This is a genomic window from Streptomyces sp. NPDC037126, assembly GCF_055605965.1.
In genome coordinates this window covers 1-55,023 of record NZ_JBVJTD010000027.1, presented here as the reverse complement: position 1 = coordinate 55,023, position 55,023 = coordinate 1, and the positions used below count along the sequence as shown (strand labels likewise).

At 73.8% G+C, this 55,023-nt stretch carries 53 protein-coding genes and 2 pseudogenes (1 of these 55 only partly in view); 29 read left to right on the top strand and 26 right to left on the bottom strand.

Annotated features, from left to right (window positions below; genetic code table 11):
• Window positions 1-665 carry the beginning of an apolipoprotein N-acyltransferase gene (gene lnt / locus ACZ7FF_RS38105; RefSeq protein WP_470818430.1) on the bottom strand. It extends 946 nt beyond the left edge of the window, so only the first 665 of its 1,611 coding nucleotides appear in the window; the start codon lies at window positions 663-665; its stop codon lies beyond the left edge, outside the window.
• Between the two features lie 387 nt (window positions 666-1,052).
• On the opposite strand from lnt, the gene ACZ7FF_RS38100 reads away from it, so the two are divergent.
• Window positions 1,053-2,027, top strand: coding sequence for an O-antigen ligase family protein (locus tag ACZ7FF_RS38100; protein WP_470818429.1), 975 nt, complete (start codon window positions 1,053-1,055; stop codon window positions 2,025-2,027).
• A 103-nt stretch (window positions 2,028-2,130) separates the two neighbouring features.
• Here ACZ7FF_RS38100 and ACZ7FF_RS38095 read toward each other — a convergent pair whose 3' ends face one another.
• Window positions 2,131-2,676 carry a hypothetical protein gene (locus ACZ7FF_RS38095; RefSeq protein WP_470818427.1) on the bottom strand — a complete coding sequence of 182 codons (546 nt, stop codon included), beginning with the start codon at window positions 2,674-2,676 and terminating at the stop codon, window positions 2,131-2,133.
• 94 nt (window positions 2,677-2,770) lie between these two features.
• Window positions 2,771-3,559, bottom strand: coding sequence for a glutamate racemase (locus ACZ7FF_RS38090; protein ID WP_470818426.1), 789 nt, complete (start codon window positions 3,557-3,559; stop codon window positions 2,771-2,773).
• A gap of 39 nt (window positions 3,560-3,598) precedes the next feature.
• On the opposite strand from ACZ7FF_RS38090, the gene ACZ7FF_RS38085 reads away from it, so the two are divergent.
• Window positions 3,599-4,792, top strand: a complete 1,194-nt coding sequence (locus tag ACZ7FF_RS38085) for a glycosyltransferase (RefSeq protein ID WP_470818425.1) — start codon at window positions 3,599-3,601, stop codon at window positions 4,790-4,792.
• 6 nt (window positions 4,793-4,798) lie between these two features.
• Here ACZ7FF_RS38085 and ACZ7FF_RS38080 read toward each other — a convergent pair whose 3' ends face one another.
• Entirely contained in the window at window positions 4,799-6,091 is a 1,293-nt protein-coding gene (locus ACZ7FF_RS38080) for a TerD family protein (protein ID WP_470818445.1), read from the bottom strand.
• Window positions 6,092-6,398: 307 nt separating this feature from the next.
• Here ACZ7FF_RS38080 and ACZ7FF_RS38075 point away from each other — a divergent pair, with 307 nt between their 5' ends.
• The 4 genes from ACZ7FF_RS38075 (at window position 6,399) to ACZ7FF_RS38060 (ending at window position 11,161) form a co-directional block, all read left to right on the top strand.
• Complete coding sequence (locus tag ACZ7FF_RS38075) at window positions 6,399-6,839, top strand: DUF6643 family protein (protein WP_470818423.1); 441 nt, start codon at window positions 6,399-6,401, stop codon at window positions 6,837-6,839.
• 43 nt (window positions 6,840-6,882) lie between these two features.
• A complete protein-coding gene (locus ACZ7FF_RS38070) occupies window positions 6,883-7,707 on the top strand; it encodes an MOSC domain-containing protein (RefSeq protein WP_470818421.1) in 825 nt (274 codons plus the stop codon).
• Window positions 7,708-7,893: 186 nt separating this feature from the next.
• Window positions 7,894-8,499: an Rv1733c family protein gene (locus ACZ7FF_RS38065; protein ID WP_470818420.1), complete on the top strand. Its 606-nt coding sequence runs from the start codon at window positions 7,894-7,896 to the stop codon at window positions 8,497-8,499.
• Between the two features lie 229 nt (window positions 8,500-8,728).
• Window positions 8,729-11,161: a right-handed parallel beta-helix repeat-containing protein gene (locus tag ACZ7FF_RS38060; RefSeq protein ID WP_470818419.1), complete on the top strand. Its 2,433-nt coding sequence runs from the start codon at window positions 8,729-8,731 to the stop codon at window positions 11,159-11,161.
• A gap of 121 nt (window positions 11,162-11,282) precedes the next feature.
• Here the strand turns inward: ACZ7FF_RS38060 and ACZ7FF_RS38055 are convergent, their stop codons facing one another.
• Complete coding sequence (locus tag ACZ7FF_RS38055) at window positions 11,283-11,825, bottom strand: DUF4142 domain-containing protein (RefSeq protein ID WP_470818418.1); 543 nt, start codon at window positions 11,823-11,825, stop codon at window positions 11,283-11,285.
• Between the two features lie 220 nt (window positions 11,826-12,045).
• Window positions 12,046-14,418 carry a hypothetical protein gene (locus tag ACZ7FF_RS38050; protein ID WP_470818416.1) on the bottom strand — a complete coding sequence of 791 codons (2,373 nt, stop codon included), beginning with the start codon at window positions 14,416-14,418 and terminating at the stop codon, window positions 12,046-12,048.
• A 296-nt stretch (window positions 14,419-14,714) separates the two neighbouring features.
• Between ACZ7FF_RS38050 and ACZ7FF_RS38045 the strand changes: the two genes are divergently transcribed.
• On the top strand, window positions 14,715-15,557 hold the full coding sequence (locus ACZ7FF_RS38045) for a DeoR/GlpR family DNA-binding transcription regulator (protein ID WP_470818414.1): 843 nt from the start codon (window positions 14,715-14,717) through the stop codon (window positions 15,555-15,557).
• A 21-nt stretch (window positions 15,558-15,578) separates the two neighbouring features.
• Here ACZ7FF_RS38045 and ACZ7FF_RS38040 read toward each other — a convergent pair whose 3' ends face one another.
• Both ACZ7FF_RS38040 and ACZ7FF_RS38035 read right to left on the bottom strand, forming a co-directional pair.
• Entirely contained in the window at window positions 15,579-16,625 is a 1,047-nt protein-coding gene (locus ACZ7FF_RS38040; protein ID WP_470818412.1) for a S66 family peptidase, read from the bottom strand.
• Between the two features lie 236 nt (window positions 16,626-16,861).
• Entirely contained in the window at window positions 16,862-17,431 is a 570-nt protein-coding gene (locus tag ACZ7FF_RS38035) for an MBL fold metallo-hydrolase (RefSeq protein ID WP_470818410.1), read from the bottom strand.
• Between the two features lie 133 nt (window positions 17,432-17,564).
• Between ACZ7FF_RS38035 and ACZ7FF_RS38030 the strand changes: the two genes are divergently transcribed.
• Complete coding sequence (locus ACZ7FF_RS38030) at window positions 17,565-18,026, top strand: SRPBCC family protein (protein WP_470818408.1); 462 nt, start codon at window positions 17,565-17,567, stop codon at window positions 18,024-18,026.
• A 263-nt stretch (window positions 18,027-18,289) separates the two neighbouring features.
• Here ACZ7FF_RS38030 and cds1 read toward each other — a convergent pair whose 3' ends face one another.
• The gene (cds1, locus tag ACZ7FF_RS38025; protein WP_470818407.1) at window positions 18,290-19,414 is read right to left on the bottom strand and encodes an L-cysteine desulfhydrase Cds1; all 1,125 of its coding nucleotides are present in this window, start codon (window positions 19,412-19,414) and stop codon (window positions 18,290-18,292) included.
• A 305-nt stretch (window positions 19,415-19,719) separates the two neighbouring features.
• Between cds1 and ACZ7FF_RS38020 the strand changes: the two genes are divergently transcribed.
• On the top strand, window positions 19,720-20,043 hold the full coding sequence (locus ACZ7FF_RS38020; RefSeq protein ID WP_470818406.1) for a hypothetical protein: 324 nt from the start codon (window positions 19,720-19,722) through the stop codon (window positions 20,041-20,043).
• A 224-nt stretch (window positions 20,044-20,267) separates the two neighbouring features.
• Window positions 20,268-20,792: pseudogene (locus ACZ7FF_RS38015) on the top strand (ATP-binding protein); the annotation flags it as partial.
• 831 nt (window positions 20,793-21,623) lie between these two features.
• Here the strand turns inward: ACZ7FF_RS38015 and ACZ7FF_RS38010 are convergent.
• Both ACZ7FF_RS38010 and ACZ7FF_RS38005 read right to left on the bottom strand, forming a co-directional pair.
• Window positions 21,624-22,080, bottom strand: a pseudogene (locus tag ACZ7FF_RS38010) (ATP-binding cassette domain-containing protein); the annotation flags it as partial.
• Window positions 22,077-22,367 (bottom strand): SHOCT domain-containing protein, encoded by a 291-nt coding sequence (locus ACZ7FF_RS38005; protein ID WP_470818404.1) that lies wholly within the window; start codon window positions 22,365-22,367, stop codon window positions 22,077-22,079. The gene ACZ7FF_RS38005 and the pseudogene ACZ7FF_RS38010, both read right to left, overlap by 4 nt.
• A gap of 167 nt (window positions 22,368-22,534) precedes the next feature.
• Here ACZ7FF_RS38005 and ACZ7FF_RS38000 point away from each other — a divergent pair, with 167 nt between their 5' ends.
• The 5 genes from ACZ7FF_RS38000 to ACZ7FF_RS37980 all read left to right on the top strand — a co-directional run bounded on the left by ACZ7FF_RS38000 (window position 22,535) and on the right by ACZ7FF_RS37980 (window position 25,334).
• Window positions 22,535-23,125: a TetR/AcrR family transcriptional regulator gene (locus tag ACZ7FF_RS38000; RefSeq protein WP_470818402.1), complete on the top strand. Its 591-nt coding sequence runs from the start codon at window positions 22,535-22,537 to the stop codon at window positions 23,123-23,125.
• A 4-nt stretch (window positions 23,126-23,129) separates the two neighbouring features.
• Entirely contained in the window at window positions 23,130-23,525 is a 396-nt protein-coding gene (locus tag ACZ7FF_RS37995; protein WP_470818401.1) for a (R)-mandelonitrile lyase, read from the top strand.
• 25 nt (window positions 23,526-23,550) lie between these two features.
• A complete protein-coding gene (locus ACZ7FF_RS37990) occupies window positions 23,551-24,129 on the top strand; it encodes a DUF4865 family protein (protein ID WP_470818400.1) in 579 nt (192 codons plus the stop codon).
• Window positions 24,126-25,034: a phosphotriesterase family protein gene (locus tag ACZ7FF_RS37985; RefSeq protein WP_470818398.1), complete on the top strand. Its 909-nt coding sequence runs from the start codon at window positions 24,126-24,128 to the stop codon at window positions 25,032-25,034. The genes ACZ7FF_RS37990 and ACZ7FF_RS37985 overlap by 4 nt, the downstream gene beginning before the upstream one ends.
• Window positions 25,035-25,145: 111 nt before the next feature.
• A complete protein-coding gene (locus ACZ7FF_RS37980) occupies window positions 25,146-25,334 on the top strand; it encodes a DUF1272 domain-containing protein (RefSeq protein ID WP_470818396.1) in 189 nt (62 codons plus the stop codon).
• Window positions 25,335-25,393: 59 nt separating this feature from the next.
• Here the strand turns inward: ACZ7FF_RS37980 and ACZ7FF_RS37975 are convergent, their stop codons facing one another.
• Window positions 25,394-26,008: a TetR/AcrR family transcriptional regulator gene (locus ACZ7FF_RS37975; RefSeq protein WP_470818394.1), complete on the bottom strand. Its 615-nt coding sequence runs from the start codon at window positions 26,006-26,008 to the stop codon at window positions 25,394-25,396.
• 89 nt (window positions 26,009-26,097) lie between these two features.
• Here ACZ7FF_RS37975 and ACZ7FF_RS37970 point away from each other — a divergent pair, with 89 nt between their 5' ends.
• A complete protein-coding gene (locus ACZ7FF_RS37970; RefSeq protein ID WP_470818392.1) occupies window positions 26,098-26,889 on the top strand; it encodes an SDR family NAD(P)-dependent oxidoreductase in 792 nt (263 codons plus the stop codon).
• Window positions 26,890-27,220: 331 nt separating this feature from the next.
• The gene (locus ACZ7FF_RS37965; protein WP_470818391.1) at window positions 27,221-28,948 is read left to right on the top strand and encodes an MOSC domain-containing protein; all 1,728 of its coding nucleotides are present in this window, start codon (window positions 27,221-27,223) and stop codon (window positions 28,946-28,948) included.
• A 26-nt stretch (window positions 28,949-28,974) separates the two neighbouring features.
• Here the strand turns inward: ACZ7FF_RS37965 and ACZ7FF_RS37960 are convergent, their stop codons facing one another.
• The 3 genes from ACZ7FF_RS37960 to ACZ7FF_RS37950 are packed head-to-tail and all read right to left on the bottom strand — an operon-like array spanning window position 28,975 to window position 31,637.
• Entirely contained in the window at window positions 28,975-29,703 is a 729-nt protein-coding gene (locus tag ACZ7FF_RS37960) for an NUDIX hydrolase (protein ID WP_470818389.1), read from the bottom strand.
• Entirely contained in the window at window positions 29,700-30,938 is a 1,239-nt protein-coding gene (locus tag ACZ7FF_RS37955) for an ROK family protein (RefSeq protein ID WP_470818387.1), read from the bottom strand. The genes ACZ7FF_RS37960 and ACZ7FF_RS37955 overlap by 4 nt, the downstream gene beginning before the upstream one ends.
• A gap of 48 nt (window positions 30,939-30,986) precedes the next feature.
• Window positions 30,987-31,637, bottom strand: coding sequence for an alpha-ketoglutarate-dependent dioxygenase AlkB family protein (locus ACZ7FF_RS37950; RefSeq protein WP_470818385.1), 651 nt, complete (start codon window positions 31,635-31,637; stop codon window positions 30,987-30,989).
• A 79-nt stretch (window positions 31,638-31,716) separates the two neighbouring features.
• On the opposite strand from ACZ7FF_RS37950, the gene ACZ7FF_RS37945 reads away from it, so the two are divergent.
• The gene (locus ACZ7FF_RS37945) at window positions 31,717-32,850 is read left to right on the top strand and encodes a methyltransferase (RefSeq protein WP_470818383.1); all 1,134 of its coding nucleotides are present in this window, start codon (window positions 31,717-31,719) and stop codon (window positions 32,848-32,850) included.
• Window positions 32,851-33,045: 195 nt separating this feature from the next.
• Here the strand turns inward: ACZ7FF_RS37945 and ACZ7FF_RS37940 are convergent, their stop codons facing one another.
• Entirely contained in the window at window positions 33,046-33,906 is an 861-nt protein-coding gene (locus ACZ7FF_RS37940) for a class II fructose-bisphosphate aldolase (RefSeq protein WP_470818381.1), read from the bottom strand.
• 31 nt (window positions 33,907-33,937) lie between these two features.
• Entirely contained in the window at window positions 33,938-34,819 is an 882-nt protein-coding gene (locus ACZ7FF_RS37935) for an SIS domain-containing protein (protein WP_470818379.1), read from the bottom strand.
• Between the two features lie 157 nt (window positions 34,820-34,976).
• Between ACZ7FF_RS37935 and ACZ7FF_RS37930 the strand changes: the two genes are divergently transcribed.
• Window positions 34,977-35,756 (top strand): DeoR/GlpR family DNA-binding transcription regulator, encoded by a 780-nt coding sequence (locus ACZ7FF_RS37930; RefSeq protein WP_470818378.1) that lies wholly within the window; start codon window positions 34,977-34,979, stop codon window positions 35,754-35,756.
• 84 nt (window positions 35,757-35,840) lie between these two features.
• Here the strand turns inward: ACZ7FF_RS37930 and ACZ7FF_RS37925 are convergent, their stop codons facing one another.
• Window positions 35,841-36,236, bottom strand: coding sequence for a luciferase domain-containing protein (locus tag ACZ7FF_RS37925; RefSeq protein WP_470818376.1), 396 nt, complete (start codon window positions 36,234-36,236; stop codon window positions 35,841-35,843).
• Between the two features lie 526 nt (window positions 36,237-36,762).
• On the opposite strand from ACZ7FF_RS37925, the gene ACZ7FF_RS37920 reads away from it, so the two are divergent.
• Both ACZ7FF_RS37920 and ACZ7FF_RS37915 read left to right on the top strand, forming a co-directional pair.
• A complete protein-coding gene (locus ACZ7FF_RS37920; RefSeq protein WP_470818443.1) occupies window positions 36,763-38,061 on the top strand; it encodes an MFS transporter in 1,299 nt (432 codons plus the stop codon).
• Between the two features lie 445 nt (window positions 38,062-38,506).
• Window positions 38,507-39,250, top strand: coding sequence for a maleylpyruvate isomerase family mycothiol-dependent enzyme (locus ACZ7FF_RS37915; protein WP_470818374.1), 744 nt, complete (start codon window positions 38,507-38,509; stop codon window positions 39,248-39,250).
• A gap of 7 nt (window positions 39,251-39,257) precedes the next feature.
• Here the strand turns inward: ACZ7FF_RS37915 and ACZ7FF_RS37910 are convergent, their stop codons facing one another.
• Window positions 39,258-39,656 carry a MarR family winged helix-turn-helix transcriptional regulator gene (locus ACZ7FF_RS37910; RefSeq protein ID WP_470818372.1) on the bottom strand — a complete coding sequence of 133 codons (399 nt, stop codon included), beginning with the start codon at window positions 39,654-39,656 and terminating at the stop codon, window positions 39,258-39,260.
• Between the two features lie 86 nt (window positions 39,657-39,742).
• Here ACZ7FF_RS37910 and ACZ7FF_RS37905 point away from each other — a divergent pair, with 86 nt between their 5' ends.
• Window positions 39,743-41,224: an MFS transporter gene (locus ACZ7FF_RS37905; RefSeq protein ID WP_470818370.1), complete on the top strand. Its 1,482-nt coding sequence runs from the start codon at window positions 39,743-39,745 to the stop codon at window positions 41,222-41,224.
• A 75-nt stretch (window positions 41,225-41,299) separates the two neighbouring features.
• Window positions 41,300-41,584, top strand: a complete 285-nt coding sequence (locus ACZ7FF_RS37900; protein WP_470818368.1) for a DUF6332 family protein — start codon at window positions 41,300-41,302, stop codon at window positions 41,582-41,584.
• On the opposite strand, the gene ACZ7FF_RS37895 is transcribed toward ACZ7FF_RS37900, so the two are convergent.
• The 3 genes from ACZ7FF_RS37895 to ACZ7FF_RS37885 all read right to left on the bottom strand — a co-directional run bounded on the left by ACZ7FF_RS37895 (window position 41,545) and on the right by ACZ7FF_RS37885 (window position 44,396).
• The gene (locus ACZ7FF_RS37895; protein ID WP_470818366.1) at window positions 41,545-42,210 is read right to left on the bottom strand and encodes a response regulator transcription factor; all 666 of its coding nucleotides are present in this window, start codon (window positions 42,208-42,210) and stop codon (window positions 41,545-41,547) included. The genes ACZ7FF_RS37900 and ACZ7FF_RS37895 overlap by 40 nt on opposite strands.
• A complete protein-coding gene (locus ACZ7FF_RS37890) occupies window positions 42,207-43,421 on the bottom strand; it encodes a sensor histidine kinase (protein WP_470818365.1) in 1,215 nt (404 codons plus the stop codon). Before ACZ7FF_RS37890 ends, ACZ7FF_RS37895 begins: the two co-directional genes overlap by 4 nt.
• A 288-nt stretch (window positions 43,422-43,709) precedes the next feature.
• A complete protein-coding gene (locus ACZ7FF_RS37885; protein WP_470818363.1) occupies window positions 43,710-44,396 on the bottom strand; it encodes a TetR/AcrR family transcriptional regulator in 687 nt (228 codons plus the stop codon).
• 126 nt (window positions 44,397-44,522) lie between these two features.
• Here ACZ7FF_RS37885 and ACZ7FF_RS37880 point away from each other — a divergent pair, with 126 nt between their 5' ends.
• The gene (locus ACZ7FF_RS37880; RefSeq protein ID WP_470818361.1) at window positions 44,523-44,972 is read left to right on the top strand and encodes a nitroreductase family deazaflavin-dependent oxidoreductase; all 450 of its coding nucleotides are present in this window, start codon (window positions 44,523-44,525) and stop codon (window positions 44,970-44,972) included.
• Window positions 44,973-45,040: 68 nt separating this feature from the next.
• Here ACZ7FF_RS37880 and ACZ7FF_RS37875 read toward each other — a convergent pair whose 3' ends face one another.
• Window positions 45,041-45,277: a hypothetical protein gene (locus tag ACZ7FF_RS37875; protein ID WP_470818360.1), complete on the bottom strand. Its 237-nt coding sequence runs from the start codon at window positions 45,275-45,277 to the stop codon at window positions 45,041-45,043.
• A gap of 712 nt (window positions 45,278-45,989) precedes the next feature.
• Window positions 45,990-47,222: a geranylgeranyl reductase family protein gene (locus ACZ7FF_RS37870; protein WP_470818358.1), complete on the bottom strand. Its 1,233-nt coding sequence runs from the start codon at window positions 47,220-47,222 to the stop codon at window positions 45,990-45,992.
• Window positions 47,223-47,392: 170 nt separating this feature from the next.
• Between ACZ7FF_RS37870 and ACZ7FF_RS37865 the strand changes: the two genes are divergently transcribed.
• Complete coding sequence (locus ACZ7FF_RS37865; protein WP_470818357.1) at window positions 47,393-48,748, top strand: M20/M25/M40 family metallo-hydrolase; 1,356 nt, start codon at window positions 47,393-47,395, stop codon at window positions 48,746-48,748.
• Between the two features lie 101 nt (window positions 48,749-48,849).
• Entirely contained in the window at window positions 48,850-49,554 is a 705-nt protein-coding gene (locus ACZ7FF_RS37860; RefSeq protein WP_470818356.1) for an MBL fold metallo-hydrolase, read from the top strand.
• Between the two features lie 9 nt (window positions 49,555-49,563).
• On the opposite strand, the gene ACZ7FF_RS37855 is transcribed toward ACZ7FF_RS37860, so the two are convergent.
• The gene (locus ACZ7FF_RS37855; protein WP_470818354.1) at window positions 49,564-50,607 is read right to left on the bottom strand and encodes an NUDIX hydrolase; all 1,044 of its coding nucleotides are present in this window, start codon (window positions 50,605-50,607) and stop codon (window positions 49,564-49,566) included.
• 141 nt (window positions 50,608-50,748) lie between these two features.
• Window positions 50,749-50,943, bottom strand: coding sequence for a hypothetical protein (locus ACZ7FF_RS37850; protein ID WP_470818353.1), 195 nt, complete (start codon window positions 50,941-50,943; stop codon window positions 50,749-50,751).
• 192 nt (window positions 50,944-51,135) lie between these two features.
• On the opposite strand from ACZ7FF_RS37850, the gene ACZ7FF_RS37845 reads away from it, so the two are divergent.
• From ACZ7FF_RS37845 to ACZ7FF_RS37835, 3 genes are all read left to right on the top strand, one after another.
• Window positions 51,136-51,489 (top strand): hypothetical protein, encoded by a 354-nt coding sequence (locus ACZ7FF_RS37845; RefSeq protein WP_470818351.1) that lies wholly within the window; start codon window positions 51,136-51,138, stop codon window positions 51,487-51,489.
• A 49-nt stretch (window positions 51,490-51,538) separates the two neighbouring features.
• Window positions 51,539-52,321 carry a maleylpyruvate isomerase family mycothiol-dependent enzyme gene (locus tag ACZ7FF_RS37840; protein WP_470818349.1) on the top strand — a complete coding sequence of 261 codons (783 nt, stop codon included), beginning with the start codon at window positions 51,539-51,541 and terminating at the stop codon, window positions 52,319-52,321.
• A 264-nt stretch (window positions 52,322-52,585) separates the two neighbouring features.
• Window positions 52,586-54,607: an NPCBM/NEW2 domain-containing protein gene (locus tag ACZ7FF_RS37835; RefSeq protein ID WP_470818348.1), complete on the top strand. Its 2,022-nt coding sequence runs from the start codon at window positions 52,586-52,588 to the stop codon at window positions 54,605-54,607.
• The last annotated feature ends 416 nt before the right edge of the window (window positions 54,608-55,023 follow it).

The following is a 55,023-nucleotide window of genomic DNA, read 5'->3' as shown; positions in this document are numbered from 1 at the left end:
ACCGGCACGGCCACGCTGAGCAGGGCCGCGGCGGCGGCCGCACGCCGCACGGTCCGGCTGCGGCGCCGCTCGGCGATCAGCCGGCCGGCCTCGTGGATTCCGAATCCGCACAGGACGACCGCGAAACCGAGCACGGGCGTGCCGCCGACAGCGGCGAGCGGCAGGAAGACGCCGTCCGCCTGCCCGAACGCGATCTTGCCCCAGGGGAAGCCGCGGAAGGGCACGCGCGCGCGTACCGCTTCGCCCGCGATCCAGATCGCCGCCGCCCACACCGGCCAGGCCGGCAGTCTGGAGACCGCGGAGATGCCCACGCCGACCAGCGCGACGAAGATCGCCTCGATGGCGACCAGGGCCAGCCAGGGGCCGGGGCCGACCTCGACGCCGGTCCACACCAGCAGAGGCAGCAGGAAGCCGAGCCCGAAGAGGTAGCCGAGGCCGAGCGCCGCCTTCCAGCTCCGGCCGCGCAGCACCCAGCCGAAGCCGGCGAAGGCGAGCGGGGCCAGCCACCACAGGGTGCGTGGCGGAAAACTGACGTAGAGCAGCACTCCGCAGAGCACGGAGGCGACGGCCGGGACCAGGCGCAGCAGCCGGCGGCCGAGCGCGCCGGGCGCGGGGGTCGGCCGGAGCTGATCCGGTTGGTCCACGGAAGTTGCGGTGACGGTCACGCGGGTGAGTGTACGGCGGTTGACCTCGCGGTTGACAGCGCGGTCCGGGACCGGAACCGGCCAGGCCGCAAGGGGCCGGGCGCGTGGCAGGGGCGGGTACGCGCGCCGCCGTGGCGGCCCCGGCGCCCCGTCGGCGCAGGCGTCCGCACCGCCTGGCACGTACGGATGAAACCACGACGTTCTGCCCCACCTCATGCACAAACCGGTCATCAGCCGTTACGGTGAGCCCAGCCTCGGCAGTGTCGCCGCAACCGGCGTTCGGCCTTGGCGTGCCACAGGGCGGGGTACGAGGGGCGGCGCGTGGGGGCGACGAGAACGAGGTCCGCGGCCGGTACGCACGGCGCGGAAGCTCAGAACATCAGAGGAAACGTTTCTGACGGGGCGGGCATGATCCTGCTCGGGGCCTGCGCGGGGTGGGCGCTGATCAGCGCGGCGGCCCACGACGGGCGGCCCGAGGGCATGCTGCTCGCGGTGCTCGCCGTGGCCGCCGGCCACGCGGCGGGGCGGGTCTCCGGGGCGCTGCTGCCCGTGGCGGCGCCGTGCGCCGGAGCGGTCGCGGGGGTCGCGCTGGCCGTGGCACTGCCCGACCTCACCGCCGGCCCGCGCTACGCCGCCCCACTCGGCCACGCCGGTGCCACGGCCGCCCTGCTCGCGCTCGCCACCGGCGCCGCGTGCTGCGCCGCCTGGGCGACGGCCGTACCGGCGGTGCGGCTGGGGCTGCGCACGCTCGGCGTCGCCGCCGTGCTGACCGGGGCCGCGCTGGGATCCGCCGCCGGTTGCGCGGCCAGTGCGGTGGTGCTGCTGTGCTCGGTGGCCGCGGGCCGGGTGTCCCGGCGGGGCGGGTGGCTCGCGGTGCTGGCCGCGGTCGCGGTCCTGGTGGCCGCGACGGTCTGGGCGGTCGCCGCGGACGCGCTGCCCGGCGGCCCCGCCGGGGTGCTGGAGAACGTGCTGACGCCGCGCCGGGTCCAGCTGTGGCAGGACGCCCTGCGTCTCGCGGGCCACGACAGCGGGCTGGGCGTGGGTCCCGACCGGTTCGGCGAACTGGCCGCGACGCCCGCCCAGCCGGTGTCCGACGGCAAGCCCCACTCGGCCCCGCTGCAACTGGCGGCGGAACAGGGGCTCATCGGGGTCTGCCTGATCACCGCCGCGTTCTGCTGGGTGCTGCACGCGCTGTGGCGCACCCCCCGCTCCACCCCGGTCGCCCTCACCGCGGCCACGGCCCTCACCGCGCTCGCCGTCCTCGCCTCGCTGGGCGACGCCCTGAGCTTCACCACCGTGACGGCGGGCGCGGGCCTCCTGGCCGGCTGGTCGACGGCACGGCCGTGGACGAAGGCGGGGGCGGACACGGAACCTGCTGCGTGACGGCCCGGGGGCCGGTGGTACGCCTGGGCGAGGAGCACTCGCCCGACCGTGGCCGCCGCGATGCTCCGGAGGGCTGGGCCGAACGTGATCAGCGGCTCGGGCCTCAGGCCGCCGTTCCCGGTCTGATCGTTCCCAGCCGGGCCCTGATGGCCCGTACCGCCGACTCCGCGTTGTCCACGGTGATCGTGAAGGTGTGGCCGTCCCACAGGCTCAGCACGATGCCCTCGCCCCGGCGTACGACGACCGCGGTGCCCTTCTCGGGACGCCATCGGTAGCCCCAGCCGCCCCACTGCCGCGGGGTGACGAGGGCGGTGAAGTCGGCGCCCGCGACGTGCGAGAGCGGAATGCGGCGGCGCGGCACCCCGATGTGGCCGCAGCGCACCTCGACGGACTCCCGGTCCAGCTTGAGGTCGACGTGCACGAAGGCGAGCGTGCCGAACAGGACCAGCAGGCCGGCCGCGATGCAGCCCACGACGGACATCACCAGCGGGGCGATACCGGACGTCCAGGCCGAGTCCACGGCCAGCTCGATGCCGAGCGCCATGCACGCCGCCCCGACCAGCGCCAGCAGCCACTGCACCCGATTCGTGGCACGTCCGGTCCAGACGTCGGGGTTCGAGGTGTCGTCCGGGCGGGGGTGCTCCCTCATGTTTAAGAGGTTACTCAGGTTTCGCTGCGCGGGTAGGCCGTGGCGGTGGGTGACTGGCCCGGGTGGAGCACGGCGGACCCGGGGTTCTTGCCGCTCAGCGGACGGGACTGGCGACGGTCTGGAGGAAGCGCCCTTCCTCGTAGGACAGCGCCGTGTCCGGGAGCGTCGCCGAGCGGCCGCTCAGCAGCACGGAGAGGCCGGTCGCCGTGTCGGCGCCGGGATCCGGCAGCGCGCCGATCCTGCGCAGGGCCTGGGCGGCCACGGCCCCGGCGGAACCGTGCAGGACGAGCGGCGGGCGGCCCGGCTGCTGGACGGCGGCCCGGATGCGCTCGCCGACCAGCTCGTAGTTGGTGCAGCCGAGGACGACGGTGGTCACGTCGTCCGGGGTGCGGGAGGCCGCCGAGGCGATCGCGGTCTCGATCGCGGCCTCGTCGGCGTGGTGCACGGCGTCCGCGAGACCGGGGCAGGCCACCTCGGTGACGGACACACCGGCGGCGAACTGATCGATCAGTCCCCGCTGGTAGGCGCTTCCGGTGGTGGCGGGAGTCGCCCAGATCGCGACATGGCCGCCGCCCGCCGCGGCCGGCTTGATGGCCGGGACCGTGCCGATGATCGGCAGGCCCGGCTCGAACCGGGCGCGCATCTGCGGCAGGGAGTGGACGGACGCGGTGTTGCAGGCGACGATCAGGACGTCGGGCTCGTGCGCGGCGGCCGCCTCGGCGACGGCGATGGCCCGCCGCGTGATGTCCTCCGGAGTGCGCGGTCCCCAGGGCATGCCGTCCGGGTCCCAGGACAGCACCAGGTCCGCGTCGGGCCGCAGCCGTCGTACCGCGGCAGCGGCGGGGAGCAGGCCGATTCCGGAGTCCATGAGCGCGATCTTCACCCGGCCACGATAGACGATGCCCCCTTACGGACCGCCCTGGTGGGGCAGACTGCGGCCGTGAGCGCCTTCCTGTGGATCACCGTCGGGTCGCTGGCAGCCTGGTGCTGGCTGCTGCTGTGCCAGGGGTTCTTCTGGCGCACGGACGTGCGTCTGCCACCGCGCCGCGAACCGGAGGAGTGGCCACCGGTCTGTGTGGTCGTACCGGCTCGCGACGAGGCCTCCGTGCTGCCCGCGAGCCTGCCGTCGCTGCTGGCCCAGGACTATCCGGGGCGGGCGGAGGTCTTCCTGGTCGACGACGGCAGCACGGACGGCACAGGTGGGCTGGCCGAGGAGCTGTCCCGGCGGCACGGCGGGCTGCCGCTCACGGTGGACTCTCCGGGCGAACCGCCCGCGGGCTGGACGGGCAAGCTCTGGGCGGTGCGGCAGGGCATCGCCCTGGCACGCGCGCGAGACCCCGAGTACGTGCTGCTGACCGACGCCGACATCGCGCACGCGCCGGACAGCCTGCGCGGGCTGGTGGCGGCCGCCCGCACCGGGGGCTTCGACGTGGTGTCGCAGATGGCGCGGCTGCGGGTGGAGAGCCGGTGGGAGCGGCTGGTGGTCCCCGCCTTCGTGTACTTCTTCGCCCAGCTGTACCCCTTCCGCCGGATCGGGCGGGCGGGCTCGCGCACGGCGGCCGCCGCGGGCGGCTGCGTCCTGCTGCGCGCCGCCATGGCGGAGAAGGCGCGGATCCCGGACGCCATCCGGCACGCCGTCATCGACGACGTGGCCCTGGCGCGCGCGGTGAAGGGCGCGGGTGGCCGGATCTGGCTGGGTCTCGCCGACCGGGTGGACAGCGTCCGCCCTTATCCGCGGCTGCACGACCTGTGGCGGATGGTCTCCCGGAGCGCGTACGCCCAGCTGCGGCACAACCCGCTGCTGCTGCTCGGCACGGTCGCCGGGCTGGCGCTGGTCTACCTGGTGCCGCCGGCGGCGGTGGTCGTGGGCGCGGCGGCCGGCAGCGCGGGGACGGCGGCGCTCGGCGCGCTGGCGTGGGCGGTGATGGCGGGCACGTACGTGCCGATGCTGCGCTACTACCGGCAGCCGCTGTGGCTCGCCCCGCTGCTGCCGTACACCGCTTTCCTGTACCTCCTCATGACGGTGGACTCGGCCGTGCAGCACTACCGGGGGCGCGGGGCCGCCTGGAAGGGCCGCACGTACGCGCGTCCCGGCGCGCTGCCCGACGAGGGCTGAGCACGGTCACTTGCGCCCGGGCGTCCAGTTCATGCCCCACCCGTAGGCGCGGTCTATCGTCCGCTGCGGGCTCACCCCGCGGTCCGGCACGAGGTACCGGGCCTCGCGCTGGACGAGGAGGTCCCCGCCGGTGTTGGTGATCAGGGCGAGGGCGCACACCGTGGAGGGGACGGTGCAGTCGTCGAGCGAGAAGTCGATGGCGGCGCCGTGCTGCGGCTGGAGGGTGACGGTGGCGTGCAGGTCGGCGAAGGAGCTGGCGCCTTCGTAGATGGTGACGAAAACGAGGATGCGCCGGAAGTCCCGCCGGTGGTCGAGATTGACGGTGAGGTTCTCACCGCTCGCCACGGCACCGGTGCGGTCGTCGCCGTCGAGGTGGATGTACGGCGGCCGGTGCAGCGATCCGAAGGAGTTGCCGAGGGCCTGTACGACCCCTTTGCGGCCGTCGGCGAGCTCGTAGAGGGCGCACAGGTCGAGGTCGAGGCCCCCCTGCCCGCCGCGACGGCCGCCCCAGCCCTGGAGTTGTTTGCGCACCTGCCAGTTGAGGTTCACCCGCATGACACCGGAGGTACCGCCCTGCTTGGCGAGCGAGACGGAGGGGGCGGCTTTCGTGAGGGTGACCTTCGACAGGCGGACCGGCTGCGCCGGCGCCGCGGGCGGGGCCGGTGGCGGCACGGATCCGGCGAGGGGCGGTGCCATGGCCGGGTGCGGCGGCAGCGAGGCCATGGCGGTGGGTGGCGGCGCGGTCACCGGGGGTGCCGGCGCGGGCGGCGCGGCGTGCCGCGGCTCGTCCACGGTGATGCCGAAGTTCGTTGCCAGGCCTTCGAGTCCGCTGCTGTAGCCCTGGCCGACGGCGCGGAACTTCCAGCCGCCCTGGCGGCGGTAGAACTCGCCGAGCAGGAAGGCGGTCTCCACGGTGGCACCCGAACTGTCGAAGCGGGCGACCACCTGGCCGCTCCCGGCGTCGGTCACCTCGATGTACAGGTCCGGGATCTGCCCGAACGTCCCGCCGTCCGCCGAGGCGGCGAGGACGATCCGCTCGATCTCGCCCTCCACGCGGGCGAGGTCGACGAAGAGGGTGTCGACGACGCGCGCGCCGGCCGTGTGCTTGCCCTCGTGGCGTACCGCTCCGGAGGCGTGGGCGGGCTGGTTGTAGAAGACGAAGTCCCCGTCGGAGCGGACCTTTCCGGTGGCGAGCAGCAGCGCCGAGGCGTCCGCGTCCGGTACGCCGGGTCCCCCGCGCCGGCCCAGTTCGACGCGCAGCGCCGTGGTCGGCACCTGCGCGTTCGATCCCTTCGGCATTGACATGTACGCCCCCCTGGCGAGTCGGTTCGCGGGTGCTCCGCGGTCGTCCGGTTCATCCCTACCCGCACAACCTATTCCCGGCCACGCCGAACTCCCATGGAGCGTGCGGGCGGCGGCGCCGGAAGATCGCCCGTCAACCGCCGGTAACCCCGCGGGAGCTTGGCCTTTACACGATCTGAACGTTGAAACGTGCCCCTTTTTGCCAAGTTCGCTCGGATTGGGGATCCCGAGTCACTGCGGACACGGAAAACAACCCTCTTATCGGTCTCCCCAACCAGCACATCGTGGGCTTAACTTATGTGCCATGACCTCCCCCCGCTCCACTTATGGTGGCGGCTACTACTCCGCCTCCTTCCCGGACACCCCGATCTACGACTCCCTCGTGGCCGAGCGGGGCACCCCGCAGATCGCCCCGATCCGGGTCCCCGCCGCCTACGACACGGGCAGCAACCTGCCCGCGCTGCCGTCGGCACTGCCCGCCCTCCCGGCGGCCCCCTCCCCGCAGGCCCCCGCCTACGGCTACCCGCAGATGCACCAGCCCGCCCCGTTCCAGCAGGCGCCGACCGCGTACATCCCGCAGCAGGCGAGCGCCCCGCGCGGCTACCCCGGTCCGCAGGCCCCGCAGCAGCGGCCGATGGCGCCGGGCACCGGGTACGAGGCCATGCGCCCGGCGGCGCCGCGCCCCGTCCCCGTGCAGGCTCCCTACCAGGACCCGTACAACAACCAGCAGTACCGCGGCTACTGACCGGCACACCCCCGCCGTAGGTGTCACCTGGCACGATGGCGTCATGGGAAACGCCGAAGTGCAGTCGATCCACGTCTACCCGGTCAAGGCGTTCCGGGGCCTCGCGCCCCGGGAGGCCGTGGTGGAGCGCTGGGGCCTGGCCGGAGACCGGCGCTGGACACTGATCGACGACGGGGGAAAGGTCGTCACACAGCGGGAGCAGCCGCGCCTCGCACTGGCCGCCGCCGAGCCTCTGGCCGGCGGCGGCATTCGTCTCTCCGCGCCCGGCCGTGCACCCGTGACGGTCGCCGTGCCGGAGCCGGCGGCGACCGTGCCGGTGAACATCTTCGGCACGAAGGTGGAAGCGGTGCCGGCCTCGGCGGACGCGCACGCCTGGTGCAGCGCCTACCTGGGCGACGACGTCCGCCTGGTGCACCTGGACGACCCGGCCACCCGCCGCCCGGTCGATCCCGAGTACGCGCTGCCCGGTGAGACGGTCAGCTTCGCCGACGGCTACCCCCTGCTCGTCACCACCACGGCCTCGCTGGACGCCCTGAACTCCCTGATCGCCGAGGGGAAGTACGCCGGTGAGGGCCCGCTGCCCATGAACCGCTTCCGGCCCAGCGTCGTGGTCGCGGGCACCGAGGCCTGGGCCGAGGACCACTGGTCGCGCATCTCCGTCGGCGAGGTCGAGTTCCGCGTCCCGAAGACGTGCGGGCGGTGCGTGGTGACCACCACCGACCAGGAGACCGCCGCCCGCGGCCGGGAGCCGCTGCACACCCTGGCCCGCCACCGCAGGATCGGCGGCAGCCTCGTCTTCGGGCAGAACCTCGTACCCCTGTCCCCCGGCACGATCAGGACCGGCGACCCGGTGCGGGTGCTCGGATAGCACGGAAACCGATTGCCGATCGGGGAACCCTGGGGACGTCCACGGTCGTTGAGGAGACATGAGAAATTCGTGAGACGCCGCGGTCATGACCGGCCGCGGTGGACATGATGTCGCTCTCTTCGGACCCGGGCCGCGGGTGACCGCCCGCGCCAGGCGTCATGACGGAGCGAAAGGGGGGTGGGGGACGTGCGGGCAGTCACCGGTGTGTGGCGCTGGCGGGGCAATCCGCTGCGCCGTGCGACCGATCTGGCCGAGGCGTGGGTGGCGCTCGTGGCGCTGGTGCTGGTCGCGCTGGCCGCGCCCGTGACCGGCTGCCTGGTCGGCGCCGCCGCCCAGGACTCGTTGCAACGGTCGGCGAGGGAGCAGCAGCACGCCCGCCGGCTCGTCTCGGCCACCGTGGTGCGCGACCTGGGCCAAGCCCCGCTGGAGACCGACCCCGACACCACCACCGCGCGCGAGGCCCGCAGCCGGGTCGTCGCGGACTGGACGGCGCCGGACGGCACCCGGCGGCGCGGAGCGGCCCTGGCGGACATCAAGTCCCCGCACGCGGGAGACCACTTCGGGCTCTGGACGGATCCGCACGGCCGAATAACCAGCCGTCCGCTGGACTCCACCACGGCGACCACACACGCGGTCCTGGCCGGCCTCGGCGCCGCCCTGATCGCCGCCGCGCTGGTGGAGAGCGTCCGGCGCCTCGTCGTCTGGCGCATGGTCCGTCATCGGTACACGCGATGGGACCAGGCCTGGGACCGGGCGGGACCGGACTGGGGCAAGGCGGGCACCGGCAGCTGACCGCCTTCCGGCTCTGGTCAACCCACCGTGCACGCACACGCTACGGTGGACCGGCCGAAACGCTTTCGGCGACAACCCGCGGGTGAGCGAACCGCGGGGGCTCGCGGTCCCCGAGAGCGCGCACGCGCACCGGCCCCAGGTCCGGGCGCGATCGCGGTCCCGGCACCGGCGCGGCGCCCCCGCAGGGGCGTCAGCCATCAGTACGACGAGGTGGGGGCACAGCAACGCCATGGCACAGGGCACGGTCCAGGTGACGCACACCGGTACTTCGCGGTGGCGGCGCCGCACGGGTGAGTACGCGTCGCTCGCCGCCGCCCTGGAGGCCGCCGCCGACGGCGACGTCCTCACCATCGCCCCCGGTACCTACCGGGAGAACCTCGTCGTGCAGCGGGCGGTGACGCTCCGTGGACCGGAGGGCTCGCCGGGCTCGGTGCGGATCGCCCCCGTGGACGGGGTGCCGCTGACCGTGCGGGCCTCGGCCGTGGTGCAGGACCTGCATGTGGAGGGCCAGGACGCGGCCGCGCCCGCGCTGCTGGTCGAGGAGGGCACGCCCGAGGTGACGGACGTGCGGATCGTCACGCGGTCCGCGGCCGGCATCGAGGTGCGCGGCGGCGCCCGCCCGACCGTGCGCCGCTGCACCGTGGACAACCCGGCCGGCATCGGCATCGCCGTGCTCGACGGCGGCGGGGTGTTCGAGGAGTGCGAGGTGGTCGCGGCCGGGCAGGCGGGCGTGTCGGTCCGCGGCGGCGCCCACCCGCGCCTGGAGCGCTGCCGGGTGCACCACGCCTCGGGCACCGGGTTCACGGTGACCGGCGAGAACTCCGCCCTGGAGGCGGTGGGTTGCGAGGTCTACGAGGTCCGCGGCTCCGGGGTGCAGGTCACCCAGCGGGCCACCGCGCACCTGACCGACTGCGATGTGCACCGCACCACCGCCGACGGGGTGACGCTGGACAACGAGGCGGTCCTCACGCTCGCCGACTGCCGCATCCACGACATCCCGGAGAACGCGGTCGACCTGCGCTCGCGCTCGGTGCTCACGCTGACCCGGACGACGGTCCGTCAGTTCGGCCGCAACGGCCTGTCGGTGTGGGACCCGGGCACCCGGGTGGACGCCAACCAGTGCGAGATCTTCGACAGCACCGGCGACTACCCGGCGGTGTGGGTGAGCGACGGGGCCACCGCGGTCCTCGACTCGTGCCGGGTGCACGACGTGCCGGACGCCCTGTTCGTGCTGGACCGCGGGTCGCGCGTGGACGTCGTGGACAGCGACCTGTCCCAGGTGCGCAACACGGCCGTGTCGGTGAGTGACGGGGCGACCGCGCAGCTCGACGACTGCCGGATCCGGGACGCGGCCACCGGCGCCTGGTTCCGCGACCACGGCAGCGGCGGCACCCTCGACAACTGCACCGTGGACGGCACCCAGACCGGTGTGATCGTCACCAAGGGCGCCGACCCGACCGTCGAGCGGTGCACGGTGGACTCCCCCGCCGAGGCCGGTTTCTACGTCTCCGCGGGCGGCCGCGGCAGCTTCCTGAACTGCCGGGTCAGCGGCAGCGGCGGCTACGGCTTCCATGTGATCGACGGCTGTCGTACGACGCTGCGCAAGTGCCGTACGGAGCGCTGTGCGCGCGGTGGTTACGAGTTCGCGGACGGCGGCCCGGACACGGGGTCCGGGACGGGTCCCGTCGTGGAGGACTGCACCAGCGACGAGAGCGGCAGTCTCCGGCCGCCGGCGGCCCGGGAGACGGCGGTGCAGACGTCCCCGGGGTCCGCCGGGCTGCTCGGCTCGATCCCCGGGCAGCGCAGCACGGAACAGGAGCCGCCCGCAGCCCTCGGGCCGGAGCAGCCGGTGCGGACGTCGAAGGACGTGCTCGGTGAACTGGACGCGCTGGTGGGCCTGGAGAGCGTCAAGCGCGAGGTGCGGGCGCTGACCGACATGATCGAGGTGGGCCGGCGCCGTCAGCGGGCGGGCCTGAAGGCGGCCTCGGTCAAGCGGCACCTGGTCTTCACGGGCTCCCCCGGCACCGGCAAGACGACGGTCGCCCGGCTCTACGGCGAGATCCTGGCCTCCCTCGGCGTGCTGGAGAAGGGCCACCTGGTCGAGGTGTCCCGGGTGGACCTGGTCGGCGAGCACATCGGTTCCACGGCGATCCGCACCCAGGAGGCCTTCGAACGGGCTCGCGGCGGGGTGCTGTTCATCGACGAGGCGTACGCGCTCTCGCCGGAGGATGCCGGGCGTGACTTCGGCAAGGAGGCCATCGACACGCTGGTGAAGCTGATGGAGGACCACCGGGACGCGGTGGTGGTGATCGTCGCCGGCTACACGGCGGAGATGGAACGCTTCCTGTCCGTCAACCCCGGTGTGGCCTCCCGGTTCTCGCGCACCATCACCTTCGGCGACTACGGCTCCGAGGAGCTGCTGCGGATCGTGGAGCAGCAGGCCGGCGAGCACGAGTACCGGCTGACGCCGGGGGCCTCCGAGGCGCTGCTCAAGTACTTCACGGCACTCCCGAAGGGCCCCGCGTTCGGCAACGGCCGCACCGCCCGCCAGACGTTCGAGGCCCTGGTCGAGCGCCACGCGAGCCGCGTGGCCCAGATCGAGGACCCCGACACGGACGACCTGACCCTGCTGTACGCGGAAGACCTCCCGGAACTCCCCTGACCACCCCGCCGCACACCCCTGGAGCACTCGGAGTACGTCGAGCAACGGGCCCGGTCGCTCGCGGGGGCTGCGGATGTGGGGGTTCGGCCGCAGCCCCGGGAGCTCGTGCCCTGGTTCAGGCTCAACGCGGTGGCATGTGGCACGTGCCGCCGTCGACCATCTCCAGGTGCGCGTGGATGATCGGGCGCGCCATTTCGGCGTAGGCCTTGACCTGGCTGTTCCGGGCCGTCGGGATCTCGTGGTCGATCTTGGCCAGTACCTCCTTGTGGCCCTGGTACATCATTTTCAGCCAGGCCGCGTCGTAGGCCGGTGAGTGGGCCTTGTCCGCCACGGGCGCGAACATCTGCTGGTCGGCCTTGGTCGGACCGCTCTGCAGACGCAGGCCCAGGGAGTCGGCGACCGGCTTGAGTCTCTGCTGGAGACGCGTGTGGTTGTCGTACAGGACGCGGCCCGCCTGCGCGACGCACCCGGTGGTGGCGCTCTTCTGGGCGTTGCTTCCCGCCGCGATCTCACTCGCGTTGACGTTGGCCATGAACTCCACGAAGTTCCTGTCGGCACGGGTGGTCGAGGGAGCCGCGTCGTGCGCGGACGCGACCCCCGCTGCCGCACCCACCACGGACACGGCGGCCAGGGCCACTACCACCGAACGGTTGCCATACTTCATTTCCGGCAGTCCTTTCCTGAGACAAGGGGAGGGACACGAACCGCGGACGCGGTTTCCTGTCCATGCCGCCAGCCTCCCGTCATGCCGCCCGGCGCGCCGTCGTCCACCCGGTGGGTCGCCCGGAGGACCCGTCGCGCCCGACCGGGGGACGCGAACGGCGGACTCGAACGGGACCCGAAGCGGGCCCGGAGCGGACGATCGAGCCCTTCGGCCGCCGCGTCTACCGACGCTGGCCAGGCAGTTCCCCGTGCAGACGGGCCAGCAGGCGGGCCCGTTCGAGGCCGAAGACCGGGTCCGCCCGGTAGTCGGAGTGGCCGAGGATCGGGGCCGGCAGCGGTTGGTCGGTGGTACGGCCGTAGGCGAGGGGATCCTTCAGGGGCGGACGGTCGACGCCCGGGGTGCCGTCGGCGGGCAGCCGCACCGGGCCGCCGATGGGGTCGGTGAGGCGGTGGAGGTTGCGCCAGCAGGCGATGTCGCGGTGCAGGGCGGCGAGCGCGGCGGGTCCGAAGTGCGCGGGGAACCAGCGACCGTAGAGCCGCTCCAACGGGCAGCCGTACGTCAGCAGCGCGACCCGGCCGCGGGCGGACGGGGTCAGCTGCCAGGCCGCCGCGGCGGCGAGGACGCTGCCCTGGGAGTGGCCGGAGAGGACCAGGCTGCCCCCGGTGCGCCGCGTCCAGGTCGCCATCCGCCAGGTCAGGTCGGGCACCGCGCGCTCGGCGTAGCACGGCGGGGCGAAGGGGTGGGCGGCGCGCGGCCAGAAGGTGCCGACGTCCCAGAGGATGCCGACCGTGCGCCGGGCGGCGGGATCCTTGTAGGCGCGCCGGCCCCAGGCGACGAAGAGCAGGAAGCCGAGCCCGACCAGCCAGGAGCCGAGAGCCTGCGAGATCCCGGCGACGGCCTGTACGGCGTCGTAGGTACGGCGGGCCGCGCCGTCGGGTGTCCTCCCGGTGACCAGGGCACCGGCCAGCGCCACGGTGCCCAGTGCCAGGGTGGTGGCGGAGAGCACGGTGAGGACGACGGGCGCACGGTCGGTGAGGGCCGCCATGGCCCGGGTGTGGGCGATGGTCCGGGTCCGGGCGGGGTCCTCGGGCTCACCCGGGTGCTCGTGGCGGACGCGGTCGCGCTCGGCACGGGCCAGCCGGGCGGTGCCCGCGGCGAGCCTGGCGGCCAGGAGCAGCAGGACCGCGAGGAGCGGCGGGATCACGGACGCCTGCCAGGTCAGGAGCACCGGGGGACCGGCGAGCGAGGCACGGGTGCCGTCCAGCCAGTCGGCGACGCGCTGCGCGACTCCGCCGGACATCACCCCGCCGAGCGCGCAGGCGAGCAGCGCGGTGGCCGGTCCGCCGAGTCCGCGCATCGCGGTGCGCGGGTCGTCGGCGCGGACGTAAAGGACGCGGGCGACGACGGCGAGCGCGACCACGAGCAGCCCCTGGGCCGCCATCAGGGCCCCGAAGGCGGGGTCCCCGGGCAGCCGGCCCACGGACCGCCAGCCGGGCCGGGACCAGCCGGCGTAGACCAGGGTGAGCAGCAGCAGTCCGAGCGTGCCGAGCGGCAGGAGCCGTACGAGGTGCCGGTCGAGGCGCTCCTCGAGGCGGTGCTCGCTGCGGCCCCGGCGGCACACGACACCCACGGCCGCGCCCGCCCCGGCGATCAGGGCCGCGGTGAGCAGCCAGCTCAGGGCGTTCAGGGCCGGGGAGCCGCCGGGACGGTGGTCGAAGCGGGCCACCGGCGTCGCGACGGCGGCGGCGACGGTCAGCAGGCCCGCGGCGGTGTGCGCGGCGCGCAGCCGGGCCACCAGGCGGCGCCCGTACCAGAAGCCGGGCATGGCGAGGGCGCTGCCGTCGGTGTCCGGTTCGGGGTCCTGGAGCATGGGGCGGTGGGACTCGTACGCGCTCCACGTGCGGTGCGAGAGGTACCAGAGCAGGCCGGTCAGGGCGGTCGGCACCAGGGCGGCGAGGGCGAGCCGGCGCCCGGGCGGACGCCACCAGCCGACGGCCGCCGCGAGCAGCGCGGGCCACCCCGGCCCCGTCGCCCCGCGTGGGAGGGGGGCCGGCCGGAGGTGCCGGGCGGCGCAGGCCCGGACGCCGCCGCACTGCCAGGCCACCAGGTCGAGGGCCACCTCACAGGCGGCCGCGACCAGCAGCACGGTCAGGGTGAGCGCGGTCAGCCGCACGAGGAGGCCGTAGAAGCGGACGGTGCGGGGGCGGCCCGGGGCGGCGGGGCGCATCCAGTGCGCGAGGTTGACCACCATGAACGGCGACAGCAGCAGCCACAGGGCGCGGCCGGCGTCGCCCGAGGTGAGGTTGCACCAGACGTACGCCTCCTGCACCGGTCCGCCACGGTGCTCTCCCCCGCGCTCCGGGTCCCCGGCGGGCCCGGCGTCCGCGGCCCGCCGGAAGATCGCGGCCGTGTCGTCGCCGGTGATCCGGACGGTCCGCGGGTCGTCGAGCATCTTCTCGGGTGTGGTGCCGCCGACCCCGTGCACCAGCAGTTCCAGATCGTTCCCAGGCTCGTCCCCGCCGGGCCGCCGCGTTCCGGGCCCGGCGGGTCCGTCGGTCTCCCGCCCGGTGGGGCGGTCCTGCGCGCGTTCCACCGTTCTCGCACTTCCCCCGTGATGCCGTGAAGGCCCCTGCCCGTGCGCGCTCCAGGATGTCCGGTTCCGGGGCGGTCCACACCCCTTGTCGCGCAAACTCCCCGATCCGTGTGACGGCGGGCGGGGCGGCCGCGCGCCCCTGTGGCATGTGCGCGTCGCGACAGGTGGTGGCGCAACCCGTGCCCTCCCGTGAAAAGATGGGACGCCCGCGCACCTTCGAACGGCTGGAACGTCCTGGTCGGAGGCTGCGTGCCGGGGCGTGTCGGACGGTTGGCGGCGAAAGGACCGGAGCGTACGTGAGCGAGAATCAGAACCTCCTCGCCGAGCAGCGCCGCTCGCTGATCCTGGACGAGGTCCGGCGCCGGGGCGGTGTGCGGGTCAACGAACTGACCCGCAAGCTCGGGGTGTCGGACATGACCGTGCGCCGCGACCTGGACGCGCTCGCCCGGCAGGGCATGCTGGAGAAGGTGCACGGCGGAGCGGTGCCGGTGGTCGAAGCCAGCACCCACGAGCCGGGCTTCGAGGCCAAGTCGGGTCTGGAGCTGTCGGCCAAGGAGGACATCGCGCGGGCAGCCGCCCGGCTGGTCACCCCCGGCACCGCGATCGCCCTGTCCGGCGGTACGACGACATACGCGCTCGCCCAGCACCTGCTGGAGGTGCCTGACCTGACCGTGGTGACGAACTCGGTGCGGGTCGCCGACGTCTTCCACTCCGCGCAGCGCACCTCGGGGCAGCGGCAGGGCGCGGCCACGGTGGTGCTGACCGGCGGGGTGCGCACCCCGTCCGACTCGCTGGTGGGCCCGGTGGCCGACCAGGCGATCGCCGCGCTCCACTTCGACCTGCTCTTCCTCGGCGTGCACGGCATATCGGTCGAGGCGGGCCTGTCCACACCGAACCTGGCGGAGGCGGAGACCAACCGCCGGCTGGTCCACTCGGCGCGGCGGGTGGTGGTGGTCGCCGACCACACCAAGTGGGGCACGGTCGGCCTCAGTTCGTTCGCCACCCTGGGGCAGGTGGACACCCTGGTGACCGACGCGGGCCTGCCCGACGAGGCACGCTCCGAGGTCTCCGAGCATCTGCAGCGGCTGATCGTGGCGGGCGAGCAGGACGGCGCCGGAGGCTTCGACGCCGCCGAGTAGCCGGCCCGGTGCCGGGCGAGGTCAGTACGTCACGGTGATGCGCCGTGCCGGGCCGTCCACGCGGACCAGACCGCCGTACGGGATCACCAGTTGGGGATCGGTGTGCCCGAAGTCGACGTCGAAGACCGCCGTCGTCCGCGGCGCGTAGACCGCCAGCGCGCGCAGCACCGCCTCGCGCTGCTCGGTGGCGTAACGCCGTTTCTCCTCCGGGCTGTTCGGCCGCTCGAAGGACCAGGCCTTTGCCCGGGCCATCAGCAGGGCGGGGAAGCGGGCGAGCAGGCCCCGCTCGCCCATGTTGCGCAGGATCCGGAAGACCTCCTCCGCGCTCGGCAGTTCCTCGGACGTCTCCAGGAACAGCACGCCGCCCTCGTACGCGGCGGGGTCCCGTTCGATCTCGCGGTCGGCCATCAGCAGCCAGGAGAGGATCTCGATGTTGCCGCCCCAGGCCCGGCCCTCGACGACGTTCTCGGGCCGGTGCCAGATCCAGCCGCTCGCGGGCTCCGAGTCCGGTTCCGCCTCGAAGGTGGCCGGGGCGGCCCAGTCGCGGGCGGTGTCGCGGTAGCGCTCGGCGGGGCGCAGCTCGTACGGGCCCGAGGTGAACAGGGCGGCGCGTACCGAGTCGGCGGTCTGGGGGTGGAGCGCGTACGGACGGCCGATCTCCGTCATCAGGCAGGCACCGTGGTAGCCGACGATGCCCAGATTGTGCAGGAACAGCAGCAGGTTGGTGTTGTCGCTGGTGCCGAAGAACGGCTTGGGGTTGGCCCGGATCAACTCGCGGTCCAGCAGGGGGAGCACGGTGATCTGGTCGTCCCCGCCGATGCTGGCCATGACGGCCTTGACGGTCGGGTCCGCGAACGCGGCGTGGATGTCCCGTGCGCGCTCCTGCGGGGTGGACCCCATCTTCCGGGTGGCCGGGTACTCCACCGGCTCCAGCCCGAACTCCTTGCGTAGCCGCTCGAGTCCCAGCTCGTGCGGGCGCGGGAGGACTCCCGCCAGACCGGAGGAGGGCGAGATGACGGCGATACGATCGCCGGGCACGGGCTTGGGCGGATACGCGGGAGGCCTCATGCGCCTGACAATAAGCCGCCGCCCCACCGCCGTTCACCTCCATTACCGCCGTCAGTCCCCTGCCCGACCTGCCACCCACCTGGTGAGTTCGTGGGCCGGCGCATCGGGACCTCGCGGTGGACGCCAATGCCAATGCCGTGCTTCCGCCGAGGTTCGGCTGCCCCGTGCGTGGCCGGTCGTCCTGGGTCGGCGTGGACGTCTCGTGCTGTGCCTGCGCAGCCCGCTCGGTGACCGGGTCACGGCAGGAGGTGGCTCTGGAGCAGCTCGTGAAGTCGGTCGGGACCGAAGCTGCGGCCGTGTCCCGGGTGGACGACGGACACGTCGAGGCCGGCGAGGCGTCGCAGGCTGCGCCGGTAGGCGGACGGGTCCGATTCGGGGAGGTCGTCGATGAGGTGGCCGTCGTAGATCACGTCGCCGGAGAACAACGCGCCGGTGCGCCGCTCGTGGAGCGCGATGCATCCGGGTGTGTGGCCGGGGAGGTGGAGGACCGTGAGGGTGCGGCCCCCTGCGTCGACGGTGTCGCCGTCCCGCAGCGGCTGGGTGACCGTCACCGGGCCCACGTGGTAGGTCCTGGGATCGTAGGCGGCATGCGGCAGCGCGTCGATCAGCAGGTCGGGAACGGTCTCTCCCACGGCCTCGAAGCCGATCCGTTCGCAGAGTTCGGCCCCGTACAGGCTCGCCGGGACGCCTTGGGCCAGGATCTCGGCGGCGGCCGGGTGCGCGGCCCGTTCGCGGAACTCATGGGCTCCGCCCACATGGTCCACATGACCGTGGGTGAGCACCACCAGATCAGAGTTTTGGTCCACGCCGAATCTCGCACCGCGGGAGCGGTACAGCCCCGCGACCGTATGTGTCCCCGTACGCGACACCTGACTGACCGTCAACTAAGCTGTTGCCAACGCCCCGCCCCCGCAAGGGACTTCACGAGGAGGCTCCCGCATGGCCCAGCGTCTGCGCCCGGTCGGACCGGACTTCATCGAGTCCGCGCCCGTACGGCTGGTGTTCGGCCGGGATCTCGCGGCCGCCCCGGACGCCGTCTTCCGTGCCCTCGCCGAGGACGTGGCCGGCTGGCCGGAGTGGTTCTCGGCCGTGGCCTCCGCCCGGCCGACCGAGGGCGGCCGGGAGGTCCGGCTGCGGGGCGGCACCCGCTTCGAGGAGACGATCCTCGTGGCGAAGGAGCCCGAGGTGTACGCGTACCGCGTCGACGTGACCAACACCCCCGGCGCCCGCGCCTGGGTCGAGGAGTGGCGGCTCACTCCGTACGGCACCGGCACCCGGGTCGGCATGACCTTCGCCCTCGACGGCACGGCCGCGTTCCGCCTGACCTGCCGCCTCATCGGACCGGGCGTCGGCCACGCCTTCCGCAAGGCGGCGGCTGAGCTGGACCGACGGCTCCGCTAGCGGGCACCCGGCACGGCGACCACGCGGAGACCGCCGCTCGGGCCCCGCACCACCCAAGCCCGGCCGCCCCGCAAAGGCCACCGCTCAGGCCCCCAGCACCTCGCACCGTCCAGACACGCCCGCCCCGCACCAGGCCAGGCCAGGCCACCCCGCAAAGGCCACCGCTCAAGGCCCCGACCCCTCGCACCGTCCAGGCACGCCCCCCCACAACGGCCACCGCCCCGGCCTCGCGACACCCCCGTCCAGGAACAGGCCCGCACCCCTCAGCCCGGCCACACCCCCGTGGTCAGCAGGGTCTCGATCGCCGTCGCGTACGGAGCGATGTCCAGACCCTGGCTGGTGAGCCACGCGTCCGAGTAGTACTTGTCGAGGTAGCGGTCGCCCGGGTCGCAGAGGAGGGTGACGACGCTGCCGGTGCGGCCCTCGGCGACCATCTCGGAGACGATCTTCAGGGCGCTCCACAGCCCGGTGCCGGTGGAGCCGCCCGCCTTGCGGCCGATCGCCCGCTCGAGGGCGCGTACGGCGGCGACGCTGGCCGCGTCGGGAACCTTCATCATCCGGTCGACGGCGCCGGGCACGAAGCTCGGTTCCATGCGCGGGCGGCCGATGCCCTCGATCCGGGAACCGCAGTCGCAGGTGACGTCCGGATCGCCGGTGGTCCAGCCCTCGAAGAAGCAGGAGTTCTCCGGGTCGGCCACACAGATGCGGGTGTCGTACTGCATGTAGTGCACGTACCGGGCCAGCGTCGCGGAGGTGCCGCCGGTGCCCGCCGTGGCGACGATCCACGCCGGCTCCGGGAACCGCTCCAACTCCAGCTGGCGGAAGATGGATTCGGCGATGTTGTTGTTGCCGCGCCAGTCGGTGGCCCGCTCGGCGTAGGTGAACTGGTCCATGTAGTGCCCGCCGGTCTCCACCGCGAGGCGGGCGGACTCCTCGTACATCTTCCGGGAGTCGTCCACGAAGTGGCACTGCCCGCCGTGGAACTCGATGAGGCGGCACTTCTCGGCGCTCGTCGTGCGGGGCATGACCGCGATGAAGGGCACGCCGATCAGCTTGGCGAAGTAGGCCTCGGAGACGGCGGTGGAGCCGCTGGAGGCCTCGATCACCGGCCGGCCGGGGCGGATCCAGCCATTGCAGAGACCGTAGAGGAACAGGGAGCGGGCGAGGCGGTGCTTGAGGCTGCCGGTGGGGTGGGTCGACTCGTCCTTGAGGTACAGGTCGATGCCCCAGCGCTCGGGGAGCGGGAAGCGGAGCAGGTGCGTGTCGGCCGACCGGTTGGCGTCGGCCTGCACCTTGCGTACCGCCTCTTTCAGCCAGTCGCGGTAGCCGGCGTCACTGCGGTCGACGTCGAGCGTGGCGCCGGTCCGGGTCTGTGGGGTGGTGCTCACGGCGGGACTCCTTACGCTGTCCGCCGACGGCTCCTCACGCGGTCGGCATCTTGAGCATAGGCATCTTTAGCACCGCTTCCCACCTGCATAAACGCATCTTTGAGCCAACCAAAGACGGGCTGGGGCACAGGCGTGCGAGAGGGCCGGGGGCGCATTGGCGAGAGTGCTCCGGGCGACCGTCGCACGCGTCCCTCGTGTACTGGTGCTCCACGCCCCATCGGGGCAGACTGCACGCGTCGGGACGATCGTCCCGAACCGGGTCGCACACGGGATCACGAGGACCACGCGCAAGGGGGCGGCGAGGGATGGCGGAGCCGGAGTTCACGGCCATGGGCGTGCGGATCGGCAAACGCATGCGCTCGCTCACCCGGGCCGGACAGGTCCGGATCAGTGACGGCAGGGTGGAGTTGCTCAACAGCTACGGCAGCGAGATCGACAGCGCACCCGTGCAGGCGGTGCGCGCCTCCAAGCCGTGGTTCGCGCCGGACGGCAAGGCACTCGCCGACCTCAACGGCAACCGGTACCTGCTGACGCTCGGTGAGCAGGACCCCGCACCGGGCGAGCCGGGTCCGCCGGCGGCGCGGCGGTTCATCGAGGCGGTGCGCCGGGCGGCCGGGCGCGGCGGCTGAGCGACGCGCGGCCGCCTGACGCTCGCGCGGGCGCGGCGAGTTGCGGGAGCGCATCCGCTGCGTCACGCTGGTCACACGTCACTCTGGGTTTACCGGCGATAACGCTGCGAACCAGCCCGCCGGACACGACAGCAGGCGGCCGTACCGACGGGGGGCCCTGCTGGATCCGTTGTTCTCCGTGTTCTTCCGGTTCCTTCCGGACCTCACATCGGGGAGTCGCAGCCGTGATCAGTCACCCAAGCAGGCACTGCACGGTGGAGCTCCAAGCCCTGCCGTCGCGGATCGGCCAGGTCCGCAGAATCGTATCTGCGCAGTTGCGCTACTGGCATATGGACCCGTTGATAGACCGGGCCGCGCTCGGTGTGACCGAGCTGCTGAGCAATGTGCACCGGCACGCCAGGCCCGACAAGTCGTGCACCGTCGAGCTGGAGCTGCTGCCGGAGCGGCTGACCGTGTCGGTACGCGACCACGATCCGCGCCTCCCCGTGCTGGCCGACGGTGCGGGCGCGGTCGACGCCACGCCGCTGGCCACCTGTGGGCGGGGCCTGGCGATGGTGGCCGCGGTGAGCGAGAGCTGGGGTGCGCGGCCGGACGGCGAGGACGGCAAGGTCGTGTGGTTCACGCTGCCCGCGCCGACCGCGGTGCGCGCCCATCTGGCCCGGGCGCCACGCCGCACCTCGGAACGGCAGCCGGCGGCCCGGCCCGCGGACGCACGGTCGGCCCCCGCGCACACGCCCGTCCCGGCCGCCGCTCCCGTCCCGACGGGCGTCTCCGCCCCCACCACGACTCCGGTCCCGACCCGGACTCCGGTCACCGCCGGCGCACCGGTGGCGGGTAGGGCTCCTGTTCCCACCGGGACATCCGTCCCGGCCCGGACTCCGGTCACCGCCGGAAGCCCCGTCGTGAGAACGGCTCCCGTTCCCACCGGTACGCCCGTCCCGACGCGGACTCCGGTCACCGCCGGAACCCCCGTCGTGAGAACGGCTCCCGTTCCCACCGGTACGCCCGTCCCGACCCGGACTCCGGTCACCGCCGGAACCCCCGTCGCAAGCGCCGCTCCCGTCCCCGCCGGGGCAGCCGTCCCGGCCCGGGCTCCGGTCGCCGCGGGGGCTCCGGTGGCGAGTGCGGCTCCCTTCGGTGTCGGGGCTTGCGTTGCCGGTACGACGACCGTCGGTGGCGGGGCAGCCGCGGCCATGGCCGCCGTCGGCCCCGATACCCCCGCTGCCCGTACGACCGCCGTGGTCACCGGGGTGTCCGTCGCCGGCAAGCCCGGAGCGGGTTCCGCACCGGTCGTGACGCCCGCAGCCGTCGTCACGAAGACCCCCTCCCGGTCAGCGGTTCGCGGCTGACCGGGAGGGCGGCAGGACGGGGCGGCGGCGAACCGCCGGCCGGTCTCGGCGAGGTCGCCTCGGGCCCAGGGGCACCCGCCCGGGCCTCGGCCGCCCCGGGCGCCGCCCGGCAGGCGTGCGGGCAGACCGTAGGGGGCGAGCACCGTGGCCTCACTCCGTCGCGATCGCCCGGAGCACGTCGAGGCGGGCCGCCCGGCGGGCCGGGCGCAGGCCCGCGAGGGCGCCGGCCGTCTGGCCGCCGGAGAGTTCCGAGGGCCGGCGGTGCAGCCGGTCGCCGAGTCCGACCACGTCGACGAGCGCGTCGGTCCACTCCCGGTCGCCGCGCCGGCCGGCCAGGTCCAGGGGCAGGGTGATGTTCTCCGCGACGGTCAGCGTGGGCACCAGGTTGAACGCCTGGAACACGAAGCCGACCCGGTCGCGGCGGAGCAGGGTGAGCCGGCGGTCGTCCAGCGCGCCCCAGTTCGGTGTCGCCGATGTAGGCGGCGCCGGAGGTGAGGGTGTCGAGGCCGGCCGCGCAGTGCATCAGGGTGGACTTGCGGGAGCGCGAGGGCCCCATGATCGCGGTGAAGCGGCCGGCGGCGAAGGCCACGTCGACGCCGTCCAGGGCGCGTACGGCGGTGTCACCGCCGTACACCTTCACCGCGGCCACCACGCGGGCCGCCGCGCGTACCTCGGTGGTCGTGGTCATGCCGCGCCGCCCTTGCCGGCACGGCCGAACTGCTCCTCCAGGACGGACAGCCGCCGCCAGTACTCGTCCTCGTCGATCTCGCCGGAGGCGAAGCGGCGGCCGAGGACCGCCAGCGGGGAGTCGCCCGCCGGGCGTCCCGCGTCCACGGCCCGCCACGGGCCGCCGCGGCCGCGCAGGGCGGTGCGGCGCAGCACGGTGACGGCGCCGAAGACGACGGCCGCCCAGATCAGCGGGAAGAAGAGGATCCACGGGCCGGGTCCCCCGTCCCAGTTCGCCAGCGTCTGCATCTCGGTGCATCTCCCTCGTCAGGCTCGGTCTTCGGGTGCTGTCCCGAGACTCCCTCCGGCACGGGGTCGGGGTCGTCGTGCGGCCGGCGGCAGTGTGCGTACCTCCCGGGGAGTACGGGCGGGGCGGGCCGCTGTTCCCCGGGGACTGGCGGATTGTAACTACTAGTATGTACAGTGATCGTATGAGCACCTCGGAACGACTGATCGAGTCCACCCGTGAGCTGCTGTGGGAGCGCGGTTACACGGGCACCAGCCCCAAGGCGATCCTGGAGCGCGCGGGCGCCGGCCAGGGCAGCATGTACCACCACTTCAAGGGCAAGCCGGACCTCGCGCTGGCGGCGATCCGCCGGACCGCCGAGGAACTGCGGGCGGCGGCCGAGCGCGTCCTGGGCGGCCCGGGCACGCCGTACGAGCGCATCGAGGCATATCTGCTGCGCGAGCGCGACGTGCTGCGCGGCTGCCCGGTCGGGCGGCTGACCATGGACCCGGACGTGATCGCCCGCGACGAACTGCGCGCCCCGGTCGACGAGACGATCGCGTGGGTCCGGGAGCGGATCGCGGGGATCGTCGAAGAGGGCAAGCGGCAGGGGCAGTTCGCGCCCGGGCTGGACGGCGAGGAGATCGGCGCGGCCGTCCTCGCGATCGTGCAGGGCGGCTATGTGCTCGCCCGCGCCGCCGGCTCCCCCGAGGCGTTCGACGCCGGCGTCCGCGGCCTGCTCTCCCTGCTGGCACCCCGAACTCACCGACAGGAGCAGTGATTTCGTGCACATCACCAGACGGCGTCCCGACAGTGCCCGGGGTCCGGCGGAGAACTTCACCGGCCAGGTCTGGCTGGACGAGGTGGCCGCGCCGCCCGCCCCCTCGCGCCTGCGCATGTTCAACGTCCACTTCGCGCCGGGCGCCCACACGGCCTGGCACCGGCATCCGCACGGTCAGGTGCTGCACGTCGTGGAGGGCGAGGGCCTGGTGCAGCGCCGGGGCGGTGCCGTCGAGGGGATCCGCGCGGGCGACACGGTGTGGATCGAGCCCGGCGAATGGCACTGGCACGGGGCCGCGCCCCGCACCTTCATGACCCACCTCGCGGTCGTCGAGGCCGCCGCGGACGGTTCCACCACGGAGTGGGACGCGCAGGTGTCCGCCGCCGAATACCCCGCCTGACCGGCTCGCGAGGAAGGTCCACGCCATGCACGCCATGCAGTACGAACTGACGCTGCCAGCCGACTACGACATGGACGTCGTGCGCGCCCGGGTCGCCCGGGTGGGGCACCTGCTCGACGACTGGGACGGCCTCGGCCTCAAGGCGTACCTGATGCGCGAGCGCGGGACCCACGGCTCCCCGGTCAACCAGTACGCGCCGTTCTACCTCTGGAACACCGTCGAGGGCATGAACCGCTTCCTGTGGGGCGGCGCCTTCCAGGGCCTGGTGAACGACTTCGGCCGCCCCGCGGTGCGGCAGTGGACCGGCCTCGGCTGCGCCGGGGGCACCGGCGCCGGCGCCCGGTTCGCCGTACGACGGACGCAACCGGTCCCCCACGCAGTGGAGTTGGGGCCGCTGATGAAGGAGGCGGCCGAAGAGGCCGGGCGGCTGGCCGCCCTGGACGGCGCCGTGCTCGCCGCGGCGGCCGTGGACCCGCACCGCTGGGAGCTGGTGCACTTCTCCCTCTGGGAGCACGACTCCCCCAAGGCCGACGGCGACCTCTACCGGGTGCTGCACCTGTCCGCCCCCGGTCTCGGCCGCCTCCCCCGCGGGCGGCAGTGGTGAGCCTCGTCCGCACGGTCCTCGGTGACATCCGGCCGCAGGAGCTGGGCGTGTGCGACGCGCACGACCATCTCTTCCTGCGCAGTCCGCAGTTGCCGGGGCGGGAACTGGACGACGCGGACGCGGCGCGGGCCGAGCTGGCGGCGTTCAAGGCGGCGGGCGGCGCGGCCGTCGTGCAGTGGACACCGCACGGCATGGGGCGGCGGGCCGCGGACCTGCCCGCGCTGTCCCGGGCGGCCGGTGTGCACCTGGTCTGCGCGACGGGACTGCACCAAGCCTCGCACTACGGGCCGCAGTTGCTGGACGGACTGCGCGGCCGGCTCGCCGAGGTGTTCGTCGCGGAGCTGACCGAGGGCATCGGCGCGACCGGGGTCCGGGCCGGTCTGATCAAGGTGGCGGGCGGCTTCCACGCCCTCGACGCGCACGCCCGCTGGACCATGGCGGCGGCGGCCGAGGCGCACCACGCCACCGGCGCGCCCGTCGCCGTCCACCTGGAACTGGGCACGGGCGCCCTGGACGTCGTCGACCTGCTGTGCGGGGAGTTGGGCGTGCCCGGTGACCGGCTGATCCTGGGGCATCTGAACCGCTTCCCCGATCCGGTGGTGCAGCGGCAGGCCGCCGCGTCGGGCTGCTGGCTGGCCTTCGACGGGCCGTCCCGCGCCCATCACCCCACCGACTGGCGGATGCCGGACGCGCTGTGGGCCCTCGCGGAGGCGGGGTTCGGGGACCGGTTGCTGCTCGGCGGTGACACGGTGGTCGCCGGGGCGCGCTCGGTCGACGGCGGGCCCGGGATGCCGTACCTGCTGCGCCGGGTGCGGCCGCGGCTGGTGGAGGCGGTGGGCGCGGACCTGGTGGACCGCATGCTCACGGAGCATCCGGGGCGGGCGTTCGCGGTGGACTGGAAGTGAGCGGGCACTGGCCCGATCCGGCGGGTCCCTGTCCTTCCGGGTACTGTCGGCGCCCGCCGCCGCCCGGATGATGGGAGGCGGACGGACGAACGTCGAGGAGACGGGACAGCCATGGCCCTGGAGATGCGCGACCGCTGCGAGCGCTGCGGCACCACGGCACTGCCGGCGGACGGCCCGGCCCGCATCTGCTCCTACGAGTGCACGTTCTGCGAGGCGTGCGCCGAGGCCATGGGGCAGGTGTGCCCGAACTGCGGGGGCGAACTGGTCCCCCGGCCCCGGCGCTTGGGCGCTGACGCCTAGGGCCTGTCTGACCGTTCGCGTCGTCGCCCGAAGGGCAGACGGGAATCGTCAGACAGGCCCTAGGAGGCTCGCGAGCCGCCCGGCAGCGGGGACGCGTCGGCGGGCTGGGCGGCACCGCGGGCGAGCAGCAGCAGGGCGTCGACCAGTTCCTCCGCCGGGCTTCCCGTGGCCAGACGGCGGAGTTGCAGCCCCATCACCAGCGCGACCGTGGTGGCGGCGAGGCGTTCCGCGTCGGGCACGCCCAGCGCCGTGAGGATCCGGGCGGCGAGCCGGTCGTAGGCCCTGAACGCCTCGGCCGCCGCCTCCCGCAGCCGTTCGTCCCGCCCGGCGTGGAGGTAGAGCTCGAAGGGCGCGAGATGGGCGCTGTCCAGGGCCGTGCCGCAGGCGACCTGTCCGGCCAGGGAGGCCGCGTCCTCGATGTCGATCCCCTCCGTCTGGCACTGGTCGGCCAGTTCGGTGAAGTGCCGTGCCTCCTCGCGCACGAAGTGGAGCAGGCTCTCCCGCAGCAGTTCGTGCTGGGTCTCGAAGTGGTAGGTGACCGAGCCGAGCGACACCCCGGCTTCCCTGGCGATGCGCCTGTTGGTGACGGCCGCGACCCCGTCCGCGCCGATGATCTGCAGAACGGCTGTGATGATGCGCTGGCGCATCGGGGCGGAGTGGTCGGCGTACGGCATGCCGTTCATTGTCCCATCGGGGCAGCCGGTGGACAGGGCGGCCCACTCTCCCTATTGTTCGTTCGAACGAACAGAACGGGAGGGTAGTCGTGCGCATTGCTGGGGCAACTGTTCTGCTGACCGGTGTCACGGGTGGCATCGGTGGTGCACTCGCCGCCGGGATGGCCGCTCGCGGCGCCCGGCTGATCCTGACCGGCCGGCGGCGCGAGGCTCTCGACGGCCTCGCGGAACGCTACGGGGCACGGACCGTCCTGGCGGACCTGGCCGACCCGGACGACGTGCAGCGCCTCGCCGAGGAGGCCGCCGACGCGGACGTCCTCATCGCGAACGCGGCCCTGCCCTCCAGCGGTGACGTGCTCGACTACACCCCGGAGCAGATCGACCGGGCGATCGCGGTGAACCTGCGGGCCCCCGCGATGCTGGCGCGGTTGCTGGCGCCGGGCATGGTGGCCGCGAGGCACGGCCACATCTGCTTCGTCGGATCGCTGTCGGGGGTCGCGGCCACCAAGTCGTCGTCGCTGTACAACGCCACGAAGTTCGGCCTGCGCGGCTTCTCGCTGGCCTTCCGTCAGGACCTGTACGGCACGGGCGTCGGGGTCTCGATCGTCCAGCCGGGCTTCGTGCGCGACCTGGGCATGTTCGCCAACACGGGTTCGCCGACGCCCGGCGGGGTCCGCACCGTCTCGCCCGAGCAGGTCGTCAAGGGCGTGACGCGGGCGATCGAACGCGATGTCGCCGAGATCAACGTGGCACCGCTCGAACTGCGGTTCCTCACCAAGGTCGCCTCGCAGTTCCCGGGCTTCGCGGAGCGGGTGCAGCGCCGGGCGGGCGCGGAGCAGGCCATCGACACGATCGTGGCGGCACAGCGCGCCACCCGCTGAGCCGCCGGCCGGGCTCGGCGCCGGCTCACAGGGGCGCCCAGCAGGGGCGCCCAGCCGCCCATGCGGGAGTGAACGATCTCCACTGCCACTGCCACTGCCCCGCCGGGGCGGGCGCGCTCGCGCTGGAAGGCGGGCCCGGGGGAAGGGGCCGGCACGGGCGTTCCTCAGCGGCCGCTTCCGCCCGGCCCGGAAGCGGTCTCCGCGGCGCCGGACCGTCGTACCGGGGCCGCGGGCCGCTCCAGAAGCTGAGGAGCGGCGCCATGGGGAATACGATCGGCGGGAGCGCACTGCGCGCAGCACCCTGAGGGGCTCCACCCGCGGGAGGTCCGCAATGGCGACGCTGCTCTCGGTCAACGTGGGGACGCCCAGGGACGTCTCCTGGCAGGGGAGGACCGTCCACACCGGAGCCTGGAAGGCCCCCGTGCACGGCCCCCGGACGGTCCGGCGGCTGAACATCGACGGGGACGGCCAGGGAGACCTGGCCGGGCACGGCGGCGAGATGCGCGCCGTCCTCGTCTACCAGCTGGGGTCCTACCGGCACTGGCGGGAGCACCTGGGCCGCGACGACCTGACGTTCGGGATCTTCGGGGAGAACCTCACGGTCGACGGCCTGCCCGACGACGAGGTGTGCATCGGCGACCGCTACCGCATCGGCGGGGCCGAGTTCGAGGTCACCCAGCCGCGCGTCACCTGCTACCGCGTCGGCATGCGCCTCGGCGAACCGGCGATGGCCTCGCTGCTGGTCGCCCACCACCGCCCCGGCTTCTACATGCGCGTCCTCACCGAGGGCCGGGTCCGGGCCGGCGACGAGATCACCCTGCTGCGCAGAGGGCCGGGCGAACTCAGCGTCGCCGACACCGACGCGCTGCTCTACCTGCCCGGCCGCGACCCCGAGAAGCTGCGGAGGGCGCTGGCCATCCCTGCCCTCAGCCCCGGCTGGCAGCAGTCCTTCCGCGAGCTCGCCGCCGCGGGGGTACCGGGACCCGAGCCCGCGAAGGAGCCGGGATGGCCCGGTTTCAAGGCCCTGCGTGTCGCCCGCGTCGTCCCCGAGACACCCACCGTCTCCTCGGTCTACCTCGACGCCACCGACGGCGCTCCCCTGCCCGAGGCCCGTGCGGGCCAGTACCTGGGCGTCCGTCTCGCGGTGGGCGGCGCCGCCCCCACCGTGCGCAGCTACTCCCTGTCCTCCGCCCCCACCTCCGGCACCTACCGCATCAGCGTCAAGCACGAGGCCCACGGCGAGGTCAGCGGCTACATCCACGAGGCCCTGAGGGCCGGTGACCTCCTGGACGTCGCCGGCCCGCGCGGAACCTTCGTGCTCGAAGAGGGCACCCGGCCGGTCGTCCTCGTCTCGGCGGGGATCGGCGTGACCCCGGTGCTCGCCATGCTCCACCAGCTCGCGGCCGCACGGGACCCACGCTCCGTCTGGTGGATCCACGTCGCCCACGACCGGGCCCACCACGCCTTCGCGGAGGAGGCCCACGCGCTCCTGGCCCGGCTCCCCCACGCCCACGAGCAGATCCACTACACCGCGGAGCCGGCCGTGCCCGCCGACGGGGACCGTGTCACCCGGGGGCGCCCGACCACCTCGACCCTCGCGGCCCTGGGCGTCCCCGCGGACGCCGACGCCTACCTGTGCGGTCCGTCCGCCTTCATGGACGGCCTCGGCGGCGACCTGCGCGCCCTCGGCCTGCGCCCCGAGCGGATCCACACGGAGCGGTTCAGCGCTCTCCCCGCGATCAACCCCGGTGTCGCACCCACCGCCGCCGTCCGGCCGCACCAGCCCCCGGGCCCGCCGGGCACCGGCCCGGCCGTCACCTTCGCGCGCAGCGGCATCACCACGCTCTGGTCGCCGGCGCGCGCGTCCCTCCTCGAACTCGCCGAGGCCTGCGACATCCCCACCCGCTGGTCCTGCCGCACGGGGGTCTGTCACACCTGCGTCACCCCCGTGGTGTCGGGCGACACCGCCTACACCACCCCGCCGCTCGAACCTCCCGGGCCGGGCACCGTCCTGGTCTGCTGCAGCGAACCGGCCACCGAGGTCGTCCTCGACCTGTGACCCCAGGCCGGGAGAGACCTGTGACCTCAGGCCGGGAGACCGCCGTAGTGCCGTAGGATCAGCGCCAGGTAGTCGACGGGCGGGCCCGCGAAGCCGTCCAGGTCGGCCGTCGAGCGGATCAGGGCGACCCGGTCGAACTCGGGCTCGACATCTTGGGCCGTCTCCGCTCTCGCCAGTTCGGCGTACCGGTCGAGCAGTTCCGTCGCGGGACGCGGCGGGGCCAGGAAGAGGACGCCGACGTTGCCCCGCCCACCCCGGGTGGACAGCCACGGGCTGAGGGCGTCGGCGGGCGTGTCGCTGCCGGTCTCCTCGGCCAGTTCGCGGGCCGCGTGCTCGCGCAGGTGGACCAGGTCGAGCGCGCCGTCGCCGTCGGGGGGTTCGACGGTTCCGCCGGGCAGCTGCCAGCGGCCCGGGGCCGAGGTCGAGGGGGCCATCCGGCCCACCAGCAGCCGGCCGTCGTCGGCCGGCTGCAGTACGGACACGAACAGGGAGCCGTAGACGGGCGCGTCGGGCACCTGGCGCAGGGCGCGGTGCCGGTAGGTGGTCCGCGCCCAGAACAGCACCAGGCCGTCGCCGTCGCGCTCGTACCCGGTCAGGGCGGCCACCGGGCCGTCGAACAGCGCGGGATTGGCCCGTACCGCCTCCTCCCAGACACGGTCCATCGCCGAGCGGTGGTGACCGGACAGCTCCGGCAGCGACGTCTCGACCAGGCGGATGCGCCGGGCGGGCAGGATCTCCACGGCCCGCGGGGTCACCGCAGCGCCCCCAGGGGGTCGTCCAGCACCGGCTGCCAGGCCAGTTCGGCGGCCCCGACGAGGCTGTTGTGGTCCAGGGTGCACGGCAGAATCGGTACGCCGCCGCTCTGGCCCCACAGGCTCCGGTCGGCGACCACGGCGCGCAGGCGGCCCGGATCGGCGTCCAGGAGGGTGCGGTGCAGACCGCCCAGGATGATCCGGTCGGGGTTGAGGATGTTGACGAGTCCGGCGAGGCCGAGGCCGAGCCGGTCGATCAGGGCCTCCGCGGCCGTACGGACGGCCGGGTCGTCGAACTGGGTGCGCAGCAGGTCGTTGGCCTGCTGGAGCAGGGAGACCTCGGGGCCCGGTTCGCGGCCCGCCTCGACGAGCAGCGCCAGCGGGTCCGCCTCGACGTCCAGGCAGCCCCGGCTGCCGCAGTGGCAGGGGCGGCCCTCCGGGTTGACGGTGAGGTGGCCGACCTCCAGGGCGAGGCCCGAACTCCCGGTGTGCAGGCGGCCGTCCAGCACCAGGGCGCCGCCGACGCCCCGGTGCCCGGTGGCCACGCAGAGCAGGTCCCGTGCCCCCCGCCCCGCGCCGTGCCGGTGTTCGGCGAGCGCGGCGAGATTGACGTCGTTGCCGGCGAACGCGGGGCCGGTGATGCCCGCCGCGCGCACGCACTCCGCGAACAGGCGCCGCACCGGGGCGCCGACGGCCCAGGCCAGGTGCAGCGGGTTGAGGGCCAGGCCGTCGGGTTCGGCGACGGCGGACGGCACGGCGAGTCCGGCGCCGACGCAGCGCCGTCCTGTCGTCCGCAGCAGGTCCGCGCCCGCCTCGACGACCGAGCCGAGCACCTTCGCCGGGTCGGCGTCGACGGTCTCGCAGCCGGGCGCCGTGGCCACGATCCGGCCGCCGAGCCCGACCAGCGCCGCCCGGAAGCCGTCGGCGTGGACCTGCGCGGCCAGGGCCACCGGGCCGTCCTCGGCGACGTCCAGCCGGTGCGAGGGGCGCCCCTGGGAGCCGGCCGCGGCGCCCGGCCGGGCGTCCACCCGGATCAGGCCCAGGGCCTCCAGCTCGGCCGCGACCGCGCCGGCCGTCGCCCGGGTGACGCCGAGTTCGGCGGTGAGCACGGCACGGGTCGGCGCCCGCCCGGTGTGCACCAGCTCCAGCGCGGGTCCGAGCGCTCCGCGCCCCCGTTCCAGCCGCGCCCTCGAGGTGGTCCTCTCCCCCGCCGTCCGGGGTTCCGCCTTGCCGTTCATGAGGGCGAGTCTGTCATGATCCGCATCCCCGGTGGCCTGTGCCGCCCGCTACCGGCCGCTCACCCGCAGCGTGATGTTCAGGCGTCCGGCCAGGCCGAGCCAGGGCGGCGCGGTGCCCGGGTGGACGCGGGGCACGCCGTGGTGGGCGAGCCGGGAGGGACCGCCGAAGACGAACAGGTCGCCGCTGCGCAGGTCCACGTCGGTGTACGGCCTGGTCCGGGTCTCGGTGGTGCCGAAACGGAAGACGCAGGCGTCGCCGAGGCTCAGCGAGACCACGGGCGCGTCGCAGCGCTCGTCGCCGTCGCGGTGCATGCCCATGCGGGCCTCGCCGTCATAGAAGTTGATCAGCGCGATGTCGTAGGGCTGTTCAGGCAGGGCGTCCGGGCCGAGCGCGTCGGCCACGGCCCGTCTGCCCAGCTCGTCGAGCCAGGCCGGGAAGGACTTCACGGGGGCTCCGTCGCCGTCGACGACCGTGCGGGCGTAGGCGTACGGGTACCAGTGCCAGCCCAGGCACACCTGGCGCGCGGTCATGGTGCCGCCGCCCGGGGTGCGGACCGTGCGCAGACCGGCCGGGGGCCGCGCCCACTCCCGGCAGGCGCTCAGCAGCTCGCGCTGCCGCGCCGCGGGCAGCCAGTCCGGGACGTGCACGGCGCCCGGCGCGACCTCCGCGCGCTCCCGGGCGAACAGCTGGTCCTCCATGCGCTCCATCCTGCCGCAGGTCCGGCCCACCGTCGCTGAGCTGCGGCTCCGCTAGCCTGGACCCACGATGAGCGACCGTATGACGACACCGTGGGGCGAGGTCGAGCTGGCCCGCTTCCCCGAGGACCCCCGCGACCGGCTGCGCGCCTGGGACGCCTCCGACGCGTACCTGTTGCGCCATCTGGCCGAGGAGGGGGTGCCGCTGACGGGGGCGGTCGTGGTGGTCGGGGACCGCTGGGGCGCGCTGGTCACGGCGCTCGCCGGGCACCGGCCGACGCAGATCACCGACTCGTTCCTGAGCCAGGAGGCGACCCGCGGGAACCTGGCGCGGGCCGGTGTCGAGCCCGGTGCCGTACGGCTGCTGACCACCCAGGACCCGCCGCCGGAGCGGGTGGACGTGCTGCTGGTGCGGGTGCCGAAGAGCCTGGCCCTGCTGGAGGACCAGCTGCTGCGGCTGGCGCCGGCCGTGCACGCGGGCACGGTCGTCGTGGGCACCGGCATGGTGAAGGAGATCCACACCTCCACGCTGCGCCTGTTCGAGCGGATCCTGGGGCCGACCCGGACCTCGCTGGCGCGGCAGAAGGCGCGGCTGATCTTCTGCGCCCCGGACCCGGCGCTCACGCGGCCCGCGAACCCGTGGCCGTACAGCTACGCGCTCCCGGAGGGCACCGGCGCGGTCTCGGGGCGCACGGTCGTGAACCACGCGGGCGTGTTCTGCGCCGACCGGCTCGACATCGGCACCCGTTTCTTCCTGGAGCACCTGCCGGAACCGGGCGCGGGCCGCGTGGTGGACCTGGGGTGCGGCAACGGCGTGGTCGGTACGGCGGTGGCACTGGCCGACCCGGCGGCCGAGGTGCTGTTCGTGGACGAGTCGTTCCAGGCGGTGGCCTCGGCGGAGGCCACGTACAAGGCCAACGGGGTGCCGGGGCACGCCGAGTTCCGGGTCGGGGACGGGATGGCCGGGGTGGCGCCCGGCAGCGTGGACCTGGTGCTGAACAACCCGCCGTTCCACTCGCACCAGGCGACGACGGACGCGACGGCGTGGCGGATGTTCAGCGGGGCGCGGCGCGCGCTGCGGCCGGGCGGCGAGCTGTGGGTGATCGGCAACCGGCACCTCGGCTACCACGTCACGCTGAAGCGGCTGTTCGGGAACAGCAGGCTGGTCGCGAGCGACCCGAAGTTCGTGGTGCTGAAGGCCGTCAGGAAGGACTAGCGCACAACGCCCTCGCGGATGCGCCGAGTTGGCGGCGGCAGGCCTTGTCGCAGGTCGGCGTCGTGGCCGTACCGGTGGCGGCTGCCACAGCTCGGGGCGCGAGGACGTCGGTGCGGCTCACGACGCCGTGCACGCCGGCGCCCGCGGTGACCACGCCGGGCGGTTGGCCGAGGTGCACGGCCGTGTGCCGCACGGTCAGCCGGGGGTGCGGGACAGGACGCCGATGATCCGGGCCACCTCCTGGGCCATCGCCTCCCTTCCGACGCTGAGGTACTTGCGGGAGTCGACCGCCTCGGGGTGGGCGGCGAGGAAGGCGCGGATGGCGCCGGTCATGGCCGCGTTGAGGGCGGTGCCGACGTTGACCTTGGCGATGCCGCCCGCGACCGCGTCGACCAGTCCGTCGTCGGGGACGCCCGAGGAGCCGTGCAGGACGAGCGGGACGGCGAGCACGGCGGCCAGGCGCTTGAGCAGGCCGTGGTCGAGGACGGCGGTGCGCTTGGTCATGGCGTGCACGCTGCCGACGGCGACGGCCAGGGCGTCGACGCCGGTCCGGGCGACGAAGTCCCGTGCCTGGTCGGGGTCGGTGCGGGCGCCGGGGGCGTGGGCGTCCAGCGGCGGACGGCCGTCCTTGCCGCCGACCTGCCCCAACTCGGCCTCGATGTAGAGGCCCTGGGAGTGCGCCCAGTCGACGGCCGCGCGGGTCGCGGCGAGGTTGCCGGCGTACGGCAGCCGGGCCGCGTCGTACATCACCGAGCTGAACCCGGCGCCGGGGGCCTGACGGAGCAGGTCGTCGCTCTGCACGTGGTCGAGGTGCAACGCGACGGACACGGCGGCCCGTTCGGCCGCGGCACAGGCCGCGCGGGCCAGTGGCAGCAGCCGGCCGTACCGGAACTTGACGGCGTTCTCGCTGACCTGGAGGACGACGGGGGCGCCGGCGGACTCGGCGCCGGCGATGACGGCCTCGACGTGTTCCAGGGTGATGACGTTGAACGCGGCGACTGCGGAGCGGGTCTCGGCGGCACGGTTGACCAGCTCGCCGGTGGTCGCGAGGGGCACTTCGGGTGTCCTTCCGGGTCGGGCGGCCGGGTCAGGGGGCGAGGATCACCGAGCGGGTGAGATGGCGGGGCCGGTCCGGGTCGAGGCCGCGGGCCGCGGCGACGGCGACCGCGAGACGCTGGGCGCGGACGAGTTCGGCGAGCGGGTCGAGTCCGCCCGCAACCCACAGCCCACCGGTGTCGCGGACCTGTTCGGCGAGGCCGTCGGGCGCCTCGCCGAACATCCAGGTCGCCGTGCCCTCGGTGGTGATGCTGATCGGACCGTGCCGGTACTCCATCGCGGGATAGGCCTCGGTCCAGGACAGGGAGGCCTCGCGCATCTTCAGCCCGGCCTCGTTCGCGAGCCCGACCGTCCAGCCGCGGCCCAGGAAGGTGAACTGGGTGCAGCCGACGAGCTTTTCGGGCAGATCCGTGGTGAGGGCCCGGCGGGCGTCGGTGACGACTGAGGCCGTGTGCAGGCCGAGGTGGGCACGCAGGAGGGTGAGGGCGGTGGTCGCGAACCGGGTCTGGACGACCGAGCGTTCGTCGGCGAAGTCCAGGACGACGAGGTCGTCGGCGGCGGCAATCACGGGGGTGGCGGGGTCGGCGGTGACGGCCGTGGTCCGCGTCGTGCCCCTCAAGCGGTCGAGCAGGCCGAGCACTTCGGTGGTGGTGCCGGAGCGGGTGAGGGCGACGACCCGGTCGTACGACCGGCCGTGCGGGAACTCCGAGGCGGCGAAGGCGTCGGTCTCGCCCTGCCCGGCGCCCTCGCGCAGGGCGGCCACCGCCTGCGCCATGAAGTACGAGGTCCCGCACCCCACGACGGCGACCCGCTCACCCGGGTCCGGGAGCGCGTCGCGGTGCCGCTCGGCCGCCTCGGCCGCCCGTGTCCAGCACTCGGGCTGGCTGTTCAGCTCGTCCTCGACATGGGTCATGCGCACACCCTTCCAGTCTGCTCTTTCCTGCAAGATATAGCGCATTTTCAAGCACAATCAAGCATCCGAACGTGGTTGCGGGTGCGCTAGGGTCGCCGGAGAGCCGGAGAACGGCCGGAAAGGGGCCGGTGACCGGCCGGAGAGACGGAGGCTGCGGATGTCCCGGGACGCCCGCTGGAAGGCGCTGCTGGAACTGCTCGTGGAGCGCGGCCGGCTGGACGTCGAGGAGGCGGCGGCCGAGCTGGAGGTGTCGGCCGCGACGATCCGCCGGGACTTCGACCAGCTCGCCGAGCAGCAGATGCTGGTGCGCACCCGGGGCGGCGCGGTGGTGCACGGGGTGTCGTACGAACTCCCCCTGCGCTACAAGACGGCCCGCCGCGCCTCCGAGAAGCAGCGCATCGCCAAGGCGGTGGCCGACCTGGTCGCGCCGGGCGAGGCGGTGGGGCTGACCGGTGGCACGACCACCACCGAGGTGGCCCGCGCGCTGGCTGTGCGCGGCGACCTCTCCACCGGCTCACCGGCGCTGACCGTCGTCACCAACGCGCTCAACATCGCCAACGAGCTGGCCGTACGCCCCCAGTTCAAGATCGTGGTCACCGGCGGAGTGGCACGCCCCCAGTCGTACGAGCTCATCGGACCGCTCGCGGACGGGGTGCTGGCGCAGATCACCCTCGACGTGGCGGTGCTCGGGGTCGTCGCCTTCGACGTGACCCACGGCGCGGCCGCGCACGACGAGGCGGAGGCGGCGATCAACCGGCTGCTGTGCGAGCGCGCCGAGCGGGTGGTGGTCGCCGCGGACTCCAGCAAACTGGGCCAGCGGGCGTTCGCCCGGATCTGCGGCGCGGACCTGGTGAACACGCTGGTGACGGACACGGCCGTCCACCAGGACACGGTACGGCGGTTCGAGGAGGCGGGGATCCGCGTCCTCGCCGTGTGACCCCGCCACCGCGGCACGCGGAACACCGTGGTCCGCGGAGCCGGGAATCCGCGGCACCGCCGTCCGGCACCCCGACGCCGGTGCTCAGAACGCGCCGTGGTCCGCCTTCACGAACCCCGCGCCGCGCTGGTCGTTGCAGCCGGCCGCCGGGCGACCGGCCGGGTCGGGCCAGGTCTGCTGCGCCTGGAGTGCCACGCTGACCAGGGTCAGCAGCAGGTCGACGTCGCTCGCGGCGTCGAGGCGCACGGTCACCCACTGCGAGCCGGGCACGATCCTGATCGCGCCCGCGTCCCGGAAGTCCTTGGCGAACCGATGGATGGCGCGGGCGGTCAGCCGCAGGTCGACATCGCGGTCGGAGTGGAAGTGCACGATCTCGCCGTGGGCCGAACTCACCGCCTGTCCCTGTCCGCAGCTCGGGACGGCCTGTCTCAGGTCCGGCCAGGTCGCCAGTTGCGCGAGCGCGCGCGAGGCCAACGTCATGGGCCCATAATGACGCGCTCACCGTTCCGCAACCAGCTCGTGAGCAAGCATTAACCGAGCTGTATCCGGGGCCCGAACACCCGCACGTGCCGCGAACCGGACGGCCCCGCCGCCCCGTTGCCCCTCCCCGACCAAGCCCGAGCCGGAACTCCCCGCAGCTCACAGGCACCCACGACCTCCCGCCACACGGCGCCCCAGCTCGTGCAGAAACACGACCGCCGTGCGTGCCCCGTGGTGGAACGAAGAGACGGCCAGGCGCTCGTTCGGGGCGCGTGTGAACACCGGCGGCCGCCCGAACGTGGTCCCCGCGGCGTACGCGCCAGGGCGACTGTGGCCGGTACGGCGTCCAGCTGCCAGCCGCCCGTGCAGCCGGCCCTCGGCCCGGTGCCGACGCAGGCGGGCCGGACCGTGGCACGGTCGCGCTCCTCAAGTGCCCGAGGCAACCGTCGACTCCCTTGCTCCGCTCGGCGGACACCTCTACGCTGAGTTTGTGCCGCTACTGAACAAAACCCGAAAGCACAGTGCCGTGCCGGGCCGGGATCTCGTCGGGCTGCGTGCGGCGATCAGCGCGTTCTTCGCCCTGGACGGATTCATCTTCGCGGGATGGGTGGTGCGCATCCCCGACATCAAGCACCAGACGCACGCCTCCGCGGGCTCCCTCGGACTCGCCCTCCTCTGTGTCTCCGCCGGGGCCGTGCTCACGATGACGCTGACCGGCCGCCTGTGCCGCCGCTACGGCAGCCACCCGGTGACCGTCGTCTGCATGGTCGTCCTCGCGCTCAGCGTCTCGCTCCCCCCGCTGACCCACTCGGCCACCGCCCTGGGCTCGGTACTGCTGCTCTTCGGCGCGGCCTACGGCGGTGTCAACGTGGCCTTCAACAGCGCGGCCGTCGACCTCGTGGCCGCGCTGCGCAGACCGATCATGCCGAGCTTCCACGCCGCCTTCAGCCTGGGCGGGATGGTCGGCGCGGGCCTCGGCGGCCTGGTCGCCGGCTCCCTCTCCCCCACCCGCCACCTCCTCGCCCTCACCGTGCTCGGCCTCCTCGTCACCGCGATCGCCGGCCGCACCCTGCTGAGCCACGAGCCACCGGTGCCGCCGCAGCGGTGGCGGCCGGGGCGGGCCGAGCGGAGCGCCGACGGGCCGAGCGTGCGGGGCGGAGCCGAGGGGGACGGCGCCGCCGGTGCGGGCCCGGCCGGTCGAACCGCCGACCCCGGCATCGGCGCGGACCCGCCGGGCAGAGCCGACACGGGCGTTGCGGGCACGGGCCCCGCAGGCGGGCGCGGCCGGGGGCTCGTGATGGTCTTCGGGCTGGTCGCGCTGTGCACCGCGTACGGCGAGGGTGCCATGGCCGACTGGGGTGTGCTGCACCTGAAGCAGGACCTCGCGGCGTCCGCGGGCACGGCGGCCGCCGGGTACGCGTGTTTCGCGCTCGCCATGACCGTCGGGCGGCTCACGGGTACGGCGCTGCTGGCGCGCATCGGCCGGGCGCGCACCGTGATCGCCGGCGGTGCCGTCGCGGCGGCGGGCATGCTGCTCGGTTCGCTCGCGCCCTTCGCCTGGGCGGCGCTGGCCGGCTTCGCCGTCACCGGGCTCGGGCTCGCCAACCTCTTCCCCGTCGCCGTGGAGCGGGCCGGTGCCCTGGCCGGGCCGTCCGGTGTCGCCGTCGCCTCCACGCTGGGCTACGGCGGCATGCTCATGGGACCGCCCGCCATCGGCTTCATGGCCGACTGGTTCTCCCTGCCCGCCGCGCTCACCAGCGTGTCCGCCCTGGCCGCCGTCGCCGCCGTCATAGGGATCTGCACGCGCCGGTCGATGAGTTCCTGACACCGCCCGGGGCGGCGCCCGCCGGCCCGGTGCGTCCGGCCGGTGTCCGGGCTCGGCGCCGCCGGGGGACGACGCCGCAGGCCGACGGGTACGGCGCAGACCCGGCGGTCCGGCCGGCAACGGGAGCCGCCGTACATCGGCCTACGGACCCAGCAGCACATGGGCCTACGGGCCCGGTAGCCCATGGGACCCCGGCATGCGACAGGCGGGGCGACCCGCCCGCACGACGCCTCCGCGTGCGCCGAAGAAAACGGAAAGGGGCCGCGCCGCCGCCATGAGATACCCGTCCGGCCCGAATCCCCGACATCGGCCCCGAAGAGAAGCGCACGCGCGCTCGCCGCGGCGCCGGCCGGCGTCGATCCCCCCGACCAAACACAACACCGCCGCCGCCCACGATCCGAGCCCCGCCTCCACCACTCCGCCGTCATCCGTCACACTCACCCCCATGGAGACTGCGGATTTCCTTCAGACCCTGGAGCGGGAGGGCCGGTTGCTCGCGGCCGCCGCGGGCGAGGCTGGGGCCGAGGCCAAGGTGCCGGCCTGTCCGGAGTGGCGGGTGCGGGACCTCGTGGGGCATACGGGCGCGGTGCACCGGTGGGCTGCCGCCTTCGTCGCCGAGGGGCACGGCGGACCGCGCCCCCTGGGCGACGTCCCGGACCTGGGCGGGGCCGAGTTGGTGGCGTGGTACGCGGACAGCCACCGTCAGTTGGTCGACACCCTGGCCGCCGCGCCCGCGGACCTGGAGTGCTGGACCTTCCATCCGGCGCCCGGTCCCTCGCCGCTCGCCTTCTGGACACGGCGCCAGGCGCACGAGACGACCATTCACCGGTACGACGCCGAGGCGGCCCGGGGCGGCACGCCGACCCCGGTCGCGACGGACTTCGCGGTGGACGGCATCGACGAGTTGCTGCGCGGTTTCCACGCCCGGTCCAGGAGCCGGGTGCGCACGCGGGAGCCCCGCGTGCTGCGGGTGCGCGCGGTGGACGCGGGCCGGGACGCGGTGTGGACCGTGCGGCTCTCCGCCCAGGCGCCTCCGGTGACCGTCCGGGCGGACACCGGCGAGGCAGAGGCAGAACTGTCAGGCCCCGCCGACCAGTTGTACCTCGCCCTGTGGAACCGCGCCCCGCTGCCGCGGGTGACCGGCGACCGCTCGCTCGCGGCCCTGTGGCGGGATACGTCGGGGATCTGACGCCCGGTCAGTCACCTTCGGTCAGCATCCTGGCCAGAACCGCGCGCTGCACGGGACGCACTTCGCCGTGCAGCGCGCGCCCCTTGTCGGTCAGCGCCACCCGCACGCCGCGACGGTCCTCCGCACACATGGCCCGCTCGACGAGACCGTCCTTCTCCAGACGCCCGATGAGCCGGGACAGCGCGCTCTGGCTGAGGTGGACCCGTTCGGAGATCTCCTGCACGCGATAGGCGCAGCCGCCCTCGGCCGCCGCCCCCTCGGCCAGCAGGTCGAGGACCTCGAAGTCGCTGGCGCACAGGCCGTGGCAGTTCAGCGTCCGGTCCAACTCGCACTGGGTGCGGGCGTGCAGGGCCAGGATGTCCCGCCACTGCTCCACGAGCGCCTGCTCGGCCTTCTTCGCCGCCATGAGCGCACCGTAGCAGAAATCCGATTTTGTTGCATTGGAATTAAATGCACTTGCATCACATGCATGTGCATGCAAGCCTCGACGTCATGACCTCTCCGCTCACCGCCCCCGCGTCCGAGGGACGCTGGACCCCCCGACTGTGGGGCACCCTGCTGGTGCTGTGCGCCGCGATGTTCCTGGACGCGCTGGACGTCTCGATGGTCGGCGTCGCACTGCCGAGCATCGGCTCCGACCTCCACCTGTCCACGTCGACGCTGCAGTGGATCGTCAGCGGCTACATCCTCGGCTACGGCGGCCTGCTCCTCCTCGGCGGCCGCACCGCCGACCTGCTCGGCCGGCGCCGGGTGTTCCTCGTCGCCCTCGGTGTCTTCGCGCTCGCCTCGCTGCTGGGCGGGCTCGTGGACTCGGGCCCGCTGCTGATCGCGAGTCGCTTCGTCAAGGGGCTGAGCGCGGCCTTCACGGCCCCGGCGGGCCTGTCGATCATCACCACGACGTTCCCCGAGGGCCCGCTGCGCAACCGCGCCCTCTCCATCTACACCACCTGCGCCGCCACCGGCTTCTCGATGGGCCTGGTGCTGTCCGGCCTGCTGACCGAGGCCAGCTGGCGCCTCACCATGCTGTTGCCCGCACCCATCGCGCTGCTCGCCCTCGCCGCCGGTCTCAGGCTGCTGCCGCGCAGCGCCCGCGAGGAGAACCACCACGGCTACGACGTCCCCGGCGCCGTTCTCGGCACCGCCTCGATGCTGCTGCTGGTCTTCACCGTCGTCCAGGCGCCCGGGGCCGGCTGGGCCTCGGCCCGCACGCTGCTGTCCTTCCTCGCCGTGGCGGTGCTCCTGACCGCCTTCGTCCTGGTCGAACGGCGCTCGCCGAGCCCGCTGATCCGGCTGGGCGTGCTCCGCTCGGGCGGCCAGGTCCGCGCCCAGCTCGGCGCGGTCGCCTTCTTCGGGTCGTACGTCGGCTTCCAGTTCCTGACGACGCTGTACATGCAGTCCCTGCTCGGCTGGTCGGCGCTGCACACGGCCCTCGCCTTCCTGCCGGCGGGCGCGCTGGTGGCGGTGTCCTCGACCAGGGTCGGGGCGATCGTCGACCGGTTCGGCACCCCGCGGCTGATCGCGACCGGCTTCGCCCTGATGGTCCTCGGCTACGCGCTGTTCCTGCGGGTCGACCTGAACCCGGTGTACGCGGCCGTCGTGCTGCCGTCGATGCTGCTGATCGGCGCGGCCTGCGCGCTGGTGTTCCCGTCCCTCAACATCCAGGCCACCAACGGGGTCGACGACCACGAGCAGGGCATGGTCTCCGGTCTGCTCAACACCTCGGTACAGGTGGGCGGGGCGGTCTTCCTCGCCGTGGTGACGGCCGTGGTGACCGCGAACTCCCCCGCGCACCCCACCCCGCAGGCGGTGCTGGACAGCTACCGGCCGGGCTTCGTGGTGGTCACGGGCGTCGCGCTGGCGGGCCTGCTGATCACCGCCACCGGTCTGCGCGGCCGCCGTACCGGGAAGTCCCTCGTCGTCGCCGGGTCCGCCGTTCCGGAGGCGGAAGCCGAGCGCGTGGCGGTCGGCGACTGAGGGGGCGGCTCGAATCGGGCGTGCGCCCGGCGGAGTTCCTTGCTCCGGCGGGCGCACCTCTGTGAGGCTGGGACGATGTGCGCACATGGGGGACGCCGTACCCGGGCCGAACAGGACGCGGCGACGGTCGAGATCGGGTACGCGCTGTTCAGCGGGGCATTCGCCGCTGCCCTGCTGTTCGGTGCCGTGGCCGGACCCGGACTGCTCTTCGACCTGCCGCATCCGCTGGCCACGGCGCTGCGGCGGACCGGACTCGTCCTGGCCGCGGTGCTGTTCACGGTCAGGGTCGTGAGCGTGCTGGTGCGCTTCCGCAGGCGGGGTCAGCCCAGCCAGCCCGGCCGCACCAAGCCCGACTCGTAGGCCAGCACGACCAGTTGGGCACGGTCGCGGGCGCCCAGCTTGACCATGGTGCGGCTCACATGGGTCTTGGCCGTGAGCGGGCTGACGACCAGGCGGCGGCCGATCTCCTCGTTGGACAGGCCGATCCCGACCAGCGCCATCACCTCCCGTTCCCGCTCGGTGAGCCGGCCGAGGGATCCGGCCGCCGCCGGCTCCTTGGAGCGGGCCGCGAACTCCGCGATCAGGCGGCGCGTGACGCCCGGCGACAGCAGCGCGTCGCCCTGCACCACCGCCCGTACCGCGCGCACGAGTTCCTCCGGCTCGGTGTCCTTCACCAGGAATCCGGAGGCGCCCGCGCGGATCGCCTCGAAGACGTACTCGTCCACTTCGAAGGTGGTGAGCATGACCACCTTCACGTCCGCCAGCTCCGTGTCCCCGGTGACGCGCCGGGTCGCGGCGAGGCCGTCCAGCTGGGGCATGCGGATGTCCATGAGGACGACGTCCGGCCGCAGTTCGCGCACCAGGCGCACCGCCTCCTCGCCGTCGGCCGCCTCACCGGCCACCGCGATGTCGGGCTGCGCGTCGAGCAGCGCCCTGAACCCGGCCCGCACCAGCGACTGGTCGTCGGCGAGCAGTACCCGGATCACTGGTCCTCCCTCGGGTGGGACGGCAGTACGGCGAGCACCCGGAAGCCTCCGTCGGGGCGCGGGCCGGCCTCGATGGTGCCACCCAGCGCCGCCGCCCGCTCCCGCATGCCGGCCAGCCCGTTCCCGCTGCCGCCGGCCTCCGCGCCGGTGGCGGGGCCGTCGTCGTCGATCCGCAGCCGCAGCACGCCCTCGTCGTGGGCGAGGTGCACGCGCGCGTGCCGGGAGCCGGAGTGCCGTACGACGTTGGTCAGGGCCTCCTGCACGATCCGGAAGGCGGCCAGGTCGGCGCCGGGCGGCAGCTGTGGCGGTTCACCGTCGACGGCGACGGTCAGTCCGGCCGCCGCGGCCTGCTCCACCAGTTCCGGCAGCCGGTCCAGTCCGGGGGCGGGGGCGCGCGGCGCGGCGCCCGGTGCGCGCAGGGTGTCGAGGACCTGCCGGACCTCACCCAGCGCCTCCTTGCTGGCGGCCTTGATGGTGGTGAGCGCGAACCGCGCCTGCTCGGGATCGCTGTCGAGCAGCGCGAGCCCCATGCCGGCCTGGACGTTGATGACCGAGATGCTGTGCGCGAGGACGTCGTGCAGCTCGCGGGCGATCCTGAGCCGCTCCTCGTCGGCGCGCCGCCGTGCCGCCTGGGCGCGGTCGGCGCGCTCCCGCGCCCACTGTTCGCGCCGCACCCGGGCCAGTTCCGCCACGGCGAGGATGGCCAGCACCCAGGCGGCGATGAACAGTTCCTGCGTGAGGCCCGCGCCCGTGTCCCCCGAGGGCGGAAGCCACCGGTAGAGCCAGAGGGCGACCAGGGCGTGCCCGGCCCACAGCAGTCCGAGGGACGACCAGGCGGCCCACCGGTGCCCGGCGACCACCGCGCTGACGCAGGCGACCGCGACAGCCAGGTAGACCGGGCCGTAGGGGTAGCCCGCGGCCAGGTAGACGAGGGCCGCCGCCGCGGTGCCGAAGGCGACGGCCACCGGGTGGCGGTGGCGCCACAACAGCTGGGCGCAGGCGATGAGCAGCAGCGCGTGGGCGTAGCCGTCGAGGGGCACGCGGTGGGGCTGTCCGTGCGCCGCGAAGCGCGAGCCGACCAGCACGAACACGGTGAGCAGCAGCGTCGAGCGCCAGGGCCACCGGGCCCGCCGCGGCTCCGCCTCCCGAGGGGCGCCCCGCCACGGCGGGCCGTATCGCCACCGGTGCCCCGGGGCGTGCTGGTCTTCCATGCAGGCCACGCTAGACGCCGCCGGACAGCACGGGCGTCAGCCGGACGAGGTGATCACACGTACTCCCCGGGAAGTACGACGCGCGCCCCGGCCCCGGGTGGCCAGGGCCTGTCGTTTGGATCAGGTCGGCTTGGCCCACGGTGCGTTGTCGGCCGACCCGGGCGGGGCGTGGTGCGTGCAGCTGCGAGGCGGAGGAGGGAGTCGACCCGGAGCGTCGGCGAGCGACGGCAACGCCGCAGATGCGCGTGCCACACCCCGCGCCGCGCGGCCTGATCCGAACGACAGGCCCTAGCGCAGCCCCACGCCGTGCGCGAGGCCCGCGGCCGCGTGCCGGAAGAAGGCCTCCCGGTCCTCGACCACGTTGTTGAACTGGCCGAACAGCTCGAAGCTCACCAGCCCGAACAGCTGGGCCCAGGCAGCGACCAGCGCCGTGACCGCCTCGGGCGGCAGACCCCCCGCGAAGTCCGCCATCATGCGTTCGGCCTCGTCGCGCAGCCCCTCGGGCAGGGTGAGGCCGGCGAGGCCGGGGCCCTCGTGGACGTCGCGGAGGATGCCGATGAAGACCATGCCGACCCGGGCGGCGGCCGGGATGGTGGTGCGGGGGGCGGCGTAGCCGGGCACGGGCGAACCGTAGATGAGCGCGTACTCGTGGGGATGAGCCAGCGCCCAGCCGCGCACGGCCTCGCACACCGCCGTCCAGCGGGCCACGGGTGCGGCCTCGGCGGTGGTGTCCCGCGCACCCTCCGCCGCCTCGCCGAGGGAGTCGTAGGCGTCGATGATCAGGGCGGTCAGCAACTCGTCGCGGCTGGGGAAGTAGCGGTACAGGGCCGAGGAGACCATGCCCAGCTCACGGGCGACGGCGCGCAGCGAGAGCCTCGCCGCGCCGTCGCTCGCCAGCTGTCTGCGCGCCTCTTCCTTGATGGCCGCGGTGACTTCGATCCTGGCCCGTGCGCGGGCGCCCTGTGGGGTGCTCATGCCAGCAGTCTGCCACGTGAGAGAGCGGTGCACACAAAAGAGAGCACCGCTCTTGCTCTGGAGCACCTGTCTGCCCCACACTGGAGTCAAGCGAGAGCACCGCTCTCCCAAACCGTGGGGGTCACCATGTCGACACACGTCAAGAAGCCCGGCTGGTTCACCGTCAACGTCTTCAACCGGCTGGTCGGCTGGCTCACCGGGCTCGGTGTCAGCATCTGGGGCTCCCGGGTCCTCGCGGTACGGGGCCGCAAGAGCGGGCAGTGGCGTACGACTCCGGTGAACCTGCTGACCGTGGACGGACAGCAGTACCTGCTCGCGCCCCGGGGTCACGTCCAGTGGACGCACAACATGCGTGCGGCGGGCGGTGGCGAGCTGCGGCTCGGCAAGAACGTGGACGTGTTCACCGCCACGGAGGTCGCCGACGACGACAAGGTCCCGCTGCTGCGGGCCTACCTCAAGCGCTGGAAGGCCGAGGTCGGAGTCTTCTTCAACGGGGTCGGCCCCGACTCCCCGGACGAGGACCTGCGCCGCATCGCCCCGGACCACCCGGTCTTCCACATCACCCTCACGAACTGACCCGAACGCGCCGGAGCCGACACGCGGGCCACTGCCGTGACGGTCTGACGGGTCAGCACTCCGGGCCGTCAGGTCGCCAGCGCCGCATGGAGCGCGTCGAACATCCCGCGCAGGTCCGGGGTGGCGATCGGATCGAGTTCCATCCGAAGCCGGCACACGGTGTCGTCCCCGTTGGGGGTCAGCCGTACGAAGAAGGCGAGACCGTCCCCGACGGGCTCGGCCTTCAGTGTCAGGGGATTGTTGCGGCCGGGTGTCACCCTGGCCGGGAAGCCCGCACTTGAGGCCGCGCCCAGACGCGAGAGCACCTGCCCCGCGAATCCGCGACCTCGGCATCGCTGAGGTCCGCGGTGAAGTCGGCCGTCAGCAAGGAACACCAGCCGGCACTGGCCCTCCAGGTGTTGCCACCGGTCCGGGTCAGCTCCAGCCACGTATCATCGGTGCCGAGGCGCATCCGCGGCGCTTCCACGCCCCCCTCCGGCATCCGGTCCTGGGCCCGAGACCCTAGGGCGCTGATCACCGCCGCCGAAGGCCGCCCTGCGTCGTCCGACCGGGCCACCGCCCCGGCGCACCTTCCCGGCCGCAGCACCGATTGGGAGCCACCGGCCCCGGTCTCGACAGATGACGAACCTGAGCCGTCACCCGCCGATGCCGGTCCCGCGACGGCGCCGGCCCAAGCCGTCACCCACCGGCCCCGCCAGGCCTCAGGCCCCAGCCAGCCTCACCGGCCCCGCCACCGCGAGACCGGACCCGCAGACCCCGCCGCCGCGGGACCGGGACCGACCCCAGTCAGGGGACACCGGTGCCGGGCCCGCCAGTTCGCCGGCGTGATGCCCAAGCGCAAGGGTCACGACCCCGGCCAGGGGCACCGCGCGAGACCGGTACCGACCCCAGACACGGTCACCCGTCCCGGACCCACCGGCGCGCCCGTGCGAAGCCCCAGCGCAAGGGACACAGCCCCCGGCCAAGGCCACCCCTCCCGGACCCACAAATCCCCCGCGTGAAGCCCGGGCGCAAGGGTCACGACCCCGCGCTCTCCTCCTGCGCCCCCCGGTCCACGGCCGACAGGGCGCGCTGGGCGAAGGGGTGGGAGCGGACGAGTTCGCCGAGGGAGGTCGAGCCCTGGGTGATGTCCCTGAACGCCCGCCACGCCGGGCGGAAGCCGGTGAGCGCGGCGTGGAAGAGTCCGGGCCGCTTCTCGAAGACCGCGAGCATGCGCTTCCCGACGCTCATCTCGACGCCCAGCCCCGCCTTGACCGCGAACGCGTAGTTCAGGGCCTGGCGCCGCGTGTCGACGGCGTCGTTCGCCTCGGCGATGCGGACCGCCCACTCCCCCGCCAGCCGGCCCGAGCGCAGGGCGAAGGAGATGCCCTCGCGGGTCCACGGCTCCAGCAGCCCGGCCGCGTCGCCGCAGACCAGGACCCGGCCGCGGGAGAGCGGCGAGTCGTCGGCACGACAGCGGGTCAGATGCCCGGACGAGACCGCCGGCTCGAAGCCGGACAGGCCCAGCCGGGCGACGAAGTCCTCGAGGTACCGCTTCGTGGCCGCGCCTTCCCCGCGCGCGGAGATCACGCCGACCGTCAGCGTGTCGCCCTTGGGGAACACCCAGCCGTAACTGCCCGGCAGCGGGCCCCAGTCGATGAGGACCCGCCCCTTCCAGTCCTCGGCCACCGACTCCGGGACCGGGATCTCCGCCTCCAGGCCGAGGTCCACCTGGTCCAGCTTCACGCCGACGTGGGCGCCTATCCGGCTGGCGCTGCCGTCCGCGCCGACGACCGCGCGGGCGAGCACCGTCTCGCCGCCCTGCAGGACGACGGCGACCGTGCGCCGGTCCGGCACCGATGAGCCGTGCTGCTCGACCCGCTGCACCGTGACGCCCGTGCGCAGCTCGGCGCCCGCCTTCTGCGCGTGCTCGACGAGCTGCTGGTCGAACTCGGGCCGGTTGATCAGCCCGAACAGCATCTGCTTGGAACGGCGGGTACGGGTGAAGCGCCCGTTGTTCGAGAAGGTGACCGCGTGCACCCGGTCCCGGAAGGGCAGCTCGAAGCCCGGTGGCAGCGAATCCCGCGACGGGCCGATGATGCCGCCGCCGCAGGTCTTGTAGCGGGGCAACTCGGCCTTCTCCAGCAACAGCACGCTGCGCCCCGCGACCGCCGCCGCGTAGGCCGCCGAGGCCCCCGCCGGTCCCGCGCCCACCACGACCACGTCCCACACCTGCTGCACGTCGTCCGCCGAAGAGTTCTCGCCGCTCACGATGGTCTACTGCTCCGATCAAGCCGCTGCCGCTCCCCCGGACCCGCGACTTCCAGCGAGCAGGGGGTAACCCGTTGTATCCCGCATCCTACGGCGGCCGTCGTCGCAGGCCACTGTGGGAGGATCGGTCCACTCAGCAGTTCAACGTCGCACCTACGAGGAGCGTGCCCATGTCGTCGAATCCGGTCGCCGAGACCGTCGCCTCGCTGCTGCCCCGGGCCAAGGCGGAGCTGACCGAGCTGGTCGCCTTCAAGTCGGTGGCGGACTTCGAGCAGTTCCCGAAGAGCGAGAGCGAGGGTGCCGCCGCCTGGATCTCCGACGCGCTGCGCGCCGAGGGCTTCGTCGACGTCGCCCTGCTCGACACCCCCGACGGCACGCAGTCGGTGTACGGCTACCTGCCGGGCCCCGAGGGCGCTAAAACGGTTCTTCTCTACGCGCACTACGACGTGCAGCCGCCCCTGGACGAGACCGGCTGGACCACCCCGCCGTTCGAGCTGACCGAGCGCGACGGCCGCTGGTACGGCCGCGGCAGCGCCGACTGCAAGGGCGGCGTGATCATGCACCTGCTCGCCCTGCGCGCCCTGAAGGCGAACGGCGGCGTCCCGGTGCATGTGAAGGTGATCGTCGAGGGCTCGGAGGAGCAGGGCACCGGCGGTCTCGAGCGGTACGCCGAGGAGCACCCGGAGCTGCTGGCGGCCGACACGATCGTGATCGGCGACGCGGGCAACTTCCGCGTGGGCCTGCCGACGGTGACCACGACCCTGCGCGGCATGACCCTGCTCCGCGTGCGGGTCGACACCCTGGGCGGGAACCTGCACTCCGGCCAGTTCGGCGGTGCCGCCCCGGACGCGCTGGCCGCGTTGATCCGCGTTCTGGACTCGCTGCGCGCCGAGGACGGCTCGACCACGGTCGACGGGCTCGACTCGACGGCGACCTGGGACGGCCTCGAGTACGCCGAGGAGCAGTTCCGCACGGACGCCAAGGTGCTCGACGGCGTCGAACTGACCGGTGCCGGCTCGGTCGCCGACCGCATCTGGGCCCGCCCCGCGGTCACCGTCCTCGGCATCGACTGCCCGCCGGTCGTCGGCGCCACCCCCTCGGTGCAGGCCGGCGCGCGCGCCCTGATCAGCCTGCGGGTGCCGCCGGGCGTGGACGCGGCGGCGGCGACCAAGCTGCTCCAGGCGCATATCGAGGAGCACACCCCGTGGGGTGCCCGGGTAAGCGTCGAGCAGGTCGGCCAGGGCCAGCCCTTCCGCGCCGACACGTCGAGCCCGGCCTACCAGGCGATGGCCGACGCGATGGCGGTCGCCTACCCTGGCGAGACCATGCAGTACGCCGGCCAGGGCGGCTCGATCCCGCTGTGCAACACCCTCGCGAGCCTCTACCCGCAGGCGGAGATCCTGCTGATCGGCCTGAGCGAGCCCGAGGCGCAGATCCACGCCCTCAACGAGAGCGTGTCGCCGAAGGAGCTGGAGCAGCTGTCGGTCGCCGAGGCGCTGTTCCTGCGCAACTACGCGGCGGGCTGAGGCCCCCGCGGGGCGGACGCGGTCCGGCGACGGCGCCTTCCCCCTCTGCCCACGGCAGAGAGCCCTCGCCTGCGGGTGGGGGCTCCGCCTACGGTCGGCGCATGGACGTGATCGAGCTGCTGCCCCGCCTCCACCTGCTGCGCTTCCCGGTCGGCCAGGCGTACCTGTGGCGTGACGACGACGAGTGGACGCTGATCGACGCGGGCCCGATCGGCGCCGGCCGGGCGATCGTCGACGCCATCGGTGCGCTGGGAGGCGCTGTGGGGGACGTACGGCGGATCGTGCTGACCCACTTCCACGAGGACCACGTCGGCGGGGCGGGCGAGTTGGCCGCGCAGAGCGGTGCCGAGGTGCTGGCCCACCACCTGGACGCGCCGTTCGTACGGGGTGAACTGCCGGGCCCGCCCCCGCGGTTCGAGGAGTGGGAGCTGCCGATCCACGCGGCGGTGGCCGAGCACCTGCCCCCAAGCAGGCCGCTGCCGCCGCCGTCGGTCACGGACGTGGCCGACGGTGACGTGCTCGGCTTCGGCGGCGGCGCGCGGGTGTTGCACGTCCCCGGGCACACGGACGGCAGCATCGCGCTGTTCCTGCCCGCCGAGGGTGTGCTGTTCACCGGGGACACGGTGGCGGCCTCGCCGGCCGACGGCACGGTGATGCCGGGCGTGTTCAACCTCGACCGGCCGCGGCTGCTGGCCTCGCTCGGCAGGCTGGCGGGCCTCGGTGCCGATGTGGCCTGCTTCGGCCACGGCGCCCCGGTCCTGACGGGCGCCTCGGCCGCGCTCCGCGAGGCGGCCGCCGGGTCCTGACCGGGGAGGTCAGCCGACCGGCGCACCGGCCTCCAGGTAGAGGGCGGTCCCGCGCTCACGGGCGCGCAGGGCCCAGCGCAGGCGTTCGTAGCGGACCGGCGGCAGCATCTCGGCGGCCTCCTGCTCGGTGACGAAGCGCCAGGCCCGCAGTTCCGGCCCCGGCAGCAGTACCCGGGAGGCCTCCCCGGACTCCAGCCGGCCGCCGTCGAACAGCAGCCGCAGCCCGCCGAAGCCGGGCGGAACGGGGCGTTCCCAGTCCACGACGAGCAGCCGGGGCACCTCCCGCAGCCGTATCCCGGTCTCCTCGGCGACCTCGCGCATCCCGGCGCGGGCCGGGGCCTCGCCCCGCTCCACCACACCCCCGGGGAACTCCCAGCCGGGTTTGTAGGTGGGGTCCACGAGCAGCAGCCGGTCGTGCTCGTCGAACAGGAGCACCCCGGCGGCGAGGGTCTCGGCGGTGGGCTCCGGGGTCTGCACGATGTCGCAGGGGGAGGCCGCGCCGCTGCCGACGGCCTCGGCGATCCGCACGGCGGTCTCGTAGGGGGTCAGCGCGCCGCTGTCGACGAGATGGGCGTCGGCGGTGAGCCAGGAGGCGAGGGCGGCGCGGTAGGGCTCGATGTGGTCGTACGACCACTGCCGGACCCGTATCTCGCCGTCGGGCAGGTCCGGCGGAACCTCCCGCCCGGCTATCCGCTCGCGCAGGATCGTTTCCGCCGGGGCGAGCAGCAGGTGTCGCACGGTGATCCGGCGGGCGGCGAGGCCGCCGAAGATCTCGTCGCGGTGCTCCTGGCGCAGCAGGGTCATCGGCACCACGAGGGTGCCGCCCAGCTCGGCGAGCATCGCGGCCGCCGTTTCGACCACGAGCCGGCGCCAGATCGGCAGGTCCTGGAAGTCGCCGACCTCAGCGAGGCGTTTGGGCGGCAGGAGGTGCGTGAGCGTCCCGCCGATGACCTCGGGGTCGAAGAGCGTGCTGTTCGGGATCAGCTCGATCAGTTCCCGTGCGGTGGTGGTCTTCCCCGCACCGAACGCGCCGTTGATCCAGACGACGGTCACGGACTCCCCCTCTTTTGTTGGCCCCCTGAGGCTTGCCCGTTCCACCCTGCCACGGAAACCCCGCCCCGGTGAGGGCGCCGCCCGCCGCGTGCCGGTACCCCCGGCGGCGGGGGCACCGGCACGCGCACGGCGGTCGCGGGGCTACTGCTCCCCGAAGGTGCCGTGGTCGGCGGGGGCCAGGCTGTCCTGGCCGACGAGGTCACCGGCCGAGTGGAGGGTGTCGGAGACGTGGAGGTCGTCGAGGGGTCCCTTGTCCGCGGCGTGGGACGGGGTGACGGCGGCCACGACGAATCCGGTGGCGAGGGAGGCCAGGGCGAGGATGCTGCGCTTCTTCATGCCCGGATCAACTGCGGAATCCGCCCGGGGTCACGCGGAAGTGCGCGAGCGGCCGACAACACCCCTTTCCGCCAGCGGCCGGAGCGGCCCCGCGCGCCGAAATCCGGTGGCTCCGGTGATCGCCCCACCGGTAACGTCCGCCCTCCCGTCCAGCCCGCTCCGAGGGCAGGCCACGACCGGAAGAGCGGCCGCATGACCAGTACCCGCGCCACCACGACCCTCTGGCGCCCCACCGGCCCCGAGGAGCTGGAGCTGGTCCGCGAGCTGGAGTGGCGGGCCTGGCCGCCCAGACTGCTCGAGCAGCCGATCTTCTATCCGGTGCTCAATGAGGACTACGCGATCCGGATCGCCCGCGACTGGAACGTCAAGTACGACGGCGCCGGGTTCGTGACGCGCTTCGAGGTGGACACGGAGTTCCTCGGCCGCTATCCGGTCCGGCGGGCCGGAGGCGAGACGATCCTGGAACTGTGGGTTCCGGCCGAGGAACTGGCCGAGTTCAACGCCCACATCGCCGGCCTGATCGAGGTCGTGCACGCGTTCCGGTGAGCCGGGCCGGGCAGATCGGGACACGGCATCGCGAGTGGCAGGAGACCAGGTGGAGCATCCCTTCGGGGCAGCGTCGGCGGGTGCGGCACCCGCCGATCCGATCGAGGACGTCGTACGGTCGGCGGAGCGGCTGACCGCGGCCGCGGCCGGTCTGACCGACGCCGGGCTGCGGGCGCCGTCGGGGCAGCGGGCGTGGACGCGCGGCCAGGTGCTCGCGCACGTCTCGCACAGCGCCGACGCCTATGTGTGGCTCCTGCGGCTGGCGGCCACCGGCCGCGAGCCCGGTCCGCGCGCCGACGCCGGCGCGCTGGCCGAGGCCGTCGCGCGGGACGCCGCACTGCCCGCCGACCGGCTGGTAGTCCGGCTGCGGTCGAGCCTCGACCGGTTCACGTCCGAGGCGCGTGCGCTGCCCGCCCCCGCCTGGGGCCGGCTGGTCCCGGCGCTGGCCGGCTGGCGCCACCCCGCCTGGTACCTCCTGCTCCGCTGTCTGCGCGAGCTGGAGACCCACCACTTCGACCTCGGAGTCGGCCACGGCACCGGCGACTGGCCGGACGGGTACGTCTCCTGGGCGCTGGACGACACCCTCGCCACGCTGCGGGCCCAGGGCTTCCCGCTCGGCTCGGTGACGGCGGTCGACCTCGGCCGGCGCTGGACGGTGTCGCCGGGGGGACCGTCGGTCGCCGGTGCCGGGCACCGGGTGCTCGGCTGGCTCAGCGGGCGGATCCCGGCCGACGGACTGCGGACCGACGACCCCACGGGTCCTCTGCCCCGACCGCCCGCCTGGCCCCAGCCTCCGCTTCCGGGCTGGGGCCGGGTCGGCGACGGGGCGTGACCGACCGAAGCGAACACATCCGAACGCGCATCGGGCCCTTCTGCGCCAACCAGCTTGCCTGTCAAGGAGTTTGACGGGATATCGCCCAACCGGGCCTGCCCCCTTCCAACACAGTCGGACACGTCCTACCGTAAGCGCGCACCGATGACGCGTACATGCCCTTCGGGGGCGGGCCGCCTTGAGCCACTGCTCCCGTCGCGGCCACCGAAGCCGCCGGGGACACGGCGTCATCCCGCCCTTTCGCGAGTCGGAGGAACGTCAACGATGCGTCACCCTCACACCCGCACCACCCGGCGGAGAGCGGCCGGAGCGCTCACCGCCGCGCTGCTGTGCACGGCGGGCCTCGCCGCCCCCGCCGTCGCGGCCCCCGCCACCGGCCCCGTCGCCCCCTCCCTGGCCGACGGCCTCGCCCTCACCCCGCCGATGGGCTTCAACAACTGGAACTCCACCCACTGCCGTCCCGACTTCGACGAGACCATGGTCGAGGGCATCGCGGACCTCTTCGTGGCGAAGGGCCTGAAGGACGCGGGCTACCGGTACGTCAACCTGGACGACTGCTGGGCCCTGCCGAACCGCGACGCGAACGGCAAGCTCGTGCCGGACCCGGCCCGCTTCCCGCACGGCATCAAGGCGGTCGCCGACTACGTCCACGCCAAGGGGCTCAAGCTCGGCATCTACACCAGCGCAGGCGTCAAGACCTGCAACAGCGCGGGCTTCCCGGGCGCGCTCGGCCACGAGTACAGCGACGCGCGGCAGTTCGCGGACTGGGGCGTGGACTACCTCAAGTACGACAACTGCAACAACCTCGGCATGGACGCCAGGACGCGCTACAGGACCATGCGGGACGCCCTGAAGGCGACGGGACGGCCCATCGTCTACAGCATCTGCGAATGGGGCGAGAACAAACCCTGGGAGTGGGGCTCGGACGTCGGCCACCTGTGGCGGACCACCGGTGACATCAGCGACAGCTGGTCCTCGATGCTGTCGATCCTCAAACAGAACCTCCCGCTCGCGCCGTACGCCGGGCCCGGCCACTGGAACGACCCCGACATGCTGGAGGTCGGCAACGGCGGCATGACGGACACCGAGTACCGCTCGCACTTCTCCCTCTGGTCGGTGATGGCGGCCCCGCTGCTCATCGGCACGGACCTGCGCAAGGCGTCGCAGGCGACCTTCGACATCCTGGACAACAAGGAGGTCACGGCCGTCGACCAGGACCCGCTCGGCAAGCAGGGCACGGTCGTCTCCTCCACCGACGGGCGCTGGGTGATCGCCAAGGAGATGAAGGACGGCAGCCGTACGGTCGCCCTGTTCAACGAGTCCGGCGCCGCCCAGCGGATCGCCACCACCGCGAGCGCCGTGGGCCTGCCCGACGCCGACGCCTACACGCTGCGGGACCTGTGGCAGCACCGCAGCTACAACACCGCGGGCACCCTCGCGGCCACCGTCCCGGCCCACGGCACGGTCCTGCTGCGCGTGGCGGCCGACCCGCACTGGGCCGCCAACCCGCCCGCCGCCGAACTCGGCCTGGACGGAACGGCGTTGCTGGAGGCGGGCACCCCGGCCGCGGTCACCACGACCGTCACCGACCTCGGCCGTACGCCCGCGCGCCGGGTGTCCGTGTCGCTGACCGGCCCCGACGGGTGGACCGTACGGCCCGCGTCGGCGACCACGGCCACGGCCCTGCCCACCGGCGGGATCCTGCGCACCGACTGGCGCGTGACCGCCCCGGCCGGCACGCCCACCGGCTCCTACGGCCTCACGCTCCGTACGAGTTACCGCTCACCGTCCGGGCAGCAGGTCACCGGCAGCCTGCCGGTCGCCGCGTCGGTCGTCGTGCCGCCGCCGTCGGGGACGTCGTACCTGAGCGATCTGCCGTGGCTGTCGGCGGCGAGCGGCTGGGGGCCGGTGGAACGCGACACCAGCAACGGCGAGGCCGCCGCCGGGGACGGGCATCCGATCACCGTCGGCGGGGTGGTGTACGCGAAGGGCCTCGGGGTGCACGCCCCGAGCGACGTCTCCTTCTACGCCGGCCGGGCCTGCGAGAAGGTCACCGCGGACGTCGGCGTCGACGACGAGAAGGGAACGAAGGGCAGCGTCGCCTTCGAGATCTGGGCGGACGGCACGAAGGTCGCCTCGACCGGGGTGCTGACCAACGCGATGCCCGCCCAGCCGGTCACCGCCGACGTCACCGGCGCCCAGGTGGTCCGGCTGGTCGTCACCGACGGCGGCGACGGCGTCGACTCGGACCACGCGGACTGGGCGGACGCCCGGCTGACCTGCTGAGCCCCGGGAGACACGTCCGTACGACGGAGACGGGAGCCATGCCGCCGGCACCCGTCTCCCCTCTCCCCCAGGTCACGAGCAGGCCGCGGCAGCCTCACTCACCGGTGCCGGTGGGAGGCCGTCCGTTTCCTGCGCCGACACACCGGATAGGGCCTGTCTGACAACGCGCGGCAGACGGGAATTCTCAGACAGGCCCTAGCTTGATCTTTAACGGTCGGCGTCGAATGGTGCCTCGAACTTGATCACTCGGTTCGGTAACCGCCGTACGTCAAAGCGGCCTTCGTCTGAACATGTGCTCCGACCAAGGAACACACACGTCCGGCACGAAGGCCGTAAAGATGAGTCTGCTGCATCACGACGTCCGGCAAGAGTCGTTGGCGGAACTGTCATGCTTCCGGGGCGAGTTCTACTCCTGT

Bases quoted from the DNA above. Each gene is read 5' to 3' on its own strand.
- ACZ7FF_RS38020 (WP_470818406.1), top strand. From the start codon at position 19,720: ATGGCGGAGCCGGAGTTCACGGCCATGGGCGTGCGGATCGGCAAACGC.
- ACZ7FF_RS38055 (WP_470818418.1), bottom strand. From the start codon at position 11,825: ATGAAGTATGGCAACCGTTCGGTGGTAGTGGCCCTGGCCGCCGTGTCC.
- ACZ7FF_RS37950 (WP_470818385.1), bottom strand. From the start codon at position 31,637: ATGGAGGACCAGCTGTTCGCCCGGGAGCGCGCGGAGGTCGCGCCGGGC.
- ACZ7FF_RS37850 (WP_470818353.1), bottom strand. From the start codon at position 50,943: ATGAAGAAGCGCAGCATCCTCGCCCTGGCCTCCCTCGCCACCGGATTC.
- ACZ7FF_RS38030 (WP_470818408.1), top strand. From the start codon at position 17,565: ATGGCCCAGCGTCTGCGCCCGGTCGGACCGGACTTCATCGAGTCCGCG.
- ACZ7FF_RS37925 (WP_470818376.1), bottom strand. From the start codon at position 36,236: ATGACGTTGGCCTCGCGCGCGCTCGCGCAACTGGCGACCTGGCCGGAC.
- ACZ7FF_RS38095 (WP_470818427.1), bottom strand. From the start codon at position 2,676: ATGAGGGAGCACCCCCGCCCGGACGACACCTCGAACCCCGACGTCTGG.
- ACZ7FF_RS37990 (WP_470818400.1), top strand. From the start codon at position 23,551: ATGCACGCCATGCAGTACGAACTGACGCTGCCAGCCGACTACGACATG.
- ACZ7FF_RS37975 (WP_470818394.1), bottom strand. From the start codon at position 26,008: ATGCCGTACGCCGACCACTCCGCCCCGATGCGCCAGCGCATCATCACA.
- ACZ7FF_RS37885 (WP_470818363.1), bottom strand. From the start codon at position 44,396: ATGAGCACCCCACAGGGCGCCCGCGCACGGGCCAGGATCGAAGTCACC.
- ACZ7FF_RS38075 (WP_470818423.1), top strand. From the start codon at position 6,399: ATGACCTCCCCCCGCTCCACTTATGGTGGCGGCTACTACTCCGCCTCC.
- ACZ7FF_RS37930 (WP_470818378.1), top strand. From the start codon at position 34,977: ATGTCCCGGGACGCCCGCTGGAAGGCGCTGCTGGAACTGCTCGTGGAG.
- ACZ7FF_RS37835 (WP_470818348.1), top strand. From the start codon at position 52,586: ATGCGTCACCCTCACACCCGCACCACCCGGCGGAGAGCGGCCGGAGCG.
- ACZ7FF_RS38080 (WP_470818445.1), bottom strand. From the start codon at position 6,091: ATGCCGAAGGGATCGAACGCGCAGGTGCCGACCACGGCGCTGCGCGTC.
- ACZ7FF_RS38000 (WP_470818402.1), top strand. From the start codon at position 22,535: ATGTACAGTGATCGTATGAGCACCTCGGAACGACTGATCGAGTCCACC.
- ACZ7FF_RS37980 (WP_470818396.1), top strand. From the start codon at position 25,146: ATGGCCCTGGAGATGCGCGACCGCTGCGAGCGCTGCGGCACCACGGCA.
- ACZ7FF_RS38040 (WP_470818412.1), bottom strand. From the start codon at position 16,625: ATGAGGCCTCCCGCGTATCCGCCCAAGCCCGTGCCCGGCGATCGTATC.
- ACZ7FF_RS37890 (WP_470818365.1), bottom strand. From the start codon at position 43,421: ATGGAAGACCAGCACGCCCCGGGGCACCGGTGGCGATACGGCCCGCCG.
- ACZ7FF_RS37845 (WP_470818351.1), top strand. From the start codon at position 51,136: ATGACCAGTACCCGCGCCACCACGACCCTCTGGCGCCCCACCGGCCCC.
- ACZ7FF_RS37915 (WP_470818374.1), top strand. From the start codon at position 38,507: ATGGAGACTGCGGATTTCCTTCAGACCCTGGAGCGGGAGGGCCGGTTG.
- ACZ7FF_RS37860 (WP_470818356.1), top strand. From the start codon at position 48,850: ATGGACGTGATCGAGCTGCTGCCCCGCCTCCACCTGCTGCGCTTCCCG.
- ACZ7FF_RS37880 (WP_470818361.1), top strand. From the start codon at position 44,523: ATGTCGACACACGTCAAGAAGCCCGGCTGGTTCACCGTCAACGTCTTC.
- ACZ7FF_RS38070 (WP_470818421.1), top strand. From the start codon at position 6,883: ATGGGAAACGCCGAAGTGCAGTCGATCCACGTCTACCCGGTCAAGGCG.
- ACZ7FF_RS38005 (WP_470818404.1), bottom strand. From the start codon at position 22,367: ATGCAGACGCTGGCGAACTGGGACGGGGGACCCGGCCCGTGGATCCTC.
- ACZ7FF_RS37865 (WP_470818357.1), top strand. From the start codon at position 47,393: ATGTCGTCGAATCCGGTCGCCGAGACCGTCGCCTCGCTGCTGCCCCGG.
- ACZ7FF_RS37910 (WP_470818372.1), bottom strand. From the start codon at position 39,656: ATGGCGGCGAAGAAGGCCGAGCAGGCGCTCGTGGAGCAGTGGCGGGAC.
- ACZ7FF_RS37900 (WP_470818368.1), top strand. From the start codon at position 41,300: ATGTGCGCACATGGGGGACGCCGTACCCGGGCCGAACAGGACGCGGCG.
- ACZ7FF_RS37955 (WP_470818387.1), bottom strand. From the start codon at position 30,938: ATGAACGGCAAGGCGGAACCCCGGACGGCGGGGGAGAGGACCACCTCG.
- ACZ7FF_RS38100 (WP_470818429.1), top strand. From the start codon at position 1,053: ATGATCCTGCTCGGGGCCTGCGCGGGGTGGGCGCTGATCAGCGCGGCG.
- ACZ7FF_RS37905 (WP_470818370.1), top strand. From the start codon at position 39,743: ATGACCTCTCCGCTCACCGCCCCCGCGTCCGAGGGACGCTGGACCCCC.
- ACZ7FF_RS37965 (WP_470818391.1), top strand. From the start codon at position 27,221: ATGGCGACGCTGCTCTCGGTCAACGTGGGGACGCCCAGGGACGTCTCC.
- ACZ7FF_RS37935 (WP_470818379.1), bottom strand. From the start codon at position 34,819: ATGACCCATGTCGAGGACGAGCTGAACAGCCAGCCCGAGTGCTGGACA.
- ACZ7FF_RS37945 (WP_470818383.1), top strand. From the start codon at position 31,717: ATGACGACACCGTGGGGCGAGGTCGAGCTGGCCCGCTTCCCCGAGGAC.
- ACZ7FF_RS38060 (WP_470818419.1), top strand. From the start codon at position 8,729: ATGGCACAGGGCACGGTCCAGGTGACGCACACCGGTACTTCGCGGTGG.